At 61.9% G+C, this 57,671-nt stretch carries 40 protein-coding genes and 1 tRNA gene (1 of these 41 running past the window's edge); 23 read left to right on the top strand and 18 right to left on the bottom strand.

Annotation, left to right across the window (positions count from 1 at the left end):
- Nucleotides 1-609: the 5' portion of a hypothetical protein gene (locus ACMO9O_RS05165; protein WP_418982622.1), read on the bottom strand. The gene continues 207 nt to the left of window position 1, outside the view; the window shows 609 of its 816 coding nt (coding positions 1-609); its start codon is at nucleotides 607-609; the stop codon falls past the left edge of the window.
- A 58-nt stretch (nucleotides 610-667) separates the two neighbouring features.
- Between ACMO9O_RS05165 and ACMO9O_RS05160 the strand changes: the two genes are divergently transcribed.
- The 3 genes from ACMO9O_RS05160 (at nucleotide 668) to ACMO9O_RS05150 (ending at nucleotide 7,736) form a co-directional block, all read left to right on the top strand.
- Nucleotides 668-2,041, top strand: a complete 1,374-nt coding sequence (locus ACMO9O_RS05160) for an exo-beta-N-acetylmuramidase NamZ domain-containing protein (protein ID WP_418982620.1) — start codon at nucleotides 668-670, stop codon at nucleotides 2,039-2,041.
- Nucleotides 2,042-2,337: 296 nt separating this feature from the next.
- A complete protein-coding gene (locus ACMO9O_RS05155; protein WP_418982619.1) occupies nucleotides 2,338-4,749 on the top strand; it encodes a hypothetical protein in 2,412 nt (803 codons plus the stop codon).
- 563 nt (nucleotides 4,750-5,312) lie between these two features.
- The gene (locus ACMO9O_RS05150) at nucleotides 5,313-7,736 is read left to right on the top strand and encodes a hypothetical protein (protein ID WP_418982617.1); all 2,424 of its coding nucleotides are present in this window, start codon (nucleotides 5,313-5,315) and stop codon (nucleotides 7,734-7,736) included.
- A 102-nt stretch (nucleotides 7,737-7,838) separates the two neighbouring features.
- Here ACMO9O_RS05150 and ACMO9O_RS05145 read toward each other — a convergent pair whose 3' ends face one another.
- Together ACMO9O_RS05145 and serS are read right to left on the bottom strand one after the other, a co-directional pair.
- On the bottom strand, nucleotides 7,839-8,006 hold the full coding sequence (locus ACMO9O_RS05145; RefSeq protein WP_418982615.1) for a DUF362 domain-containing protein: 168 nt from the start codon (nucleotides 8,004-8,006) through the stop codon (nucleotides 7,839-7,841).
- Nucleotides 8,007-8,116: 110 nt separating this feature from the next.
- Nucleotides 8,117-9,388: a serine--tRNA ligase gene (serS, locus tag ACMO9O_RS05140; protein ID WP_418982614.1), complete on the bottom strand. Its 1,272-nt coding sequence runs from the start codon at nucleotides 9,386-9,388 to the stop codon at nucleotides 8,117-8,119.
- 369 nt (nucleotides 9,389-9,757) lie between these two features.
- On the opposite strand from serS, the gene ACMO9O_RS05135 reads away from it, so the two are divergent.
- The 4 genes from ACMO9O_RS05135 to ACMO9O_RS05120 all read left to right on the top strand — a co-directional run bounded on the left by ACMO9O_RS05135 (nucleotide 9,758) and on the right by ACMO9O_RS05120 (nucleotide 13,964).
- Nucleotides 9,758-10,219 carry a hypothetical protein gene (locus ACMO9O_RS05135; RefSeq protein WP_418982613.1) on the top strand — a complete coding sequence of 154 codons (462 nt, stop codon included), beginning with the start codon at nucleotides 9,758-9,760 and terminating at the stop codon, nucleotides 10,217-10,219.
- A 113-nt stretch (nucleotides 10,220-10,332) separates the two neighbouring features.
- Nucleotides 10,333-12,162, top strand: coding sequence for a peptidase U32 family protein (locus tag ACMO9O_RS05130; protein ID WP_418982612.1), 1,830 nt, complete (start codon nucleotides 10,333-10,335; stop codon nucleotides 12,160-12,162).
- Nucleotides 12,163-12,166: 4 nt separating this feature from the next.
- Nucleotides 12,167-13,051 carry a class I SAM-dependent methyltransferase gene (locus ACMO9O_RS05125; RefSeq protein WP_418982611.1) on the top strand — a complete coding sequence of 295 codons (885 nt, stop codon included), beginning with the start codon at nucleotides 12,167-12,169 and terminating at the stop codon, nucleotides 13,049-13,051.
- Between the two features lie 625 nt (nucleotides 13,052-13,676).
- The gene (locus ACMO9O_RS05120; RefSeq protein ID WP_418982610.1) at nucleotides 13,677-13,964 is read left to right on the top strand and encodes a hypothetical protein; all 288 of its coding nucleotides are present in this window, start codon (nucleotides 13,677-13,679) and stop codon (nucleotides 13,962-13,964) included.
- On the opposite strand, the gene ACMO9O_RS05115 is transcribed toward ACMO9O_RS05120, so the two are convergent.
- Genes ACMO9O_RS05115 through ACMO9O_RS05100 form a run of 4 tightly spaced genes read right to left on the bottom strand, consistent with a single transcriptional unit; the run spans nucleotide 13,965 to nucleotide 16,547 of the window.
- Nucleotides 13,965-14,654 (bottom strand): hypothetical protein, encoded by a 690-nt coding sequence (locus tag ACMO9O_RS05115; protein WP_418982608.1) that lies wholly within the window; start codon nucleotides 14,652-14,654, stop codon nucleotides 13,965-13,967.
- A 10-nt stretch (nucleotides 14,655-14,664) separates the two neighbouring features.
- A complete protein-coding gene (locus ACMO9O_RS05110) occupies nucleotides 14,665-15,240 on the bottom strand; it encodes a chromate transporter (RefSeq protein ID WP_418982607.1) in 576 nt (191 codons plus the stop codon).
- A gap of 2 nt (nucleotides 15,241-15,242) precedes the next feature.
- A complete protein-coding gene (locus tag ACMO9O_RS05105; protein ID WP_418982606.1) occupies nucleotides 15,243-15,818 on the bottom strand; it encodes a chromate transporter in 576 nt (191 codons plus the stop codon).
- A gap of 12 nt (nucleotides 15,819-15,830) precedes the next feature.
- On the bottom strand, nucleotides 15,831-16,547 hold the full coding sequence (locus ACMO9O_RS05100; RefSeq protein WP_418982604.1) for a 16S rRNA (uracil(1498)-N(3))-methyltransferase: 717 nt from the start codon (nucleotides 16,545-16,547) through the stop codon (nucleotides 15,831-15,833).
- 94 nt (nucleotides 16,548-16,641) lie between these two features.
- Here ACMO9O_RS05100 and ACMO9O_RS05095 point away from each other — a divergent pair, with 94 nt between their 5' ends.
- Together ACMO9O_RS05095 and ACMO9O_RS05090 are read left to right on the top strand one after the other, a co-directional pair.
- Nucleotides 16,642-18,879: a M3 family metallopeptidase gene (locus ACMO9O_RS05095; RefSeq protein WP_418982603.1), complete on the top strand. Its 2,238-nt coding sequence runs from the start codon at nucleotides 16,642-16,644 to the stop codon at nucleotides 18,877-18,879.
- A 53-nt stretch (nucleotides 18,880-18,932) separates the two neighbouring features.
- Nucleotides 18,933-21,050, top strand: coding sequence for a M3 family metallopeptidase (locus tag ACMO9O_RS05090; RefSeq protein WP_418982601.1), 2,118 nt, complete (start codon nucleotides 18,933-18,935; stop codon nucleotides 21,048-21,050).
- Nucleotides 21,051-21,162: 112 nt separating this feature from the next.
- Here the strand turns inward: ACMO9O_RS05090 and ACMO9O_RS05085 are convergent.
- Nucleotides 21,163-21,233, bottom strand: a tRNA-Gln gene (locus ACMO9O_RS05085).
- 137 nt (nucleotides 21,234-21,370) lie between these two features.
- Here ACMO9O_RS05085 and ACMO9O_RS05080 point away from each other — a divergent pair.
- On the top strand, nucleotides 21,371-22,615 hold the full coding sequence (locus tag ACMO9O_RS05080) for a nucleoside permease (protein ID WP_418982599.1): 1,245 nt from the start codon (nucleotides 21,371-21,373) through the stop codon (nucleotides 22,613-22,615).
- 89 nt (nucleotides 22,616-22,704) lie between these two features.
- Nucleotides 22,705-23,574: a nitroreductase family protein gene (locus ACMO9O_RS05075; RefSeq protein ID WP_418982598.1), complete on the top strand. Its 870-nt coding sequence runs from the start codon at nucleotides 22,705-22,707 to the stop codon at nucleotides 23,572-23,574.
- Between the two features lie 76 nt (nucleotides 23,575-23,650).
- Here ACMO9O_RS05075 and ACMO9O_RS05070 read toward each other — a convergent pair whose 3' ends face one another.
- From ACMO9O_RS05070 to ACMO9O_RS05060, 3 genes are all read right to left on the bottom strand, one after another.
- Nucleotides 23,651-25,750 (bottom strand): BACON domain-containing protein, encoded by a 2,100-nt coding sequence (locus ACMO9O_RS05070; RefSeq protein ID WP_418982597.1) that lies wholly within the window; start codon nucleotides 25,748-25,750, stop codon nucleotides 23,651-23,653.
- A 12-nt stretch (nucleotides 25,751-25,762) separates the two neighbouring features.
- Nucleotides 25,763-25,936 (bottom strand): hypothetical protein, encoded by a 174-nt coding sequence (locus ACMO9O_RS05065; RefSeq protein WP_418982596.1) that lies wholly within the window; start codon nucleotides 25,934-25,936, stop codon nucleotides 25,763-25,765.
- A 289-nt stretch (nucleotides 25,937-26,225) separates the two neighbouring features.
- Nucleotides 26,226-29,081 carry a putative LPS assembly protein LptD gene (locus ACMO9O_RS05060; protein WP_418982595.1) on the bottom strand — a complete coding sequence of 952 codons (2,856 nt, stop codon included), beginning with the start codon at nucleotides 29,079-29,081 and terminating at the stop codon, nucleotides 26,226-26,228.
- A gap of 143 nt (nucleotides 29,082-29,224) precedes the next feature.
- On the opposite strand from ACMO9O_RS05060, the gene ACMO9O_RS05055 reads away from it, so the two are divergent.
- From ACMO9O_RS05055 to ACMO9O_RS05000, 12 genes are all read left to right on the top strand, one after another.
- Nucleotides 29,225-30,397, top strand: a complete 1,173-nt coding sequence (locus ACMO9O_RS05055; RefSeq protein WP_418982594.1) for an N-acetylmuramoyl-L-alanine amidase family protein — start codon at nucleotides 29,225-29,227, stop codon at nucleotides 30,395-30,397.
- Between the two features lie 10 nt (nucleotides 30,398-30,407).
- Complete coding sequence (locus ACMO9O_RS05050; protein WP_418982593.1) at nucleotides 30,408-31,421, top strand: MlaD family protein; 1,014 nt, start codon at nucleotides 30,408-30,410, stop codon at nucleotides 31,419-31,421.
- A gap of 349 nt (nucleotides 31,422-31,770) precedes the next feature.
- A complete protein-coding gene (locus ACMO9O_RS05045) occupies nucleotides 31,771-34,257 on the top strand; it encodes an endonuclease MutS2 (RefSeq protein ID WP_418982592.1) in 2,487 nt (828 codons plus the stop codon).
- Nucleotides 34,258-34,806: 549 nt separating this feature from the next.
- Nucleotides 34,807-37,176 carry an alanine racemase gene (gene alr / locus ACMO9O_RS05040; RefSeq protein ID WP_418982590.1) on the top strand — a complete coding sequence of 790 codons (2,370 nt, stop codon included), beginning with the start codon at nucleotides 34,807-34,809 and terminating at the stop codon, nucleotides 37,174-37,176.
- Nucleotides 37,177-37,577: 401 nt separating this feature from the next.
- The gene (locus tag ACMO9O_RS05035; RefSeq protein ID WP_418982589.1) at nucleotides 37,578-38,303 is read left to right on the top strand and encodes an SAM-dependent methyltransferase; all 726 of its coding nucleotides are present in this window, start codon (nucleotides 37,578-37,580) and stop codon (nucleotides 38,301-38,303) included.
- 77 nt (nucleotides 38,304-38,380) lie between these two features.
- Nucleotides 38,381-39,046 (top strand): nucleotide exchange factor GrpE, encoded by a 666-nt coding sequence (locus tag ACMO9O_RS05030; RefSeq protein WP_418982587.1) that lies wholly within the window; start codon nucleotides 38,381-38,383, stop codon nucleotides 39,044-39,046.
- A gap of 4 nt (nucleotides 39,047-39,050) precedes the next feature.
- Nucleotides 39,051-40,217: a molecular chaperone DnaJ gene (gene dnaJ / locus ACMO9O_RS05025; protein ID WP_418982586.1), complete on the top strand. Its 1,167-nt coding sequence runs from the start codon at nucleotides 39,051-39,053 to the stop codon at nucleotides 40,215-40,217.
- Nucleotides 40,218-40,394: 177 nt separating this feature from the next.
- Nucleotides 40,395-40,790, top strand: coding sequence for a hypothetical protein (locus ACMO9O_RS05020; protein ID WP_418982585.1), 396 nt, complete (start codon nucleotides 40,395-40,397; stop codon nucleotides 40,788-40,790).
- 5 nt (nucleotides 40,791-40,795) lie between these two features.
- Nucleotides 40,796-42,772 (top strand): DNA mismatch repair endonuclease MutL, encoded by a 1,977-nt coding sequence (gene mutL / locus ACMO9O_RS05015; protein ID WP_418982583.1) that lies wholly within the window; start codon nucleotides 40,796-40,798, stop codon nucleotides 42,770-42,772.
- Between the two features lie 83 nt (nucleotides 42,773-42,855).
- Nucleotides 42,856-43,473 (top strand): rhomboid family intramembrane serine protease, encoded by a 618-nt coding sequence (locus ACMO9O_RS05010; RefSeq protein WP_418982582.1) that lies wholly within the window; start codon nucleotides 42,856-42,858, stop codon nucleotides 43,471-43,473.
- Between the two features lie 4 nt (nucleotides 43,474-43,477).
- A complete protein-coding gene (locus ACMO9O_RS05005) occupies nucleotides 43,478-44,620 on the top strand; it encodes an endonuclease/exonuclease/phosphatase family protein (RefSeq protein ID WP_418982581.1) in 1,143 nt (380 codons plus the stop codon).
- A gap of 16 nt (nucleotides 44,621-44,636) precedes the next feature.
- Nucleotides 44,637-45,086, top strand: a complete 450-nt coding sequence (locus ACMO9O_RS05000) for a YhcH/YjgK/YiaL family protein (RefSeq protein WP_418982580.1) — start codon at nucleotides 44,637-44,639, stop codon at nucleotides 45,084-45,086.
- Between the two features lie 70 nt (nucleotides 45,087-45,156).
- On the opposite strand, the gene ACMO9O_RS04995 is transcribed toward ACMO9O_RS05000, so the two are convergent.
- The 7 genes from ACMO9O_RS04995 to ACMO9O_RS04965 all read right to left on the bottom strand — a co-directional run.
- The gene (locus tag ACMO9O_RS04995) at nucleotides 45,157-46,470 is read right to left on the bottom strand and encodes a UDP-glucose dehydrogenase family protein (protein WP_418982766.1); all 1,314 of its coding nucleotides are present in this window, start codon (nucleotides 46,468-46,470) and stop codon (nucleotides 45,157-45,159) included.
- 58 nt (nucleotides 46,471-46,528) lie between these two features.
- Nucleotides 46,529-47,716 (bottom strand): FprA family A-type flavoprotein, encoded by a 1,188-nt coding sequence (locus ACMO9O_RS04990; RefSeq protein WP_418982579.1) that lies wholly within the window; start codon nucleotides 47,714-47,716, stop codon nucleotides 46,529-46,531.
- A gap of 176 nt (nucleotides 47,717-47,892) precedes the next feature.
- Nucleotides 47,893-48,369: a hypothetical protein gene (locus ACMO9O_RS04985; protein WP_418982578.1), complete on the bottom strand. Its 477-nt coding sequence runs from the start codon at nucleotides 48,367-48,369 to the stop codon at nucleotides 47,893-47,895.
- 16 nt (nucleotides 48,370-48,385) lie between these two features.
- Nucleotides 48,386-50,380 carry a S8 family peptidase gene (locus tag ACMO9O_RS04980; protein WP_418982577.1) on the bottom strand — a complete coding sequence of 665 codons (1,995 nt, stop codon included), beginning with the start codon at nucleotides 50,378-50,380 and terminating at the stop codon, nucleotides 48,386-48,388.
- 123 nt (nucleotides 50,381-50,503) lie between these two features.
- Complete coding sequence (locus ACMO9O_RS04975) at nucleotides 50,504-52,822, bottom strand: hypothetical protein (RefSeq protein WP_418982576.1); 2,319 nt, start codon at nucleotides 52,820-52,822, stop codon at nucleotides 50,504-50,506.
- A gap of 15 nt (nucleotides 52,823-52,837) precedes the next feature.
- Nucleotides 52,838-54,490, bottom strand: a complete 1,653-nt coding sequence (locus ACMO9O_RS04970; protein ID WP_418982574.1) for a RagB/SusD family nutrient uptake outer membrane protein — start codon at nucleotides 54,488-54,490, stop codon at nucleotides 52,838-52,840.
- A 25-nt stretch (nucleotides 54,491-54,515) separates the two neighbouring features.
- The coding region (locus ACMO9O_RS04965; protein WP_418982572.1) for a SusC/RagA family TonB-linked outer membrane protein at nucleotides 54,516-57,671 on the bottom strand (3,156 nt) is incomplete at its 5' end.

The raw sequence follows: 57,671 nt of genomic DNA, 5'->3' as shown, positions 1-57,671 counted from the left end.
GGTCAGCGCGTTGATCCGGGCGATCACGTCCTCGGGCAGCCCCTGCTCGAGGGCCAGGCGCAGGCAGGCGGTCAGCTTCTCCTGCAGGACGGGCGTCAGGTAGACCACGCTGTCGGCGGGGGCTTTGAGCGCGGGCCGGAAGTGGGTAATGACGTATTTGCGCAGGTCGCGGGGCGGCCCTTGCAGCAGCATGTCGACCTCGCGGAACTCCTCGGGGCAGGGGGTCGACGAACCCGGCACGCTGTCCAGCGCCAGCAGGTAGGCCTCGACCCGCTCCAGCGTGCTGTCCGCGGGCAGCGGGTAGAAGCTAATCCGCTCCTGCGGCGTAGCGTAGCGGCCCGTGCGTCGGCTGCGGAGGATGCCGCGGGCGAGCAGGGCGTCTTCGTCGCTCAGTTCGCGGTAGATGTCATACACGCACCTGACCAGGCATTGCCGCTCGGGTGCGTTGCTGCGCAGCGTGCGTTGCGTGCGGGCGAACTCCTGCTCGAAGTCACGGAGCAGCAGGTGGATCGAATCGGGTGAATCGGCTTCGGGCGGGGCAGGCGAATCGGCCGAAGCGGCGATCGGCAGCAGGGCCGAAAGGAACAGGAGCGGGAACAACGGTTTCATCGGCGGAGATTTTAGGGTCTATGACAAAGATAAAATTTTTTGCGTTATATTTGTTGCGATGAGGAAGATATTTTTGCTGTCTCTGTTCGTTTCGGCCTGCCTGACGGGCCGCCCGGCCGCTGCGGGGTGTGCTTCCGCCTCGGGACCCGCACCGTCCGCTGCGGCCGCGGCCGTTCCCCGCGCCGTTGTGGCGGACCTGCCGAACCTGAATCTGAATCCGAACCCGGAGCCGGACCCAAACCCGAACCCGAACCCGAACATACCGGAGCCGGACTCGGAGCCGAATCCGAACCCCGACCCGAAGCCGGTGCTGGTCGGCATGACCGATACGGCGGCCTACTTCGGGCTGCTGCGCGGACGGCGGGTCGCGGTGCTGGCCAACCACACCTCGGTCGCCGAACTCCCGGGCCTGGACACCCTTGCCGACAGCGCGGGGCGGGTGCATCTGGTCGATCTGCTGCATGCGAAGGGCTTCGACGTGCGGGCGATCTTCGCCCCCGAGCACGGATTCCGCGGAGAGGCCGATGCGGGCGAACGGGTCTCGGGATCGGTGGATGCGCGCACGGGCATTCCGATCCGCTCGCTCTACGACGGCAACACGCAGCGCCCCTCGGCGGCCGCCATGCAATCGTTCGACCTGCTGGTGGTCGATATGCAGGACGTGGGGCTGCGTTTCTACACCTATTATATCGCCATGCTCCGCATGATGGAAGCCTGCGCCGACGCCGGCAAGACGGTTGTCGTGCTCGACCGTCCCAACCCCAACGGAAGTCATGTCGACGGTCCGGTGCTGGACCCGAAATACCGGTCGGGCGTGGGGGCGCTCCCCGTCCCCGTGCTGCATGGGCTGACGATGGGCGAGATCGCCCGCATGGCTGTGGGCGAGGGGTGGGTCGCCCCGTGCGATCTGCGCGTGATTCCCTGCCGCAACTACACCCACCGCACGGAATACCTGCTCCCGGTGGCCCCGTCGCCCAACCTTCCCACGCAGCGGGCCGTTTACCTTTACGCCGCGCTCTGCCCGTTCGAGGGGACGGTCGTGAGCGTCGGACGCGGCACGGACAAACCTTTTGAGGCGCTCGGCCATCCCGCGCTGCGCGACTGTCCGGTGGTTTTCACGCCCCGCCCGACGGCAGGGTCCAAGCATCCCCCGCTGGAGGGGCAGCGCTGCCGGGGCGTCGATCTGAGCGCGATGCCGCTGGACGAGGCCCGCGCGACGGGCTTCACGCTTCGCTACGTGATCGGCGCCTGCCGAAGTTCGGGGCTGGGCGAAGAGTTCTTCACGCCGATGTTCGAAAAGCTGGTCGGCGTCGGCTACGTCCGCGAAATGATTCTCGCGGGAGCTGCCGAGGCGCAGATTCGCGCCCGCTGGGCCGACGAGGTGGCCCGCTACCGCGAAAAAAGACGGAAATACCTGCTTTATAGCGATTGACGAAGAAAAGCAAAATTTATAGTAAAATTTTTTCGGGCCTGTTTTTGTTTACAATCCGCTATTAAATTTCATATTGCAACTCCGGATTGTAAGGGGCGGGATGCGTTCTTCGTCGAAACCGTAAGCAAACATTCCAACTGCTTTTTATACAGAGAGTGACACGTGCACGCAGGCCGGTATAACTTGGCTGGATTTTAGTTATATTTGTTACGCAGTGCCCGGTCCGGAGAGCGGAGATGGTTCTGAGCTGAGAGCCGGTCGGGATTAATCGTTTTATTCATTTAAAACTTATGCGTATGAAGTGGAAATTCTACCTGTGGACCTTTGCAACCGCACTGGCCGCCCTTGCCGTGACCTCAGGTTGCAGCAGCAGCGACGATCCGGACGACCCGATTCCCCCCCCCACGCCGACGGATCAATACTCCTTTAGCGTCTCGGTATCAGATGTTAAGGCCAACAGCGCCTTAGTGACCGTCACGCCCGACGCCAAGAGCACGCAGGCCACGTGGTACTGCTCGGTGGTCGACAAGGCTACGTTCGACAAGTTCGCCGACGACAAGGCCTACCTGGCCGACGACCTGGCTTATCTGAAGAAGCAGGCCGAAAACGAGAAGCTCACCCTCGAGAACTACCTCAAAGCCAAGATCGAAACCGGCACGAAAGCGGTCCCCTTTACCCTGCTGGACCCTTCGACCGACTATTACGCCTATGTCTACGGCATCACCACCGCCGGCGTGGTGACCTCGCCGCTGGCCAAATACGCCTTCAAGACCGAGGCCGGCTCCGTCGGTCCGGATCAGCTGACCTTCGAAATCGTGGTCTCGAACATCACCAAGTTCACGGCCGACATCCAGGTCACCCCCTCCAACGATAACGATACCTACTATTTCGATTACGCACCGGTTACGGCTTTCGCCGGCAAGACCGACGCGGAGTTCATTGCGCTGGTGAGCGAGGACCTTGAAGCCGAATACCTCAGCAAAGGAAAGGACGGACTCCCCACGGAGTTCTTCGATGAGAACAATCTCGAACCCGGCACGGAATACTATGTCTATGCGTTCGGATACGACATGCAGAAGGGCGCGACCACCGGACTGACGAAGGAGAAGTTCACCACCGAAGAGGCCACGGGCGAAGCGCCCGAGGTGACCATCACTTCGGCGCAGGGCGATCCCTCCGGTGCGAACCCGACCACGAAGCTCACCTTTACGGTCTATGCGCCCGGAAGCGTTTCGGCGCTTGCCGTGGCCGCTAAAAAGAGCGACGTGGACGCGCTGCTTGCCAAGGGAAACACGCTCGATGAGCTTGTTACGTATAACGGCGATCCGCTGTCGGCGGAAGATTTGGCCGCATTGGTCGTCCAGCCCGGAAAGTCCATCACCTACATCGAGCTCACCCCCGGAACGGAGTATTCGTTCCTCTTCAAGGCCAGGGGCGAGGGCGGCAAGTCCACGGTCAAGCGTGCCGACGCGACCACCGCGACCGGCGGCGGCCCGGTTGGCGATCTTACGTTCACGATCACTACCGACAACGCCACCACCAAGGGCTTCGATGTGAGCATCGTGCCTTCGGACCTGACGGCTCCCTACTTCTGGGGCGTTTTCAGCGGGACGCTGGTCGACAACTATGCCGGCCGGGATGCCGAACTGATCGCCGCGATCATTGCGGGCAACATGCCCCCGAGCGGTGATTTCTCCGAAATGTGCGATACGGGGCTTATCGAAGATTCGTTCAGCACGCTCAAGCCCAATACGGAATATGCCGTGATCTGCTTCGGCTACGCCAACGGAGCGGCCACGACCGGAACGACCTCTACCAAGATCTCCACGCTGGCCGAGAAACCCAAGGATCCGGTCAATTCGCCCCTGTTCGACGAACTGCCCGGCGAGTGGACGGCGACGATCACTACGGTGGATGACCAAGGACAGGATGAGCAGTCAACTTTCGACCTGACGATCGCCGGCGGCGTGGACGACAATACACAGCCAATCTATCGTGCGCAAAACTGGCTGGTGGGTTACGGTTCCATCTATTTCCAGAATTTCTACACGCCGGCCGCATTGGTAGAAGCCGGTTGGCCCGCGGCCGATGCCATCCTCGACTACGGTCCCAAGATTTTCTTCGAGATCGCCGAGGGCGACGTGGTAACCGTACTCGCCGACAAGTCCAACTACTTCCTCAACTGGAATACCGGCAGCCTCGGAGAGGTCTATTTACTCGGACTGGATCCCGTATCGACTTATTTCAACTATGCGGACGGCAATGTCTTCCCGGTAACGGTTTCCGCGGACAAGAACACGCTTACGATCAATCCGCTGACCATCGACGGCGCAGCCTATTATCCGTCCATTCTCGGCCAAAAGTCAACGGGATGGGTAGCCCATATGATCGGAAAGTCGGCCATGACGCTCACGCGCAAGACGGGCGGAACCACTTCGGTCAAGGCTTCCGGATCGAAGTTCGGCAACCTGCGTCCGGTACGCTCCTCGGCAGCGAGCGCCGTCTCGGCCGCCGCTCTCAACCGCAGCTTCGGGGTGCTCTCTTCGGTCATGAACGGTTCGGTACGGAACGCTCGTCCGGTCGATCATCTCATGCTCCGCGAGATCAGCACCGCGCTGGAGGCCGGCTCCGCTTCCGTATCGCTCAAAAAGGCGGTCGGCGAGCTGCACCGTCCGCAGCGGAGTGCGGTTCGCACCCCGCGCCGATAAGCGCTATTCCTCGTAACGAGCAGCGGCCCACGATGGGCCGCTGTTTTTTTGGTTCGGGGACGTTCCCGGACCGGGTGCGGGGCGAATGAGCGGCCGAACGGAGCGGACCGGCGCAAATTTTTGTAGAAAACGGGTCGTGCGTTTTGTTAACACTTCGGTCGGAGTGTGCCCTGCGGCGCTTGCGAATCGTAATCGAACGGCTGCGATGGCCGAAAAAATCGTTATCCGAAGCCGCCGCGCTTTCTCTCTCCGGGACCGCGGCCTGCAATTCATACGATACAATCTGGCTGGATTTTGGCTATATTTGTTGCGCTGCCCGTCCGCAAAGCGAAGATGGTTCTGTGCGAAGAGCCGGACGGGATCGGAATTCATTCATTTAAAATTTATGCCTATGAAGTGGAAATTTTACCTGCGAACGCTATCAGCCGCATTGGCGGCTGTCGCTGTTATTGTCGGTTGCAGCAGCAGCGACGATCCGGACGGCCCAATTCCCCCCCCCCACGCCGACGGATCAATACTCCTTTAGCGTCTCGGTATCGGACGTCAAGGCCAACAGCGCCTTAGTGACCGTCACGCCCGACGCCAAGAGCACGCAGGCCACGTGGTACTGCTCGGTGGTCGACAAGGCGACGTTCGACAAGTTCGCCGACGACAAGGCCTACCTAGCCGACGACCTGGCTTATCTGAAGAAGCAGGCCGAAAACGAGAAACTCACGCTCGAAAACTACCTCAAAGCCAAGATCGAAACCGGCACGAAAGCGGTCCCTTTCACCCTGCTGGACCCTTCGACCGACTATTACGCCTATGTCTACGGCATCACCGCCGCGGGCGTGGTGACCTCGCCGCTGGCCAAATACGCCTTCAAGACCGAAGCCGGTTCCGTCGATCCGGCTCAGCTGACCTTCGAATTCGAGGTCTCGAATATCACCAAGACGGCGGCCGATCTGGACGTCACCCCCTCCAACGACGACGACACTTACTTCTTCAACTTCGCACCCGTTACGGCTTTCGACGGGAAAACCGACGAAGAGTTCATCGCGCTGGTGACCAAAGACCTGACCGAAGACCTTCTCAGCAAGGGGCCCGACGGAATGCCCGCCGAGCTGATCCAGGAGTACGCTCCGATGACACCCGGCACGGAATACTACGTCTATGCGTTCGGATACGACATGCAGAAGGGCGCGACCACCGGAGTGTCGAAGGAGAAGTTCACCACCGAGGAGGCCACGGGTCCCGTTCCCGAGGTCACGGTGACCGTCGCGCAGGGCGATCAGGACGGAGCCAACAAGGCGACCAACCTGACGTTCACCGCCTGCTCGCCCGAAGCCGTTTCCGGTCTCTTCGTGACCGGTGCGAAGAGCAACGTGGACGCGCTGCTCGCCCAGGGTTACACGCTTGACCAGATCGTTTCGAGCAACGGAAAAGCCTTCACCGAGGCGCAGCTGGCCAAGCTCAACGCGGAAGCCGGACTTCCGATCACGTTCATCGATCTTAATCCAGAGACGACTTATACGTTCCTCATCAAGACGGTCGGTTCGGGCGGCCGAAGCGTGGTGAAAAGTCTGGAAGGGACTACGGCGGCGCTTTCCGTCCAGCCCTCGGACATGACCTTCACGCTGTCCGCCTCGGAGATCACCGCCACCAGCGCACTGGTTACGGTCACGCCGGACAAACTCGATGAGACCTACTTTTTCGACATTCAGAAAAAATCGATCGTCGACAGTTATGAAGGGAATCTCACCGAGCTGATCGAGGCGTTCGATGCAGCGTACGCCGACAACGGCGGCGTGGCGGGCATGCTCAGCAAGGGCGAGGAGAAATACCGCTCGCAGAGTATGAGCCCCAACACCTCCTATTACCTGCTGGCCTTCGGATACAGCGACGGCGTGGCCACAACGGCCCTGTCGACCTACGAGTTCAAGACCGAATCGGCTGCGACCTCCGATCTGACTTTCACCATTGCGGTCGACGAGACCCAGCCCGTTCCGGGCGGCGTTACGGCTACGATCACCCCCTCGAACAACGACGAGACCTACCTGGTGGCCTTCACGCTGGCCGACGAGATCGACGCGCTCGAATCCGACGCGGAGATCATCGCCTACTACGAGGAGATGTACAGCGGATTCATTCTCTACCTCACCTACTCGGGCGTCTATGAAACGATGCCGACCGACTTCGGAGGCGAACTGGCCATGATGCCCGGGGCCGACTACTACATCGTGGCCTTCGGCTACGGGGAGCAGGGCGCCACCACGGACGTATTCAAAACCCGGATCAAGGCGGGAGCCGGTCCCGATCCGGTGGGCACGGCCTTCTCGTTCGAAGTCGAGAATCTGACCGACATCGAAGCTTCGCTGACGGCGAACGCTTCGAAAGAGCCGGTGATCTATATGTGGGATGTGCTCTCTGAGGCCGACTATGCCGAGTTGGGCGGAACGCCTGCGGGCATTTCAGCCTACATTGCCGATGAGTTCGAATATTACTCCGCCGCCTTTACGCCGCGGCAGGTTATCGCCGGGCTGGGTGCATGGTACTCGGGGGCGACCTATGACTACAACTCGCTCAATCCCGCGACGGTCTACATCCCCTATGCCGTCTGCGTCGACGTCGAGGGCAACGTGGTCGATACGCCGGTGCTCGGCGAGTCGTTCACCACGGAAGCGGCGGCGGGCGGAGCCTCTGTGCCGAAGCTCTTCGGCCGCTACGACTTCGGCCACGACTTCGCGCCGAAGATTCTGCGTCCGTTGCGAGGCGTAAGCGCGCAGCTGAATGTCGATGCGCTTCTGCGTCGTCATGCCGCCCATGTTTCGGCGGCAGCCCCGCAGAAGACGGTTCGCGGCGTCGGCCTGAAGGCTGCCGTTCGCGTCGAGGCCGTCGAGGCCGAGGCCCGGCAGCAGCTCGAGGTATCGGGTTCCGCAGCGCTTTCGTCCGTGCGGTCAGCGGTGCAGCTGCCCCGCCGCAGTGCGGTCCGCACCCCGCGCCGATAGGGAAGTTACGGCGGCCCTTTCGCAGGGACGCCGTTTCTTCAGGTATAAAAAGCGCCCCGAACTTTACGTTCGGGGCGCTTTTTATCGCTTTCGCAACCGCAATTACTCGGCGACGATCGCTTCGCTCGGGCAAACGCCTGCGCAGGTTCCGCAGTCGATGCACTTGTCGGGGTCGATGACATAGATGTCGCCGGCCGAGATAGCCTCTACCGGGCATTCGCCGATGCAGGAACCGCAGGCAACGCAGGAATCAGTGATTTTGTAAGCCATTGTTGAATGAATTTAAAGTTTGTGTGTTCGTTCCCGGCCGGATGGCCGATCCAGCCGCAGGGGCAGGGGTGGTCCGTCGGGCGGGGTTTGTTCAGGCAAATATAGAAAACTTATTTGATAATATCAAACCCGGTGTAGGGAATCAACACCTCGGGAATGCGAATCCCCTCGGGGGTCTGGTTGTTCTCCAGCAGCGCCGCCACGATGCGCGGCAGGGCCAGCGACGAGCCGTTGAGCGTGTGGGCCAGCTGGATTTTCTTCTGTGCGTCGCGGTAGCGGAGCTTCAGACGGTTGGCCTGGAACGCTTCGAAGTTCGAGACCGAGGAGACCTCCAGCCACCGTTTCTGCGCCTCGGAGTAGACCTCGAAATCGTAGGTCAGCGCCGAGGTGAACGACATGTCGCCGCCGCAGAGCCGCAGGATGCGGTAGGGAAGCCCCAGCGAGCGGACGATCCCCTCGACGTGGGCCACCATGCCGTCGAGCGCCTCGTAGGAGCGCTCCGGCAGCGAGAGCTGGACGATCTCCACCTTGTCGAACTGGTGCAGGCGGTTCAGGCCGCGCACGTCCTTGCCGTAGGATCCCGCCTCGCGGCGGAAACAGGGGGTGTAGGCGGTCATGCGGACCGGGAAATCCTGCTCGTCGAGGATCACGTCGCGGAAGATGTTCGTCACGGGAACCTCCGCGGTGGGAACCAGGTAGAAGTTATCGGCCGTGGCGTGGTACATCTGCCCCTCCTTGTCGGGCAGCTGCCCCGTGCCGAAGCCCGACGCCTCGTTGACCAGCACCGGCGGCTCCACTTCGAGGTAGCCCGCGCGGGTGTTGCAGTCGAGGAAGTAGTTGATCAGCGCGCGCTGCAACCGGGCGCCTTTGCCTTTGTAGACGGGGAATCCGGCTCCGGTGAGCTTTACGCCCAGGTCGAAGTCGATGATGTCGTATTTGCGGGCCAGCTCCCAATGGGGCAGCGGATTTTCGGGCAGGGGGGTGTAGGTCTCGACGAGTTTGACCACCAGGTTGTCCTCGGCCGTGCGCCCCTCGGGCACGATGTCGGCGGGGAAGTTGGGCAGCGTGACCAGCGCGGCCTGCAGCTCCTCCTGCACGGCGCGCGACTCGGCTTCGAGGCGCGCGGAGCGCTCCTTGAGGTCGGCCACGAAGCGCTTGCGCTCCTCCGCCTGGTCGCGGCGGCCCTGCCCCATGAGCGCGCCGATCTCCTTGGCGGCGCGGTTCTGCGCCGAGAGGGTCGAGTCCAGCTCGGTCTGGAGGGCCTTGCGGCGGTCGTCCAGCGCGATGATCTTTTCGAGGACGGGAGCTGCGTCGACGCCCTTTTTGGCCAACTTGCGTGCGGCGGCCTGCCGGTCGTCGCGGATTTGCTTCAGTGTAAGCATGGTATCGTGTGATTTTCAGTGTTCGTATCCCGGACGGCAAAATTACAAAAAATGCGGGAAAGTGTGTGCCCCGTCCGCATAATTTCGCCCCGGGTTTTGACAATGCGCGCGAAAAACCCTATATTTGTCCGAAGAACCTGCGCCGCGGGCGCGGGGACAAGAGGAAAAAGCGTTAGCTTTCGTCCGGCCAATGGAACTTCGACACTTTCAACGGCTGCCGGAAAAGCGGAGACGCTCACGTTCGCGCGTGGGCTTGACTTCGTTGGCAGCCGGGTAGTCGAAGACCTCATTGGCCGACGGGAGTTCGGTCCCGCGCCTTTTTCTTAGAACTGAACACAGCTCAGGGGACCGGGCGCAAAACCTATTTTTATGATGAAAAAACTGAGCTATCTGGCAGCGGCCTTCGTATTGGGCCTGCTGCTCAGCGTGACGATCAACGCCTGCGGCGGTGACAAGGAGAGCGTGGCCCCCGAAGGGACCCAGACCCCCGGCGGGAGCGGCGGAACGACCGGCGGCGGCCGCGAAATCAGCAACTGGGAATTTCCTAAACTCTCCGCTTGGGAGGTGTACGATGAGGATGGGCATATTGATCTTCGTTTTGATTATAAGTATAATGACAAGGGCTGGGAGGTGTATCGAAAGCGAACGGATTATCTAAAATCAGCCTCCTCCGGAAATTACTATCTTTCTCTTGTTACAGAATACAGTTATACGTATTCTTCGGCAGGAGATTATCGGACGGGAGTAACCATAACTACGTCTTACAACGAAGACGGAAGTGTGAAGAGAACAAGTCGAACGACTTCCAAAGAATACGTCTACCAGCAATAACCGCCTCGCACCTGTTTTCTGGGCTCCGCTTTTCGGGCGGGGCCCGGTTGTTTTTGTCCTGCGGGCGGGAAAATCCCTTTTTTTCGTAACTTTGTGCCAAACTGCCTTTGCCGATGAAACCCGTCGAACTGCTTGCCCCTGCCAAAGACTACGCCGCTGCGGTCGCTGCCGTGGATTTCGGTGCGGATGCCGTCTACATCGGCGGCGCGCGGTTCGGGGCGCGGCAGGCTGCGGGCAATGCCGCGGAGGAGATCGCCCGGGTCGTCGAGTATGCCCACCGCTACGGCGTCCGGGTACACGCCACGCTCAACACCCTGTTGTGGGACGAGGAGCTGCGCGAGGCAGAACGGACGGCCCGCGAGCTGATCGCCGTCGGGGTCGATGCGCTGATCGTGCAGGACATGGCCCTGCGGCGCATGAATCTGCCCGTCGAGCTGCACGCCTCGACGCAGGTGTGCAACCGCACGCCCGCGGAGGCGCGTTTTCTGGCGGAGGCGGGTTTCGCGCGCATCATTTTGGAACGGGCGTTGTCGCTCGAAGAGATTCGGGCCGTCTGCGCCGCGACGACGGCCGAGGTCGAGTGCTTCGTCCACGGGGCGATCTGCGTGGGGTACAGCGGCCGCTGCTTCCTCTCGCGCTCGATGTCGCGGCGCAGCGGCAACCGGGGTGATTGCAGCCAGCCTTGCCGCCAGACGTGGGATTTGACGGATGACCGGGGCCGCGTGCTGATCGGAGGCAAACATCTGCTGTCGGTGCGCGACCTGAACCTCTCGGAGCGTCTGGGCGAGCTGATGGACGCGGGCGTCACCTCGTTCAAGATCGAGGGGCGGCTCAAAGATACGGGCTATATCCGCAACGTGGTGGCTTGCTACCGCCGGGCGGTGGACGAGGCGCTCGTGACGCGGCCCGGTCTGCGCCGCGCGTCGGTCGGGCAGAGCGTGCCCGACTTCGTGCCCGACCCGGCCAAGAGCTTCACGCGCGGCGAGACGACCTATTTCTTCGACGGCCGGCGGGCCGGCGTGGCGTCGTTCGACACCCCCAAGTCGGTGGGCGAGCGCGTGGGCCGCGTCGCGCGGATCGAGGGTCGCGGTTTCTCTCTGGAGCGGGGTGCGGCGGAGCTGGCTCCGGGCGACGGCATCTGCTTCGTGACGGAGAGCGGTCTGCTCGGCACGAACGTAAACAGCGTCTCGGGCGCGCAGGTCATCCCTAACCGGATGGAGGGTATTGCCCCCGGCCGGGAGATTTACCGCAACTACGACCACCGTTTCAACCTCGCGCTCGAGCGCAGCCGCACGCGGCGGGTGATTCCCGCGACGGCTGCGGTTGCGGTCGACGGGGAGCGCGTACGCATCGAATATACCGACTGCGAGGGCGTCAGCGCCGCCGCGGAACGCCTTGGCCGCTTCGAGACGGCCCGCAATCCGGAGGCCAATGCGGCGGCGATCCGCACGCAGGCGGCCCGCAGCGGCGACACGATCTTCGCCGTAGGCGGGGTGACGGTGCGCGGCGGGGAGCTTTTCGTGCCGGTTTCGCTCGTGGCCGAGCTGCGGCGCGAAGGGCTGGAGCGGTTGTTGCAGGCGCGTTTCGAGCGGCCTCTTCCGCATCGCATTCTGCCCGAGAACCCCGCAGCGGAGTATCCCGCGAAGCGGCTGGATGCCTGTCACAACGTCACCAACCGCCTTGCGGAGGCATTTTACCGCGACCACGGCGTCGTCGAAATCGAACGGGGGCTGGATCTGGCTCTCACGACGGCGGGCCGCTGCGTGATGCGCTCGGCCTACTGCCTGCGCCGCGAAATCGGGGAGTGCCTGCGCGAAGGGTCGAAACTGCGCGGGCCGCTCTACCTCGCCCGCGGCGGCCACCGCTATCGGCTGGATTTCGACTGCGCGCGCTGCGAGATGGCGCTGGTGGACAGTACTGAGAACGAACACGCAAACCCTTAATAACATGCAGGAACAGCTGACCCCCGATTTCCGGGATTACGAACTGATCGACACGGGCGATTTCGAGAAGCTCGAACGCTTCGGACCCTACGTTACGCGCCGGCCCGAGCCGCAGGCGCTCTGGCGGCGGTCGCTGTCGGAGGAGGAGTGGTGCAGGAAGGCTCATGCCTCGTTCCTGCGCGATGCGCGCAGCGACGAGCGGGGCGAGTGGCGGCTGCGGCCGGGAACGCCCGAGCGCTGGACGGTGGAGTATGTGAGGGGCGCGATGCGGCTGCGCATGCGGCTGGGACTTACCTCGTTCAAGCATGTGGGGCTTTTCCCCGAGCAGGCCGCCAACTGGGATTTCATCTTCGACCGCTGCCGGGCGCTGCGGGACGGGGGAACGGCGCCGCGGGTGCTGAACCTCTTCGCCTATACGGGCGGAGCGACGCTCGCCGCACGGGCTGCCGGGGCCGAGGTGACGCACGTCGATTCGGTGAAGCAGGTCGTCACGTGGGCGCGTGAGAATATGGAGGCGAGCGGGCTGGGCGGGGTGCGGTGGATCGTCGAGGATGCGCTCCGGTTCGTCCGGCGCGAGGTGCGGCGCGGCAATCGCTACCACGGGATCGTGCTCGATCCGCCTGCCTACGGGCGCGGGGCCGACGGTGAAAAGTGGATTCTGGAGGACAACCTCTGCGAGATGCTCGCCTGCTGTGCGCAGTTGTTGGAGCCGAACGACGCGTTCCTGGTGCTGAACCTCTATTCGATGGGGCTCTCCTCGACGCTGGCCCGCACGGCCGTGCGGCAGGCGTTCGGCGCGCCCCGCCAGGAACAATGGGGCGAATTGTGCTTCACCGACCGCGCCGGAAAGGAGCTGCCGTTGGGGACTTACTACCGGTTCAGCCGGTAAAAAGCGGGCCTCTACTGCTGGTTTGGTTTAAATCCTCTCGGGCGGCAGCCTGCGGAGGAACGCGATACGCGGGCCTCCGCTGCCGGAGGCTGCGGCCCGCCGGCTCTACGAGCCGCAAGTGGCTTGAATTCGTACCTGAGGTTCTTCGCCCCTCCCGAGGGAGGGGACGGGGGAGGGTCAGACTTGTAAACGCGGTTCCGCCGCGAGGTTCTGCGGTAGAAAGGGTGTTCATGTTGGTACGACGAATGACCATCCGGGGCGTTTATCCTGTTGGGCCTCCGCTACGGGAGGCTGCGGCCCGCCGACCTGAAGGTCGAAAACAGAGCGACGCGAATTCGGCCCGCCCCGGCTTGACAGCCGGAAACGGGACAGGTCGAGATTGCGGCCCGCCGACCCAAAAGGTCGAAAACAAAACGACGCGAATTTCGGCCCGCCGACCTGACAGTCGAACACAGAACGAGCCGGACCGGCCCGCGCGGCTCGGGAGCCGCATCTGTCCGGATGGTATGCCATCTCGCGCCTCGTGGTGGGACGGGCTTGTTAACCATAGGCGTCGGGTAACAGCGGCCGGTGTAAATAACCAGCGATTAATATTGAAACGGATTTAAATCGATTTAGAAAAATTATGACCTTTCTTACCCTTATTTTCGGTCTGCTAAGCGGTTCGCTGCTCTCTGTGCTGGTGGGCATCATCGGCAGTCACCGGCGCATCGGCTTCGGCTGGTCCTTTCTTATTAGTCTGATTCTGACGCCCGTTGTCGGGCTGATCGTGGTGCTGTTGTCCGAGCAGCTGCCGGGCGAAGACCGCCGCTGGGGCTGCGTCGGAACGCTGCTGGCCGTGCTGGGACTGATATTCCTGGCGATCTTCCTCGTCCTCCTGTTGGCGGGCGGTGCGGCGATCGCGGCGCTCTGATCAGCGGTAGCGTTTCTCCAGTTCGGCGATCATCGCTTCGATGCGCTCCGAGTTGTGACTGAAAAAGTCCGCATTGAATGCGTGCGGAATGGCGGAAATCCATCCCTGCATGGAATTGGTAGCGAGTAGTTCGACGAATGTGTCTTTCAATTCACCGTAGCCGAAAAGGTTCCCGGGACCCATCGTGAACGGCAACAGCGCCTCCGACCGTTGCTTGTAATAGAGGTCCATGGAATTGTCAAACGCCTTGATTACGTTATAGGTACGTAACAATTCGATGACGATGCGTTTATCCGTTATCTCGGCGGCGATGCCCGTGGTTTTGAACATTTCCAACGCATCGGTTAGAAAACGGAACGGCTTTCCCATACCGTTGGTAAGACGCCGCCAATATACCTCCATCGTGTCGGCCGGCAATCCCTTTAGCGAAAAATTTCTTTCCCGCATCAGTCGTGCAATCCTTTTTTCGTCTGTGTAGAGCCATTCATAGTCGTGGATTACCCCTACATTATTACGCAATTCGAGCGCCACTAACTGCATGGCCTGCCGCACCTCGCGCTGCTTGGACGAGGCGGTGATCAGCGACGAGAGCCACAGGGTCAGCAGCACGCCGCCCGTAACGATCGAGAACTGCCGAACGTATTCGCCGATATTCCACTTCTTCAACTGCTTTTTGAAGGATCTCTTCATGGTTCCCGGGTCAGAAGATGTCGTAAATCACAATCCCCGCCGCGGCCGAGAGGACGATCAGCAGGATGGGGTTCACCTTGCGCCACGAGCCGACGAGCACCCCGCCGAAGAGCACCCAGCTCCAGGCGTCGATGAAGTTCTGATCGCCCGGAGCGTCGCTGTGGGGGAAGATCAGCAGCAGCGCCGCGGCGGCGATCATGCCAATCACCACGGGGCGCATGCCCAGCATGGCCCCCTCGACCAGCCGGTTGTGCTGGAGACGCATAAAGAAGCGTGCCACGAGGATCATCAGCGTCAGCGAGGGGAGGCATACGGCGAAGGTGGCCACAATCGAGCCGACGATGCCGCACCAGGCGTGCCCCGCCTGCAGGCCGACCGTATAGCCCACGTAGGTGGCCGAGTTGATGGCGATGGGGCCGGGCGTGATCTGCGAGATGGCCACAATGTCGGCGAACTGGGCATTTGTCATCCACTGATGCTGCACGACCACCTCGTTCTGGATGAGCGAGAGCATGGCGTAGCCGCCGCCGAACCCGAAGAATCCGATCTTGAGGTAGCTGATGAAGAGTTGCCAGAGCAGGTACATGGTCAGTCGTTTTGAGGTTTTGCGCCGCTCCCCGGCTTTTTAGGCAGCAGGCGGACGATCCATAACTCCCAGACGATGCCCAGCCCGGCTGCGGCCACCAGCACGTAGATCGGCGACAGGCCCCAGCGCCAGATCGCCAGCGCCGAGAGCGCAATCACGGCGTACAGCGTCCAGTGCAGTCCGCGCGCCAGCGAGAGCACCGGGCCGATGATCAGCGCCACGACCGCCGGACGCATCCCCTTGAACGCCGCGTCGACCACCGGATTGTGACGGATGTCGGCGAAGAAGAGCGCGATGGCGAGGATGATGACGAACGAGGGCAGCACCGTACCCAGCAGGGCCGCCGCAGCGCCCTTCAGGCCGCGGATCTTGTAGCCCACGAAGACCGACGTGTTGACCGCGATGGGGCCGGGAACCGACTGCGCAAGGGTCAGCAGGTCCAGAAACTCCTTCTGTGCGATCCACTTGCGTTTGACGATCAGCTCCTGCTCGATGAGCGGCAGCATGGCGTAGCCGCCCCCGAAGGTGAAGAGGCCGATCTTGAAAAACGAGATGAAGATGGTGCGAAGCCGCTGCATGGTGCGTGTCGGTTAAGGTTGATTGAGGACGGAGACCATGACCGTTGCGGCGACCGCCGCAGTCTCGGTGCGCAGCCGCTGGGGGCCGAGGGTGATCTCCTCGAAGCCGTGGGCGAGGGCGAAGTCGATCTCCGCGGGTGAGAAATCACCCTCCGGGCCGATCAGCACGAGGGCCGCTTCGCCCGGCTGCAACGTTCGGGCCAGATGCTCCTTCCCCGTCGCGCTCCGCGCCGCGTCGCAGTGGGCGATCAGTTTGCGCCCTTCGAACGGCATCGCCGCCGCCTCGCGCAGCGGGGTGAGCGGATGCAGCACGGGGCGGTACGCCTTGAGCGACTGTTTGAGGGCCGCGGTGATGACCTTGTCGCCCCGCTCGGGCTTGAACGTGCGCCGCTCGCTGTGTTCGCTCTCGAGCGGGATGATCTCGCTGACGCCCACCTCGGTGGCCTTTTCCAGAAACCACTCGAAGCGGTCGGCGTTCTTGGTCGGGGCCACGGCCATCACCAGCCGGTAGGGGAGCTTCTCCCACGCGCGCTCGACGCGCTCGACGCGCACCGTGCAGCGGCGCGGATCGGCCGTTTCGATGCGGCAATAAAATAAATTGCCCCGTCCGTCGGTTATATGCAGGGAATCTCCCTCCCCGAGGCGCAGCACGCGGATGCAGTGCTTCGACTCCTCCTCCCCGAGCGTATGCCGGGGCGGGGTCAGATCGGGAGCGTAAAAGAGTTGCATACCGGTAATTATTTATTAACTTTGCACTTGACTTGCCGCGGCGTCGGCCCGCAGCCGTAACGCGGACAAAGTTACATAAAAAAATACGAACCCCATGAAACGAACCGTTGGTTTATTGTCTACACTTGTTTTGCTTATGACCCTCTCTTCGTGCGGCTCCGACCGCAAAAGCGGAGAAAATCCCTTCTTCTCGGAGTGGGACACGCCCTACGGTGTGCCGCCCTTCGACCGTATCCGGCCGGAACACTACCTGCCGGCTTTCGAGCGCGCCATGTCGCTGCACGAGGCCGAGATCGACGCCATCACCTCGAACAACGACGAACCGACTTTCGAGAACGTCATTCTCGCCTACGACAACTCGGGACAGATGCTCGCGCAGGTGTCGCTCGTCTTCGGCATGTTGTGCGACGCGGACACCAACGAGCAGATGCAGGCCCTGCAGGAGCAGGTGATGCCCCTGCTGGCGGCCCATGCGGACAAAATCCGGCTCAACGAAAAGCTCTTCGAAAAGGTGAAGCGGGTCTACGACAACCGCGCCGCGGAGGAGCTGGACGCCGAGCAGACGCGCCTGCTGCAGAAGACCTACGACAGTTTCGTGCGCGCCGGAGCGCTGCTCGACGGGGAGCAGAAAGCCCGCCTGAAAGCGATCAATGAGGAGTTGTCGCTGGCCGCCGTGAAGTTCGGCAACAACATCCTGGCCGAGAACAACGCCTATGTGCTCTTTCTGGGTGCGGACGAGCTGGACGGCTTGCCGTCGGGCGTCCGCGACCAGGCCCGCGAAAAGGCGCAGGAGCTGGGCAAGAAGGACAGTTTCGCTTTCACGCTCCATAAGCCGAGCCTGATTCCTTTCCTGACCTACTCCTCGAAGCGCGAGCTGCGCGAGAAACTCTACAAGGCCTACCTCAACCGCGGCAACAACGATAACGAGTACGACAACAAGCAGCTCATCAACGACTTCATCCGCCTGCGCACGGAGAAGGCCCACCTTTTGGGCTATCCCTCTTACGCCGCTTACGTCGTGGCCGACGAGATGGCCCGTACGCCCGAAGCCGTGTACGGCCTGCTGGACGAGATCTGGACCCCTGCGCTGGAGCGTGCCAAGGGCGAGCTGGCGGAGATGGAACCGCTCTTCCGCAAAGACGTGCCCGACGGGGAGTTCGAGTCGTGGGACTGGTGGTACTACGCCGAGAAGCTGCGCAAGCAGAACTATGCGCTCGACGAGGAGATGCTGCGTCCCTACTTCGCGCTGGAGAACGTGCAGGGCGGCATCTTCTTCCTGGCCAACCGCCTCTACGGCATCACGTTCCGCCCCGTCTCCGTGCCGCTCTACCACCCCGAGGCGACGGCCTACGAGGTGCTCGATGCCGACGAATCGCACCTGGGGGTCCTCTATTTCGACTTCTTCCCGCGCGCCGGAAAGGGGCAGGGGGCGTGGTGCGGCAACTACGTCGAACAGACCTACAAGGACGGTGAGCGCGTGGCTCCCGTGGTGTCGATCGTCGCCAACTTCACGCGTCCGACCACGGGTACGCCTGCGCTGCTGACGCTCGACGAGGCCGAAACGCTCTTCCACGAGTTCGGCCACGCGCTGCACTTCCTCTTCCACGACGTGAAGTACCGCGGTCTGACGGAGGTCGAGGGCGATTTCGTGGAGCTGCCGTCGCAGGTGATGGAGAACTGGGCGTTCGAACCCGAAATGCTCAAGCACTACGCCGTGCACTACCGCACGGGCGAGGTGATTCCCCAGCATCTGGTCGACAAGCTGCGCCGCAGCGCGCTCTTCAACCAGGGCTTCGCCACCACGGAGCTGATCGCCGCGTCGCTCTCCGACATGGACATCCACTCGATCACCGAGTACGAGCCGTTCGACCCGATGGCTTTCGAGCGCAACGCGCTGAGCGAACGCCGCGGGCTGATTCCGCAGATCGAACCGCGCTACCGCTACCCCTATTTCGCCCACATCTTCAACGGTGGCTACTCGGCGGGCTACTACTTCTATACGTGGGCCGAGGTGCTGGACAAGGACGCTTTCGAGGCGTTCCGCGAGAGCGGCGACCTGTTCAACCGCAAGGTCGCCGGCGACTTCCGCCGCAAACTGCTCGCCCGCGGCGGCTCGGAGGACGGCATGTCGCTCTACCGCGCTTTCCGCGGCAAGGAGCCCGACAAGCGGGCGATGCTCCGCAGCCGCGGCCTCTGGAACGGTCCCGACGAGGACGCGGCCGAAGAGGCGCAGTCCGGGGTGGAGACGCAGCCCGGCGCACCCGACGGCCCGGAGAACGCGCCCGCCGACGCGAAGGAGCTGACCCCCATTCAGGCCGTCCGGGAGCAATGACCCTCCCCGACGCCGACCCGAAATTCGATGAAGAAACCAAAAACCGCATAAGAATGAAAAAAGCACTGCTCATCATGACTTTCTCCGCCCTTGCGGCAGGGTGCGCCGACAACGCGATTCCCAAGGCGCAGCTGCCCGAACTGGATCTTTCCAATCCGCTGCTGGCGCAGTGGGATACGCCCTATCAGACCCCTCCGTTCTCGAAGATCGAGCTTTCGCACTACGAGCCGGCGTTCGATGCCGCGATCGCCTGCTCGCGCGCCGAGATCGAGGCCATCGTCTCGAACCCGGCCAAGCCCACCTTCGGCAACACGATCGTGGCGCTGGAGCGGCAGGGCGAACTGCTCGGCCGCATCGAAGGCATCTTCTATAACCTGCTGGAAGCCGATACGTCGGACGAGATGCAGGCCATCGCCCAGCGCGTGCAGCCCAAGCTGACCGAGCTGGCGAACGACATTTCGCTCAACCCCGCGCTCTTCGCCCGCGTGAAGGCCGTCTACGAACATCCGGGACGCCTCGACAAGGAGGACAAAAAGCTGCTGGAAGATACCTACAAGAGCTTTGCGCGGCAGGGTGCGGCGCTCTCGGACGCGGACAAGGAGCTTTACCGCAAGTACACCTCCGAGCTGTCGTCGCTGACGCTCCAGTTCGGACAAAACGCGCTGGCGGCCACCAACGCCTTCACGCTCAACATCACCGATCCGAAGGTGGTGGCCGAGCTGCCCGCCTTCGTGAAGGAGGGGCTGGCGGCCGACGCCAAAGCGCGCGGCGAGAAGGGGTGGACTGTCACGCTGCAGGCTCCGAGCTACGTGCCTTTCATGACCTATTCGTCGAACCGGGCGCTCAAGGAGAAGCTGTGGCGCGCCTCCAACTCGCGCTCGCTGGGCGGCGAGTTCGACAATACGGCCATCATTAAGCAGATCGCCAACACTCGGCTGAAGATCGCCAACCTGCTGGGATACAAGTGCTATGCCGATTACGTGCTGGAGGAGCGCATGGCCGAGAACACGGCCACGGTGAACGCATTCCTCAAGGAGCTGCTCGACGAGACCAAGCAGTACGCCGACCGCGACTACCGGACGGTGAACGGGTATGCCGCCTCGAAAGGGTTCAAGGGCGATCTGATGCCGTGGGACTGGGCCTATTACAGCCAGAAATACCGCGACGAGAAATATGCGTTGAACGACGAGGTGGTCAAGCCCTATCTGGAGCTGGAGAACGTCAAGAAAGGCGTCTTCCTGCTGGCCAACAAGCTCTACGGGCTCAATTTCACACCCAACGACAAGATCGAGGTCTACCACCCCGACGTGACGGCTTACGACGTGACCGATGCCGACGGGCGCTTCATGGCGGTGCTCTACCTCGATTTCTTCCCGCGCGAATCGAAACGTTCGGGGGCGTGGATGACCGAGTTCCGCGGTACGAAGATCGTCGACAAGAAGGAGACCCGTCCGCTGGTTTCGCTGGTGATGAACTTCACCAAGCCTACGGAGACGACTCCTTCGCTGCTTACGTTCGACGAGTTCAATACCTTCCTGCATGAGTTTGGACACTCGCTGCACGGTATGCTCGCCGAGGGCCGCTACGAATCGCTCAACGGCACGAACGTCTACCGCGATTTCGTGGAGCTGCCGTCGCAGGTGATGGAGAACTGGGCCACCGAGAAGGAGTACCTCGACCTGTGGGCCAAGCACTACCAAACGGGCGAGCCGATCCCGGCGGAGATCGTCGACCGTATCGTCGCGGCGCAGAACTACCTGGCGGCCTATCTGAACGTGCGCCAGCTCTCGTTCGGCATGACCGACATGGCGTGGCATACGCTCACCGAGCCTTTCGAGGGCGATGTCGAGCAGTTCGAGGTGGCTTCGATGGCTCCCACGCAGGTGATGCCCGTGGTTGCGGGTACGGCGATGGCCCCCTCGTTTGGACACATCTTCTCGGGCGGGTACGCCGCCGGCTACTACGGCTACAAGTGGGCCGAGGTGCTGGCCGCCGACGCGTTCTCGCTCTTCAAGGAGAAGGGGATCTTCGACCGGGAGGCCGCTGCGGCGTTCCGCGGGAACGTCCTCTCTAAGGGCGGCACGGAGCATCCGATGGAGCTTTACGTGCGGTTCCGCGGCCACAAGCCCGAGACCAAGGCGCTCATCGACAAGATGGGGTTGACCGAATAGGGAAACTCTTTCAGTATAGGAATCGGACGACCCATGCGGGCCGTCCGATTTTTTGCGGTGAGGTGGATAGCAATCAAAAAAAGAGGCCCTGTCATAAGGACCTCTTTTTCAGTTGAGCTACCAGGATTCGAACCTGGAATAACAGGACCAGAATCTGTTGTGTTACCATTACACCATAGCTCAATGCGTTTTGGTGATGCAAAAGTAGAACTTTATTTTTCAACTGCAAAGAAAATTAGCGAAAAAATTTCTATATTTGCTTTAATCATTCCGAAGCATAAGCCGGACCGAAATATAAACCGACCTAAAATCAGAACGTTATGGGAATCAAGTTTCGCCTGATCGTCATGAACTTCCTCCAGTACGCCGTCTGGGGCGCCTGGCTGATCTCGCTGGGAGCCTACCTGGGCGGCGGCCTCGACTTCACGGGGCTGCAAATCGGCAGTTTCTTCGCCACGATGGGCATCGCCTCGCTGTTCATGCCCGCCGTGATGGGCATCATCGCCGACCGCTGGATTCCGGCGCAGAAGCTGCTGGGATTGTGCCACCTCATCAGCGGTGCGTTTCTGGTCGCGGCCGCCTCGCAGACGACCTATGCACCGCTCTATACGTGCATGCTGCTGAGCGTGATGTTCTACATGCCGACCATCGCCCTCTCCAATTCGGTGGCCTACAACGCTCTCGATCTGGCGAAGCTGGACGCCGTGAAACACTTCCCGCCCATCCGCGTGTGGGGAACCGTGGGCTTCATCGCGGCCATGTGGTTCGTAGACCTGACCCATATCGGCGGCGTGCAGATCAAGCTCACCGCCGGACAGTTGTACGTCTCGGCGCTGCTCTCGTTCCTTTTGGCCGTCTACTCGTTCACGCTGCCCGGGTGCCCCGTCGACCGGAGCGTGAAGAAACAGTCGTGGATCGACACGCTCGGGCTGCGCGCCTTCACCCTCTTCAAGGAGCGCCGCATGGCCGTCTTCTTCGTCTTCTCGATGCTCCTGGGCGCAGCGCTTCAGATCACCAACGCCTTCGGCGACAGTTATATCCAGAGCTTCGGCTCGATTCCGCAGTACGCCGATTCGGCCATTGTCAAACACTCGGTGATCCTGCTTTCGCTCTCGCAGATGTCCGAGACGCTGTGCATCCTGCTGATTCCCTTCTTCCTCCGCCGTTTCGGCATCAAGCGGGTGATGATGATCTCGATGCTGGCGTGGGTGCTCCGCTTCGGCTTCTTCGGCATCGGCAACCCCGGTTCCGGCGCGGCGTTCCTCGTGCTTTCGATGATCGTCTACGGCGTGGCGTTCGACTTCTTCAACATTTCGGGCTCGCTCTTCGTCGAAAAGGAGACCAGCCGCGAGATCCGCTCCTCGGCGCAGGGCGTCTTCATGATCATGACCAACGGGTTCGGCGCGTTCTTCGGCTCGTACGCCGCCGGTGCGGTGGTCGACGCCTACGGTTGGCCCGATTCGTGGTTCATCTTCTCGGGTTACGCGCTGCTGGTAGCGGTGGTCTTCGCCTTCGCGTTCCGTTACAAGCACAATCCGGCCGAGATGGCCGACGTGAAGCACTGAGAGCCACGCAATTTATGACACTCCCCGCTTCGGCGGGGATTTTTGTCCGTTTGTACAATTAATCCGGCGGCCGATGCCGCCCTGCGTCTATGGAAAAAGAGTATGCGATCCGGATCGCCGACAACTGCATCCGCTGCGGCCGCTGCGTGAAGGTGTGTCCGTCGAAAATTTTCGTGCAGGAGGAGCCTCGCGGTCCCGTCTCGCTGCACCATCCCCAGAACTGCATCGTCTGCGGCCATTGCGTCGCCGCCTGTCCGGTCGATGCGGTCGTCCACGAAGCCTTCCCGCCCGAGCGGGTGCATGCCGCCGACTATGCGGCGCTGCCGACGCCCGAACAACTGGAGCTGCTGCTGGCCGTGCGGCGTTCGAACCGTGTGCTGACGCAGCGGCCCGTGCCGCAGGAGATGCTCGACCGGATCATCGCCGCCGCCGACCGCGCCCCGACGGCCACCAATGCCCGGCAGTTGGGCTATACGCTCGTTACGGAACCGGCCGCGCTGCGCCTCATCAGCGAATACACGCTCAGGGTCTTCGGGCGAATCGTGCGCCGGCTCGACAATCCGATCATCCGGCCGCTGCTGCGCCGCGTCGCGCCGGGCATCTACCGTTACGTGCCCGTCTTTAAGAGCATGCAGCGCGATTATGCGGCTGGTAAGGACCGCATTCTGCGCGGTGCGACGGCCGTTCTGCTGATTCATGCGCCGGAAGAGAGCCGCTTCGGGGCCGAGGACGCCAACCTGGCCTACCAGAATGCGTCGCTGATGGCCGAGGCGCTCGGCGTAAGCCAGATATATATGGGTTTCGTGCTGACCGCCGTGCGGCAGGACAAGGGCCGGAGGCTGAACGAGCTGTTGGGGCTTCGCGGCCGCCGCATCTGCGCGGTGATGGCGCTCGGCATGCCGGAGTTCCGCTACCCGAAATACATCGACCGCGATGCGCCGACCGTGATGCGGCGGTAAGGGTGAAAGAGACGGAGGATTCGATATCCTCCGTCTCTTTTTACGGGGCCAGGTTCCGGACCCCCTCCCCTCCGGACTACTTCTCGCAGGTGATCGTGTAGCTCTGGATATAGAGCGAATTGGTCGATGCCGTAATTACAGCCGTGACCGTCTCTGCGGCGCCTACCGTGTAGGGCGTAACCGTGGGCGTTATATCGACCCATGCCGTGCCGTACTTGCCGCCCGGCCAGTTGTTGAAGGTGGTCTTGGCTGCGACCGAAGCGATCGTCGTCGTGCCGGCCGTAATATCCAGGCCGCCGGCTCCCTTGCTTGCGTTGGAGTGCATGTTCAGCGTGATGCCGGTGATCGTGCAGCCCTCGTAACCGCTCAGGGTCAGGGTGGCGGAGTTGCCGCTGGTCAGCTGCTGTTTGGTCGTGTACGTCTGCTTGTAGGCGGCCGACGTGTTGGGCGGGGCAGTCCCGCTGACGGTAACGGCCGAGGTGCTCGATACCGTATAGGTCACCTCGTAGGTCGTGACGCCGCCGATCTCCGGCTGGGTGACCGTGACGGTTTGTGCAGGCGCATCGGCATAGGTGAAGGTAATCGTGCCGGTGCGTTTCGCGCCCGTGTCGTTGGCATCGACCACGTAGGAGACTTCGCCCGGGGTGTCGGTGTCGAACGTATTGATCCACGTGGCATCGCCGGCGTCGGCCGTGACGGAGGCTCCTGTCACGGGGTTCTCGATCTCGTAAGTGGTGGTGAGAAGATCCCCTTCGGGTGCTGCGGTAACGGATGTTCCGCTGGTGATGGTCAGCTTGGCGGGCAGCGGAATGTTGTGCCCGGCCACGACCTGGAAGAGGGTGAGGTAGCCGCGTGTACCGGTTATATCCACCCGGACTTTTGATTTGGCGGTCTGGGCCGGGAATTCGAAGGCGTAGTACTTGTAGTCGGTCGTCAGCGCGGCGGTTTGCGGCTCGGCTTCCCCGGCGGTGACTTTCACGGACGACTTGTCGGGTTTGGTTGCCGTACCGTAGTCCTTCGCTTTCACGATCACCGTAAAGGGCTGGGAGAGGTCCAGTTCGGTAGTGGTGAAGTAACCGCGGGCCGAACCCGTGCCGAATTTAAGGGCGGGTGTCTCCGGATAGGTGCTGGCCGTAGCCGAATAGAGGGCCGTGCCGTCCTTCGACGGGTAGTCCTCGAGCGAAAGGACCGTCGTGCTGGAGGTCGTAACCCACGAAAAGTCATCGTCGAAGGGCAGCGCAAGACCGGTGGCGACCGCGGTGATATTCGCGTCCGTCAGACCGACGTTGAGCGTGGTGACCTTGCCGGGCAGCAGATCGACGGGCTGGGCGAGGGTGATCGTGCGGCTGATGTTGTAGCCCTCCGTCGTAGCTTCGACGCTGAGCGTCGAACCTGCCGGAAGCACGCGCGGGAAGACCCCGAGGTAGCTTCCCGAGAGGCCGTCGACGGCGTACTGCGTGGCTGCGGTATGGGTCGCGGTGACCTTGTTCGACTGTCCGTAGTAGGGATCGAGCAGCATGCCGGTGACCAGATTGAGCGTCACGCGTCCGGCCAGATAGTTCTGCCCGTCGGTTGCGATCGAGAGCGTGGAGACGTGCTGACCGCTGAGCAGACCGCCCGTCGAATTGTCCTTGAGCACCACTTTGACGATAGCGCCCATGCGTTTGAACTGGAGGCTGCCCACCACCGTGCCGTCGGCAGCCATCGTCAGCGGCTTTCCGATCAGCAGGTCGGCCCGTCCGTCGAACGAGGTGGCCGTCGGGTTCTGGTTGGCGGGAATGTCCACGCGGGCCCCGGCGTTGTCGCCCGTGCCGCTGATGCCCAGCTCCGAATAGGGGTAATAGGTGTAGATGGTCGAGCCGACGCTTGTCGTGCCCGTGAAGGTGGTGATCTGCGCCCGCTCGGTGGCGTCGTTGGTGAAAGCGTAGTTGGTGGACGTGCCGTCGGTGCTTACGCCGATGCGGTCGCCGACGGACCAGTAGGGGGTCGTGCCCTCCATCTCGGTGCGGGTTCCTTGCGGCCGGACAGAAGGTCCGATTTCGGGATTGCCGGCACGCAGCGTCAGACGGACGCCGGGGGCTTCGGAGGTGTAATCTTCCGTATTGTCGTTCGAACAGGCGGTGAAGGCCGTTGCAGCTACTGCAAGCAGCACTCCCAGGCGAATGAGGGATTTCATAGGATCTTCGGCTTAAAGTTCGTAATCGTTACCCGGTTCGAGGTAGTCGCCGGCTCCTCCTTCGTTGCCGTATGTGCCTCCGCTGCCCTGGAAGCCCTGTTCGACGGTGATCAGCAACGTTTCAAGCGTCGGGGCGGAATAGTCGGTTTCCCCCCCCCTTGTCGGTTTGATGGGAATTACGTTCATATCTCGGTGTTTTAAGGTTGTTTCCGGTTTACCCAAAGTTAGCAAAAAAATTACCGGATTCGATCAAAAAACGAGGATATTTTTAATTCCGCCCCTAAAGTATACGAAAGCGCCCTTCCGGACGGCGGTGCGGCCGGGCGGGGAAAACGCCGTGCCGCAGCCCCGAAACGCAGCACGGCGGCGAAAAGATTCGGGCCGGGGCGGAAAGGAGATGTGCAAAACCGCTGTTCCGATAAGGGAGCGGCGGTCAAAAAGATTCGGGGAAAGGATGGAACCGGGGAGGGACCGATCAGTACATGTTGTCGTACATCGACTGGTTCTTGTCGTACTTCAGGTCGGAGAGCGAGGCGGCCTTGACGCCGATGTTGAAGCTCCACGAACGGTGGTAGCCGAACGGAATCCACGAGAAGGACATTTGCCAGCAGTGCAGGTCGCGCGAGATGGAGACCGATGAGGTGGTCAGCTTGTTCTTCATGATGTCGTAGCCGCCCTGGAACGTGATGCCGGTCTTGGGGGTGAGGTTGATCGAACCGTTGAATCCGACGGTCTGCGTGACGTTCTTGCGGTAGCCCGTCGTGCCGTTGTTGGTGTAGCTGATTGAGTAGTTGACCGTGTAGTTGAAGCCGAAGTTCCACGGCAGCGAAAAGTCGTAATAGGTCTGCGACATGTATTGCCGCCTGAGCACGGGGTCCATGTGCCCGTAGGGGTCGTAGAACGGATTCATGTACTCGGGCGGAATGCTCGTGATGTCGTTGACGGCCGATTCCGAGCGGTCCTCGCGCGATTTGAACGTGTAGCCGAAAGACCAGCCCGTCGAGACGATGCGGCCCGGGAAGAAGAGCTTGTTGTAGCGCACGCCCTGCGGGGTGACGCGGTAGGGGTCGAGCGTGGCCGAGAGGTTGATGCCGAAATTGCCGAAGATCGTGGTGCGGAACGAGATGGGGATGGTCGACAGCTTCATCGAGTCGGCCAGGAAGTTGTACGACCCGCTGATGCGCAGTTCGTCGATCAGCTTGATCTTCTTCACGCCCGAGGTGTCGCGTTTGGAGAGCACCTTCATTTCGAGGTTCTGCGACAGCGAGAAGTTCATCGACATCTGCCGCCCGGACGAGGGGACGCCGTAGGCGTTGACCGCATAGGGCGAATAGGTGGTAGTGCGGCCCGTGGAATCGGTCTGGCGGGTCTTGTAGTAACCGTATTTCTGGTCGCTGAAATCGGGGGCGTAGGAGAAGCCGATGGAGGGGGTGAGCGTGTGGCGGATCGCCTGGATCTTCCGGTCGCGGCGCTTCTTCGTAAAGTCGTACATGCCGTAGACGGTCGTCGAGGCCGAAACGCTCATGTTATAGTTGTAGAGGCGGTAGAAGCCGTACTGCGAGGGCAGCGTGTCGGTGCGGTTGGTCACGGGGTTCCACTCGAATTCGACCTTCTTGAAGTACCACTTCTCGTTGTAGTTGAACGACGGCGAGACGTTGATGTAGTTGAACAGGTTGAACGACGCCGAGACGGGCAGCGAGTGTTCGATGCCGTTCTTCATGTTTTCGAGCGTCTTCCGGGAGAAAATCTCCGATTCGGTGGTGGTCACCGAGTTGGTCATCTTGGCCGTGTACTGCATCGAAATCTTCTCGTACCAGCGGTCTTTGCCCGTCTTCTCCTTGCGTTTGAAGGGGTAGAAGCGCGAGACGTTGAAGACGATGGTGGGCAGCGTCAGCGAGATCGACTGGTTCTGCGAGTTCTGCGACACGGCCATGTTGGCCGAGAGCGAGAAGGGGGTTCCGGTCCAGTTCTTCGAGTAGGAGATCGTCGAGTTGGTCTGCGTGGCCAGAATGTCGTTGAGGTTGGTGGCCGAGTAGCGGCTGTAACCGCTCGTGGCGAAGTTCACCGAGGCCGAAAAGGTCGAACCGGGGTTGGCCTTGGGGTCCTGCGAGTGGGTCCACTGCAGGCGGAAGTTGCTCTGCTTGATGTAGTCGGGTTCGCCCTTCTCGCCCGTCTTGACGTTCGAGTACTCCATGTTGAAGCTGCCGCTGTACTTGTAGCGCTTGATGTAGCGCGAGGCGGCCGACGCTTCCCACGAACCGAGCGTGTAGAAGCCGCCGCGCAGCGCCAGGTCGGCGTATTCGCCCAGCGTGAAGTAGTAACCCATGTCGCGCAGGTAGAAGCCCTTGGTGTACTCCTCGCCGTAGGTGGGCATCAGCAGACCCGACTTGGGACCCATGTTGATCGGGAAGAACCCTTCGGGAATCCCCAGGAAGTAGATCGGCACGTCCTCCATGACCAGGTAGGCCGGACCCGTGACCACCTTTTTGCCGGGGATCACCTTGGCTTTGGTCATCGCCAGGTAGAAGTGCGGGTGATCGGTCTCGTCGCAGGTGGTGTATTTGCCGTTCTGGATGTTGATCGTGTTGTCGGGCATCTTCTTCACGCTGCCGCCCACCAGCCAGCCGTCGCCCTGCTGCGTGGCCACGCCCTTGATCTTGGCCTTCTTCGAATCGAGGTTGTAGGTGATCGTATCCATCTGGTAGGTGGCTTCACCCTCGGTAAATTCGGGTTTGGTGACGATCGCCTTGCCCTCCAGCGAATCGGGCTTGCCGTATGCGTAGATCATCTTGTCGTTCATGTTGATCCGCATGTAGTCGGCCTTGAGGTTGCTGTTCTGGTACGTCACGTCGCCCTCGTTGTAGATGTAGACCATCTTGTTGCGCACGTCGTAAACCAGCGAGTCGGTGTTCTTGCCCGAGATCGGGTCGTCGAGGAATGCGCCCGGCTCGCGGGGCTGCTTCACCGTGTCGCGCTGGAGGGTGTCGGTCCCGGCAAGCGAATCGGCCTTGCGTTCGAGCGAATCGGTCTTCAGCGCGACGAGCGAGTCGACCTGCGCGCTGAACAGCGAGTCGCGCTCCTCTTGAGAGAGGGCGTTGAAAGCCGCGTTGCGGCGGGCGCGTTCGCGCTGGTCGCGGGCCTGCTGGCGGCGTTCGCGGCGGGTGAGGGGGGCGGTGCGGGCGGAATCGGCCGTATTCGCTTCGGAGACGGCCGGGCTGTCCGGACGGGTGTCAAGGGTCGGCGGCTGCGGCGCACCGCTGCCCAGCACGAGCTGGGCGGCGAGCAGGATGACCGCCCCCGAAAGGAGATATTTTACCCTTGATCTGTCCAAAATCCCAAAAATTTTCCGTACCTTTGCCGACGCGTCGGCAAAAACGCCGAAAACGGCCCCCTGACAGCTTCCCGGGGCGTTTTTCAGGCCCGACAAAGATAGCTAAAAAATTGTAGAAACATACATCCGGCCGGATTAAAATCATGCGCACACGACTCTTGCTAGCACTCGCTTTCGCGGCTGCGTTCGTTTGGACGAACGCGGCGTCCGCAGGGAATATTGTGCACGGGGTGAGCGTGGTGGTGATCGACGCCGGACACGGGGGCAACGATCCCGGTGCGCACTATGCGGGCATCTATGAGAAGGACCTCACGCTCAAACTGGCGCTGCGGCTGGGCAGGCTGATCGAGCAGGAGATGCCCGGGGTGAAGGTGGTCTATACGCGCACGACCGACAAGGCGCTGGCGGCGACGAAGAAGGCCGACCTGAAAGCGCGGGCCGACGTGGCGAACAAGGCCGGCGGCGACCTCTTCATTTCGATCCACGTCAACGCCTCGACCTCGAAGGCGGCGCGGGGCGTCGAGACGCTGGTCATGGGCGAAACCCCGCTGGAACAGAACTACAACAGCAATGCGCTCTTCGAGAACAACCGCGACGATCTGATCGACATGTCCGACGAGCGGACGGCGGCCATCGTCAGGGCCTATATTCAGAACCTCCAGTTCACCTACGGCGAGTACAGCCTGACGCTGGCCCACTGCATCCAGAACAGCTATCAGAAGGACAAGCGCTTTTCGCGCGGGGTGAAGCAGCAGCCGCTGATGGTGCTCTACGCCACCGACATGCCGGGTGTGCTGACGGAGGTGGGTTTCCTCTCCAATCCCGCGGAGGCGGCCTACCTCAAGTCGGAGAAGGGGCAGAACGAGATCGTACGCGGCCTGCTGCGGGCCGTCAAGGAGTACTCGGTGCGCCTGTCGCAACTGCGCGGCGAGGTGGAGGCGGGCGGTGCTGTGGCGGAGGGTTTCTCGACGGAGGGGAGCACCTCGAACGCTGAAAAGCCGGATACGCAGGCGGACGGTGCAAAGGCGGAGGAGAAGGAGCCGGCCGCGAAAGGTGAGCCGGTTGCGGCGGACAAGCCGCTGCGTTATACGGTGCAGGTGCTGGCCTCGTCCGAGACCGTGCCGCTGCGCTCGTCGCGTTTCAAGAGTTACCGCGGCAAGGTGAAGCAGTACTCCGCCGCGGGGAAACTTCGTTACAAATACTGCGTGGGCGAGTTCGAAACCGCGGCCGCCGCCCAGCGGAAGGCGCGCGAGGTGCGCAAGGTCTTCCCCGATGCCTTCGTGGTGAAGTGCCGGGGTACGCAAATTGTAAAATAATCGACAGCATATGAAAAGGGAGGTAAAGATCGGCATATTCGCCGTGGCGATGATCGGCGCGGCCTGGGCCGGCATCCGCTTTCTGAAGGGGTTCGACATCTTCAGCCGCAACAGCGTCTACTATGCCGCCTACGACCAGATCAACGGCGTGCAGAACGCCTCGCCCATCATGATGAAGGGGGTGAAGATCGGTTCGGTGACGGGCCTCGAGTTCGATCCGGCGCGCAGCGACAAGGTGGTGCTGCGCTTCACGATCAAGCGCGACTACCCCATTCCGAGCGATTCGGAAGCCAAGATTTTCAGCAACGGACTGATGGGCGCCAAGGCCATCGAGATCACCTACGGGAAGGCGACCACCTTCCTCGAGCCGGGCGATACGCTCCGCTCGAGCCGCGACCGCGATCTGATGGACGTGGCCGGCTCGGAGCTGGACTTCTTCAAGCAGAAATTCTCGCAGGTCACCGCCGACCTGTCGCGCACGCTCGACAACCTGAACCGTCTGATGGAGACCAACGAGAGCAGCATCACCGGAACGCTGCGCCATTTGAACTCGCTGACGGGCGACATGGCCTCGGTGCTCGACGCCGAAAAGCAGAACCTGCGCGCGGCGATCGGAAGCCTCACGGAGTTCTCCGAGATGCTCGGGGCCAATTCCGGGAGAGTGGAGAGCATCATCGGCAACCTCGACGAGGTTTCGTCGCAGCTCTCCGAGGAGCAGGTGGCCCGCAAGATCGCCGAGGCGGTGGGCAACCTGAACGACCTTTTGGCGCGCATCGAGCAGGGCGACGGCACGCTGGGCAAGCTGCTCGGCGATCCGGCCCTCTACAACTCGCTCGACCGGGCGACCGCGAACCTTGCGGCGCTGCTCGCCGACGTGAAAGAGTATCCGGGCCGCTACGTGCACTTCTCGCTCTTCGGCCGCGATCCGGAGAAGATGAAGGAGAGGGCCGACCGACGGGCCGCCAAAGCGGCCGAAAAGGCCGAACGCGACTCGCTGCGGCAATTGCGCAACGCGGAAGAATAGTTGTTGCGCCTCTATATCGCAATCGCAGGGGCGGGACGCTGCCTGCGGAGTGCACGCGTATGCGGGCCTCCGCGCCCGGAGGCTGCGGCCGGCGCGGCTTAAGAGCCGTAGACAAAACGATTTAACGCTCGGCGACGATGCGGTCTGCGCGGTTCCGGGAGAGCTGCAAAACCGGATATGAAAGGGATAAGCTGCGTACCCGAGGTTCTCCGCCTCTCCCGGGGGACAATTGTAGACGCGGCTTCCCGACGCGAGGTCCTGCGGTCGGGAGCGTGGCTTCCGTCGATACAAACCTTGACTGTCCGGTGCAAAAGAGAGTATCCAATAATTTTAACACCTATTTCAACCCGTGATCTATCCGGCCTCTTTCGAGCAAAAGATCGGTTTCGACCGGCTCCGCGAGCAGGTCGCAGCCCGCTGTACGATGCGTGCATCCCGCGAACGGCTCGCCGGGGAGGGGTTCACCTCCTCCGCGCACGAGATCCAGCGGCGGTTGTCGCTCGCCGACGAGATGCGCCTGCTGCTCGACATGGAGCACGACTTTCCTGGCGGCGAATACCCCGACGTGGACCAAATCGTGGCTAAACTGCGCGTGGCCGGTTCGTTCCTCGACGTGGATGAGGTCGTGACCTTGCAGCGGGCGCTGGCGACCCTCGGCGGCATCGTCTCGTTCATCCTCAACCGGCGGGAGCGTTATCCGGCCCTCTACGACCGCACGCACGGCGTGGAGGCGTTCCCCGGCATCGTGCAGCGCATCGACGCGCTCGTTGACCGCTTCGGCAACGTGCGCGACAACGCATCGCCCGAGCTTATGCAGCTGCGCCGCGCCATCCGCGAACGCGAGGGGCAGGCCGCCAAGCGGCTGCAGCAGGTGCTCGCCGCGGCCAAGAGCGCCGGGATTGTCGACGCCGACGCCCAGCTCTCGGTGCGCGACGGCAAGCCGGTGATTCCCGTTTCGGCGGCCAACAAACGCAAAATCAACGGGTTCATCCACGACGAATCGGCCACGGGCCGCACGTTCTACGTTGAGCCGGTGGAGGTGGTGGAGCTGAACAACGAACTGCGCGAGCTGCAATATGCAGAGCGGCGCGAGATCGTCCGCATCCTCACCGCTTTTACCGAAGAGATCCGCCCCGATGCGGAGCTGATCGCCGCTTCGGGCGACTACCTCGCGGACATCGACCTGCTGCGTGCCAAGGGGCGGTGGGCCTCGGAGAACGGCTGCGTGAAGCCCATCCTCTCGACCGACGGGCGGCTGGTGCTCCGCAATGCCCGCCATCCGCTGCTGCAACAGACCCTGCGCTCCGCCGGGCGGGAGATCGTGCCGCTGGAGATGCAGCTCGACCCGCGCAGGCGCATCCTCGTAATCTCGGGCCCCAATGCGGGCGGCAAGTCGGTCTGTCTGAAGACCACCGGGCTGGTGCAGTACATGTTCCAGTGCGGCTTCCCGGTTCCGGCGTCGGAAATCTCGGAGCTGCCCGTCTTCGAAAGCCTCTTCATCGACATCGGCGACGAACAGTCGATCGACGACGATCTGTCGACCTACTCGTCGCACCTTCAGAACATGAAGAACATGCTCGCGGGGGCGTCGGAGCGGACGCTGGTGCTGATCGACGAGTTCGGGTCGGGAACCGAGCCGATTATCGGCGGGGCCATCGCCGAGGCGATTCTCGAACGGCTGCTCGAACGGGGGTGCTACGGGGTGATAACGACCCACTATGCCAATATCAAGTATTTCGCATCGAACAACGACGGGGTCGCCAACGGGGCGATGCTCTTCGACGTGCAGCAGATCCGCCCCCTGTTCCGGTTGGAGCAGGGCAAGCCGGGCAGCTCGTTCGCCGTCGAGATCGCACGCAAGATCGGTCTGCCGGAGGAGATCATCCGCCGCGCGGGCGAGAAGGCCGGCAGCGACCATATCAACATCGAGAAACAGCTGCGCGAGATCGCCCGCGACAAACGCTACTGGGAGCAGAAGCGCGACCGCATCCGCCTGACGGACCGCAAGGTCGAGGAGCTGGAGCAGAACTATGCCGAGCAGCTGGCCAAAATCCGCACCGAGCGGCAGGAGATTCTGAAAAAGGCGCGCCAGGAGGCGCAGCAGCTGATCGCCGACGCCAACCGTCAGATCGAGAACACGATCAAGACCATCCGCGAAGCGCAGGCCGAACGGGAGCTTACGCGCCTGGCGCGCCGCGAGCTGGACGACTTCCGCGAACGGCAGGTCGAGACGGCCGACACGGCCGACCGCGACGCCGATGTGGCGCGCGAGATCGAGCGGATCGAACGGCGCCGGCAGCGCCGGGCCGAACGCAAAGCGCAGCAGGGGGCGGCCGCTGCGGAGGAACCTGCGGAAGTTCCCGCACCGCGCGAGGTGGAGGCCGGGTCGAAGGTGCGCATGGCGGGGCAGGATGCCGTCGGAGTGGTGCAGTCGGTCAAGGGACGCAGGGCGCAGGTGGCGTTCGGCCAGATACTCACCACGGTCGACAAGGAGCGGCTAACGGTCGTGTCGAACAACGAATACCGCGAGGCGACGCGCCCGCAGACGGCCCGGACGGTCGTCGCGGCGGATATTTCGGCCCGCAAACTCCGCTTCCGCGACCATATCGACGTGCGCGGCATGCGCGCTGCCGAGGCGCTCGACGCTGTGCAGGACTTCATCGACGATGCGCTGATGGTGGGCGTGGGTTCGGTCACGATCCTCCACGGCAAGGGGACCGGGGCGTTGAAAGAGGAGTTACGCCGCTACCTGAGGACCGTGCCCGAGGTGGCGAGCGCCGTCGACGAGCATGCCGACCGGGGCGGGGCGGGGATTACGATCGTCACGTTCGCGTAGGGGTTCCGATGGTGGGCTGCCCGGGGAGGGCGCAGCCCGCGGAAGGACGCGATCAAGTGGGCCTCCACTGCCGGGAGAGTGCGGATCGCATGGCGCGATCTAAGGAAGAGCATCAAGAATGACGCGCTTCACTATACTCGGGCGCAGCCTGCGGAGGACGCGTTCAGCGGGCCTTCGCGGGGCGAGGCTGCGGCCCGCCGACCTAAAGGTCGAAAACAGGATGAAGTAAATTCGGCACACGTGGCAGGATTGAGCCGCAGAACCGAGAGCAGGTGGAAAATCGTACCTGAGGTTCTTCGCCCCTCCCTGAGGGAGGGGTCGGGGTGGGGTCGGATTTGTAGACGCGGCGGAACGCCGCGAGTAAGAGCGGTCGTCGCCACATTTGCAGGATGTGGTCGGTTGACCGACGGATTGAACCTATTTTCTCTTCTCCCTCCCTGAGGGAGGGTCGGGGTGGGGTCGGATTTGTAGACGCGGCGGAACTTCCCGAGCGAAACCGCCCCGAGCAGAATATGAAGATTAATTTATCGACGAGTTACAGATAACATCATGACCTATCTACTTTCCCGAATCGCCGAGCTGGTCGGCGGGGTGTTTACGGGCTGCGACCGGACGGTCCGCGCGGTGGTCACCGACAGCCGTTCGCTGACGTGCGAACTGGGCGCCGAGCCGCTGTTCGTGGCCATGTGCGGCGCGAACCACGATTCGCACGGGTTCGTACGGCAGATGTACGACCGCGGCGTGAGGGCCTTTTTGGTGGAGTGTCCCGTTGAAGAGCTGCCCGGATGCGGTTACGTGCGCGTCGCCAATGCCATCGAGGCGTTGCAGCGGCTGGCGGCGCACTACCGTGCACAGTTTGGCGGCACGGTGGTCGGTATCACGGGTTCGAACGGCAAGACGGTCATCAAGGAGTGGATCGCCGAGGAGCTGCCCGCCGGGGTGAAGTTCTACCGCTCGCCCAAAAGCTACAATTCGCAGTTAGGTGTGCCGCTCTCGGTGCTGATGCTCGAGGGAGACGAGCAGCTGGCCATCTTCGAGGCGGGTATTTCGCGCCCAGGTGAGATGGAGCGGCTGGAGCGGATCATCCGTCCCGACGTGGTGATCTTCACCTCGCTGGGCGATGCGCATCAGGAGAATTTCCTGAGCCTGGAGCAGAAGTGCGACGAGAAGATGAGGCTGGCGCAAGGCGCACGCAAGATCATCTACCACAGTTTTTACGAACCGTTGGGACGCATGGTGGCCGAGCGGTTCGCTGCCCGTAAACCCGTCGATGCCGCCCTCTTTCCGGAGGCTCCTGCGGCAGTGGTCGGCAATGCCGCGTCTCGCCGCAACGCACAGATCGTCGAGGCGTTCTGCGCCGTGATGGGTTATCCCGCTCCGGCGTTCGCCCAGGCTCCGGCGGTAGCCATGCGGCTGGAGGTCAAGGACGGCATCTACGATTCGGTGATTGTCAACGACGCCTACAACCTCGATCTGAATTCGCTGGCGCTGGCGCTCGACTACCTGCACAACGTGGCGCTGGCGCGCAAGCGGACGCTGGTGCTCTCCGACATGGCGCAGAGCGGCCTTTCGGACGACGAACTTTACGCCCGCGTGGCGGGCATGGTCGCCCGGGCGGGCGTGGACACGCTGGTCGGCGTGGGACCCCGACTGCGCCGGTACTCCACGCTGTTCGGCTGCGAAAAGGAGTTTTACGCCTCGACCGACGAGTGCATCGCACGCATCGGCCGCGGCGCGGTGGCGGGGCGCGCCGTACTGCTGAAAGGGGCGCGCGATTTCCGCTTCGAAAAGCTGGCGCACGCCCTTTCGCGCAAGAGCCATACGACGGTGCTGGAGGTGGACCTCGATGCGATGATCCACAACCTCAATTACTTCCGGTCGAAACTGCATGCCGGAACGAAGCTCGTGGCGATGGTCAAGGCCGCATCGTACGGGGCGGGCGATTTCGAGGTGGCGCAGATGCTCCAGCATCAGGGCGTGGATTACCTGGCCGTGGCGTTCGCCGACGAGGGAGTATTGCTGCGCGAGCGGGGCATCACGATGCCGGTCGTGGTGCTCAACGCCGATGCGGACAGCTTCGAGGTGATGATCGCCAACCGGCTGGAACCCGAAATTTACAGCCTCCGGTCGCTCGGGGACTTTGCCGCGGCGGTCGATCATGCCGGGGAGACGCGCTACCCGATCCATGTGAAACTCGATACGGGCATGCACCGGCTGGGCTTTATGGAGCACGAGATCGGAAGCCTGTGCGATGCGCTCGCCCGCACGCCGCAGGTGAAGGTCGCCTCGGTCTTCTCGCACCTCAACTGCTCGGACATGCCCGGGGAGGACGGCTATACACGTGCGCAGATCGCACGGTTCGACCGGATGAGCAGCGCGGTTGCGGCCTCGCTGCCGTACGGTGTGCTGCGCCATACGGCCAATTCGGCGGCCATCGACCGTTTTCCCGAAGCGCAGTTCGACATGTGCCGGTTGGGGCTTGGGCTTTACGGCTTCGGCTTCGAGCACAACGACGGCCTGCGTCCGGTCTCGGCGCTCCGGACGCGGATCGTGCAGATCAAGCACCTCCAGGCGGGCGAGACGGTGGGTTACGGCCGTGCGGGGAAGATCGCGCGGCCGACCGTGACGGCGACCATCCCCATCGGGTATGCCGACGGACTGGACCGCCATCTGGGCTGCGGTCGCTGGTCGGTGCTGGTAGCCGGACGGCCCGCACCGATCGTGGGGCGCATCTGCATGGACAGCTGCATGATCGACATTACGGGGATCGAGGACGTCGGGGAGGGCGACGAGGTGTCGGTCTTCTCCGCCGTGCCGGGCAACGACCTGGAGACGATGGCCCGCGTGCTCGACACGATCCCTTACGAGATCATGACCTCCGTTTCGGCACGTGTCAAACGGATCTACCTGAAGGAGTAAGACGGGGCTGTCGGAAGACGATCGGGGCGTGCCGCCGATGTTAAGGATGCGGACGCCTTCGGAGGACTGCTTTTGCGGGCCTCCGTGCCGGGAGGTTGCGGCCCTCGCGGCTCGGAAAACTGCAAAAAACCGGTTAAAGTATTGTAGCGGTTCATCGCAAATACTTTTGCGTAATGAGTGAGGTGCAATATGGTTAGGCAGGGCAGCAGCCTGCGGAGGACACGCGGAAAGCGGGCCTCCGCAGGCTGCTGCCCGCCGACCTAAAGGTCGAAGTCAGAATTGCAGACGCGGCGGTACGCCGCGAGGTTCGGCGACAGGAAACGTGTTGAAGTCGATCCGACCGACGACCATCCGGTGCGGCTATCAACCGTCCCGTACGAAACAGAAACAACTTGATAAACATGCATACCGAACAGAATAAAGGAACGCTTTACCTGATTCCCTGCCCGATTTCGGACGAAACGGCGGTGTGGGATGTGCTGCCTGCGGTCAACCGGGCCGTGCTGGACGCGTTGGACTACTTCATCGTGGAGAATACGCGTACGGCGCGGCGCTTCCTCTCGAAAGCGGGCATCGCCCGGCCGATCGGGGAGCTGGAGTTCCGCGAGCTGAACGAGCACACCCGCTCGGGGGTGGGCATCGAGGAACTGATCGCGCCGCTGCTCGCGGGGCGGTCGGCCGGGGTGATCTCCGAGGCGGGCGTTCCGGGCGTGGCCGATCCGGGGGCGCTGGCCGTGGAGGCGTGCCACCGGCACGGTATCCGCGTCGTGCCGCTCGTGGGTCCCTCGTCGATCATTCTGGCGGTGATGGCCGCGGGGCTGAACGGACAGTCGTTCGCCTTCAACGGCTACCTGCCCGTCAAGCCGCCCGAGCGTGTCAAGGCGATCCGCTTCTTCGAGCGGCGGGCCCGCACCGAGGGGCAGTCGCAGCTCTTCATCGAGGCTCCTTACCGCAACGACAAGTTGCTGGAGCAGCTCGTGCAGACACTCGCCCCCGAAACGCGGCTGGCCGTGGCGATGGACCTGACCGCCCCCGGTGAGTTCATCCGCATGCGGACCGTCGCCGAGTGGCGCCGGGAACCGCTGCCCGCGATGAACAAGCGCCCGGCGATCTTCGTGATCGGCTGACACGGCGCGGGGCCGCACCGGGGGCTTGGTATGCAATTTGAACAAACAGAGGTGGAAAACAGGAAAAACCATACGATATGAAAAAGAAAAATGCTTATAACGAGGCAGTTGCCGGTGACGAGGGTTTCATTTCGGGAGAGGGTTATCCCTCTTGCGAAGGGGAACCTTGTGCCAATATGGCAGACAAGACGTCCGCCGACGCTGACACGATGGCAGGCGAGGACGGTCCGCTGGATAAACCGGCGGATGTGGTCGATGCCGAGGCACGCGGGGAGCACGCCCGATCCGAGGGCGAATCGGGCGGGGATGCGCTCGCCGCAGCGGTAGCCGAGTGGCAGGACAAGTACCTGCGCCTGCAGGCCGAGTTCGACAACTACCGCAAGCGGACGCTGCGCGAGAAGATGGACCTGGTGCAGTCCGGCGGCCGCGACGTGCTGCTGGCCATGCTGCCCGTGCGCGACGACGTGCAGCGCGCGGTGGCAGCCATGGAGAAGAGCAACGATTTGGAGGCTCTGCGCGACGGGGTGCTGCTGATCGCCAAGAAATTCACGGAAACGCTCCGCCAGAAAGGCGTGACCGAGATCGAGGTCAACGGCAAGGAGTTCGATCCCGACGTGTCGGAGGCCGTTGCGCGCTTCGCCGCCGGCGACGAGCTGAAGGGCCGGGTCGTGGACACCGTGCAGAGCGGTTATATGCTGGGCGACAAGGTGCTGCGGTTTGCAAAAGTTGTTGTAGGAGAGTAAAGCCATGGCAGAGAAAAGGGACTACTACGAAGTGCTGGGCGTCCAGAAGAACGCTAACGCCGACGAAATAAAGAAGGCCTACCGCAAAGCGGCCATCAAGTACCACCCGGACAAGAATCCGGGCGACAAGGAGGCCGAGGAGAAGTTCAAGGAGGCCGCGGAGGCCTACGACGTGCTTTCGAATCCCGACAAGCGCGCGCGTTACGACCAGTTCGGCCACGCCGGCATGAGCGGCGCGGCGGGCGGCGGAGCCGGCGGATTCGGTGGGTTCAGCGCGGGCGGCTTCTCGATGGAGGACATCTTCTCGCAGTTCGGCGACATCTTCGGCGGCCATTTCGGCGGCGGATTCCGCTCGTCGGGCGGCGGAGGGCGTCACGTGAACCGCGGTTCGGACATCCGCATCAAGGTGAAGCTGACCCTGGCGGAGATCGCCCACGGGGTGACCAAGAAGCTCAAGATCAACAAGACCGTCGCCTGCGACCAGTGCGGCGGCACGGGCGCCAAGGACAGCAACGCCTACACGACCTGCTCGACCTGCAACGGTGCGGGTTATGTGACGCGGGTCGAAAACACCTTCTTCGGCCGCATGCAGACGCAGGGCGTCTGCCCCACGTGCGGCGGTACGGGCAAGGTCATCACCTCGCCGTGCGACAAGTGCAAGGGCGAGGGTACGCTGCGCGGTCAGGAGGTCGTGGAGATCCAGATTCCGGCCGGCGTGGGCGAGGGCATGGTCCTCACGGTCACGGGCAAGGGCAATGCGGCGCGCCACGGCGGGGTCAACGGCGACTTGCAGGTGATGATCGAGGAGGAGCGCCACCCCGAGCTGGTGCGCGACGGCAACGATCTGATCCACAACCTCAACATCACCGTCACGACGGCCCTGCTGGGCGGCACGGTCGAGGTTCCGACCGTCGACGGACGCGCCAAGATCAAGATCACGCCCGGCACGCATGCCGGCAAGGTGCTGCGGCTGGGCGGCAAGGGGCTGCCCGACGTGAACGGCTACGGCCGCGGCGACGAACTGGTGGTGGTCGACATCACCATTCCCGCGAAGCTGACGGCCGAGGAGAAGCGGCTGGTGGAACAGCTCGCCGCGCAGCCCGATTTCCAGAAGGCCGAGTCGGTCAAGAACCAGAACATCTTCGAACGGATGAAAAGTTTCTTCCGTTAGACGAATACTAAAACGGCGGAAAATTCGTACCTTTATCGAGGCGGCGAATTTTTCGTTTCACTACGTTCGGGTCGCCCTCCAAGCGACCCGTCGTTCCCGCCGGGGCGGAGTGCAGGATACGGTCACGGACCGTGTGACCGATCCGCCTGTCAGATGATAACTTTAAGATTTACTGCTATGTTAGGCTTTACCCCGTTCAAGCGGCACGCGAACAAGTTCAACTATATTCCGCGCTATTACGACCCTGCCAAGGAGGCCCGCGAGCAGCGCCGTGCCGAGCTGCGCGGCGAGCGTACGGAAGACGGTGCGCGCGAATACCGGCCCGGGCAGTATATCCGCACCCAGCGCGAAGCGCGCAACGCGCGGCGCGAGAGCGAGCAGGACCGGGGCCGCATGCGCATCTGGAAGATGGCTGCGGCGGCCGTGCTGGTGCTGTTGTTCGTCTACCTGCTCTATCCGCGCCTGGCGGCCTTCTTCCTGCGTCCCCGCACCGCACCGGCCCAAATAGAGCAGACCGTGGAGTTCGATCCGTCGGCTCCCATCACGGTGGTTCCGAACGATTACGAGGAGTAGCGCCGATGGCCGACAGAATCAGATTGCTGCCCGAGGTCGTCGCCAACCAGATCGCGGCGGGCGAGGTGGTCAACCGCCCCGCCTCGGTGGTCAAGGAGATGATGGAGAACGCCATCGACGCCGGGGCGCGCAGCGTCAAGGTCAACTTCCGCGACGGCGGCAAGGACCTCATCCAAATCGTCGACGACGGCTGCGGCATGTCGCCTATCGACGCGCGCATGGCCTTCGACCGCCACGCCACCAGTAAAATCTCCTCGGTGGACGACATCTATGCGCTGCAGACCTTCGGGTTCCGCGGCGAGGCGCTCGCGTCGATCGCCGCCGTGGCGCAGGTCGAGCTGCGCACGCGCCAGCAGGGCGACGAGCTGGGAACCGTGACGGAGATCAACGGCGGGCAGTTCGTGGCGCAGAATCCCGTCATGTGCCCCGTGGGGTCGCAGTTCTTCGTGCGCAACCTCTTCTATAACGTCCCCGCGCGCCGTCGTTTCCTGGACAAGAGCACCACTTCGGCCGCGCAGATAAAGACCGAGTTCCAGCGCGTGGCGCTGTGCAACCCGCAGATCGCCTTCGAACTCTTCGCCAACGACGTCCCCCTCTACACGCTTGCGGCGACCACGCTGGCGGGCCGCATCGTCGACGTGGTGGGCCGTCATATCAAGCAAAACCTGTTGGAGGTCGACGCCCAGACCTCGATCGCCTCGCTGGCGGGCTATGTCGGGCGTCCCGCGGCAGCCAAGCGGCGCAATACGGAGCAGTACCTCTTCGTCAACGGCCGCTATTTCAAAAGTCCCTACCTCTCGAGCGCCATTCTGAAAGCGTACGAGAAGCTCATTCCGGAGAGTGCGCAGCCCTCCTATTTCCTCTACCTGACCATCGACCCGGCCCGCATCGACGTGAACGTCCATCCGCAGAAGACCGAGGTGAAGTTCGCCGACGAGGAGGCCGTATGGCAGATCGTCCACGCCGCCGTGCGCGAGACGCTCGCCAAGACCGGCGCCGTGCCGCTGATGGATTTCGACCGCGAGGGGAGCGTGGAGATTCCCCCGCTGACGAAGGGGGCCGTCTACGGCGAACCGCGGGCCATGTCCAACAGCGATTACAACCCTTTCCGCGAGGAGTATATCGACCCGTCGGCCCCCGATCCGAACGTCGATTTCGCGGGCTTCGACGTCCCCTATGCGGGCGATTCGGCCCTGTCGGATGCCGCCGGACCCGCTTGGGGCGGCGGGACGGCTTCGGGCCGGTCCGGTCATGCGTCCGCGTTCGGGAACGGGGCGGACGAGTTCGAGGAGATTCCCTCGGGGTCGGACCCGGGGGCGGGCATTGCGAACTGGGGCGCGCACTGCGGGGAGAGCACGCTGGAGTTCATCCCCTCGCAGGCCGCGGCCGAACAGCAGCGGCTCGGGGTGGAACAGCGTCCCGAATTTTCGGACCCGCTCCCGCTGGCGGGCGGCTACGTGGCGGCGCTTCTGGGCGGACGGCTGGTGGTCGTGGACGTGCGGCGGGCGCGCGAACGCATCCTCTACGAGGATTATCTGCGCATGCTGGGGCACGGCTCCTCGGTGAGCCAGCAGCTGCTCTTTCCCGAGCGGCTGGTGCTTTCGGCCGATGAATACGCCCTGCTGGAGGAGCACGCCGTGGAGTTCGCGGCGCTGGGTTTCGACATCGAGTTCGCGGGCGAAGGCGCGATCGGGGTGCGGGGAACCCCGGCCGACATACCGGCCGACACGATCGACCAGCTGCTCTATGAACTGTTGCAGGCTTTCGCAACGCCGGTGAATCTGGGGGACGTGCGGCGCGAAAAGATCGCCGCCGTGCTGGCGCGGCAGGGGGCCAAATGCTCGCCGGGAATGCTCGCGCGCGAGCAGGCCGAAGCGCTGCTGGGGCAGCTTGCGGCGACCGCCGATTTCAGTTTCTCGCCCTCGGGCAAGGCCATTGTAGCGGAGATTACGCCCGAAGATATTCGCGCCAAGTTGGGATAATCCGCCGAAAAAACGTAAATTTACCGCAAAATTAACTTCGGCCGCGACCCCTCGCGGTGCGGCCGACAGAACCGAACGACAAGATGGTAAACGCTTATTTCCGGACCCCTCCGGTGGTCAAGAATCTGATAATCATTAATCTGCTGGTCTATATGGCCACGGCGCTGCTGCCCGTGGCACGCGAGACGATCATGCACTACTGCGCCCTGCAGGTCGGTCCGGCCATGTTCGGCTTCGAGTTCCGGGCCTATCAGTTCATCACCTACATGTTCCTGCACGCCAACTTCGAGCATATCTTCTTCAATATGTTCGCCCTGTGGATGTTCGGGCGCACGCTCGAATATGAACTCGGCTCGCAGCGCTTTCTGACCTACTACATGATCTGCGGCATCGGCGCGGCGCTCATCCAGGCCGCCATCGCGTGGGGCATGGGCGAGCCGATGGTGCTTGTGGGCGCTTCGGGGGCGGTCATGGGGCTGCTGCTGGCGTTCGGGGTGATCCATCCCAATGCGGTCATCATGCTGCTGATTCCGCCGATCCCGATCAAGGCGAAGTGGTTCGTCATCATCTACGGCGTGATCGAACTCTTCCTCGGCTGGCGCGGGGTGGGCAACGTGGCCCACTTCGCCCACGTGGGCGGCATGTTGTGGGGCCTCGGGCTGCTCTTCTGGTGGCGGCGAAGGGGGATAATCCGTTTTTAGCCCGATGTCCGACTACTACTCCGAATACTCTCGGCGCGAGAAACCGCGGCGCAGCGTGCTGTGGTGGACGGTCGATCTGGTGATGACCGTGCTGACGGCGGCGGTCGCCGCGGCGATGGTCATGACCCTCTTCGTCCCCTATGTCAACCCGGCCCGGATCTGGTTCTTTCCCGTGCTGGGGCTTGCCGCTCCGGCGATCTACGTCGCTACGGTGATTCTGGCTCTCTACTGGATCATCCGTTGGCGCTGGGTGCGGGCGGGGGTGATGCTCCTGCTGGTCGCGGCGGGTTTTTTCAGCGTGTCGCTCTTCTACCGGCCCGAACTGAGGCGGGTTTACGGGGAGGACGCCTACGACCGCTCGGCGTTCAAGGTGATGACCTACAACGTCCGCAGTTTCTACGACAATGCCGGGCAGGCCAGCGTCGATGACGTGCTGCGGCTGATCGGAGAGGTCGATCCCGATATTATCTGCATGCAGGAGTTCAACGCCCGGCTGGCCGAGCGCTGCGACGATTTCGCCCTGCTGGGCGAGAAGTACGAGTCGGCCGTGTTCGGCCGCACCGAAGCGCCCGATTCGGCCTATGCGGCGCCGATGCTCATCCTGAGCAAATACCGCATCCTGCGCTCGGGGACGGTGCTTACGCCCCGCAGCTCGGTGTGGGCCGACGTGCTGGTGGGCGAGGATACGCTCCGCATCTTCAACAACCACCTCCGTTCGACGGCCATCAATGCCTCGGACAACGAATTTATCACCAACCGCCTCTTCCTGACGGATACCGCCCGCGAGGAGCGCGTGCGCAGCATCGTGCGCCGCTACCGGGATAACAGCGTGCTGCGCGCAGCGCAGGTCGACAGCATTGCCCGCGTGATCGAGGCGACCGCGACGCGGCGCATCGTCTGCGGCGATTTCAACGATACGCCCATGTCGTATGTCTACCGCACGATGGCCCGCGGGCTGGAGGATGCTTTCAGCGAGCGCGGCTCGGGCTATTCGCACACGTTCCGTGGCTTCTTCAACACGCTGCGCATCGACTACGTGCTCCGCTCGGAGGGGTTGGAGACCCTTTCGTACGAGGTTCCCGACGTGGACTATTCGGACCACCACCCCGTGGTGGTGCGGCTGCGCAAAACACCGGTCAGTCACTAACCAACATACATTCATTATGATTTTAGATTCCCTGAAGAATGCGGCCCTTTACTACGGCGTAGGTCCGCGCATGAAAAGAGCGTTCGAACTGATCGCTTCGACCGACTGGACGAAGGTGGAGCCGGGTATCCATGAGCTGGAGGGCAAAGACATCTACGTCAACGTCCAGGAACGCGAGCTTAAAACCAAGGAGGCCGCCAAGCTGGAGGTGCACGACGAGTATATCGACATTCAGGTGCTCGTCTCGGGCAAATGCGAGTCGTTCGGCTGGAGCGAGCGCTGCGCGCTTCGTCAGCCGCAGGGCGAGTTCAACAAGGAGAAGGACATCCGCTTCTACGACGACGTGCCGCAGACCTACTATACGCTGCTTCCCGGCCAGTTCACGGTGCTCTTCCCCGAGGACGGCCATGCGCCGATGGTGGGCGAGGGGATGGTGCGCAAGATCATCGTCAAGGTGCGTAAATAACCCTGCGCGCAGGATGTGAAAACGCCCCGGAGCTTCGGCTTCGGGGCGTTTTGTCGTGCGTCGTTGCGGACTATTTGCCGATGGCGCGGTAGAGGAACCCGGCCGCTGCGGCCTCCTCCTTGTCGAATATATTGCGGCCGTCGATGAGCACGTTGCCGCGCATGGCGGCTTGCAGCCGCGTCCAGTCGGGGATGCGGAACTGCTTCCATTCGGTGATCAGCGCGAGCGCGTCGGCCCCAGTCGCCGCGTCGTAGGGCGATTGGGCGTAGTAGATCGCCTTGCCGGCGCAGCGGCGCTGACATTCTGGGATGGCGACCGGGTCGTAGGCGCGGACCTCGGCGCCCGCTTCCAGCAGACGGTCGATAATCACCAGCGCCGGAGCCTCGCGCATGTCGTCGGTCTCGGGCTTGAATGAGAGGCCCCAAAGGGCGACGACCTTGCCCCGCAGGTCGCCCAGCGACTGCTGCAACTTTTCGACCACGACGCTCTTCTGCAGCTCGTTGACCCGTTCGACTGCTTCGACGACCTGCATCGTGTAACCGTGCTCGCGGGCCGTGTGGGCCAGCGCCTTGACGTCCTTCGGAAAGCACGACCCGCCATAACCGCAGCCCGAGTAGAGGAACTTGTTGCCGATGCGGGCGTCCGATCCGATCCCCTTGCGGACCATGTCCACATTCGCCCCCACGCGGTCGCAGAGGTTGGCGATCTCGTTCATGAAAGAGATGCGCGTGGCGAGCATGGCGTTGGCGGCGTATTTGGTCATCTCAGCCGAGGGAATGTCCATGAACAGGACGCGGAAGTTGTTGAGCATAAAAGGACGGTATATCTTAGTCATCAGCTCCTTGGCCCGTTCGCTCTCCACGCCCACCACTACGCGGTCGGGGGACATGAAGTCCTTGATGGCTGCGCCCTCCTTCAGAAATTCGGGGTTCGATGCCACGTCGAACTCTACGTCGCAGCCACGCTTGTCCAGCTCCTCGCGGATCGCGGCCTTGACTTTCTGCGCCGTGCCGACGGGGACGGTGCTCTTTGTGACCAGCACCGTATATTTTTTAATGTGGCGGCCGAATGTTCGGGCCACGTCCAGGACGTATTTCAGATCGGCGGAGCCGTCCTCGTCGGGCGGTGTGCCGACGGCCGAAAAGACCACCTCCACGTCGTCCAGGCAGCTTGTCAGGTCGGTCGTAAAGTGCAGGCGTCCCTCCTCGACGTTGCGTTTGACCAGCTCCTCCAGTCCCGGTTCGTAGATGGGAATGATGCCGTTTTTCAGCGAGTCGATCTTCCGATTATCGGTGTCCACGCAGGTGATCTCCATTCCCATCTCGGCGAAGCAGGTTCCCGATACCAGGCCGACGTAGCCCGTTCCTACGATTGCAATTTTCAGCATGTTCTTCGGTTTCTTGATAGTTTTTTCAAACGGGTCAGGCTCTTTTTGCATCTCCTTACCGCCCGATGCGTTCGGCGATGCGGCGGGCCAGTTCGCGGCAGGGGTCGCACTGCTCTTCGGAGAAGCCCTGCTTCATCTCCACGGGATCGCACACCGCCTCCCACTTAAGCCGCCGGGCGTACTCCTCCAGGCATCGCACGGCCGCTCCGGCCCAGCTGAAGGAGCCGAATGCGGCGAAGTTCCGCTGCGGCACGCAGCGCGAGGCGATCATTTCCAGCAGTTGCGCCACGGGCGGGAAAAGCCCTCCGTTGTAGGTCGGGCCGCCTACGATCATCGTATTGTAGCGGAACACGTCGCGCAGCACCACCGAGGGGTCGGCTGCGGAGAGGTTGTGGACGACGATCTGCCGCACGCCCGCTTCGGCCAGCTCGCGGGCGATGCGCTCGGCCAGCTGCTCCGTATTTCCGTACATCGAGCCGTAGGCGATCACTGCGCCCGGCTCGCCCTCGTAGCGGCTCATCCGGTCGTAGAGGTCGAGTACGCGCGGGATCTCGCGCTGCCAGACGGGCCCGTGCGTCGTGCAGAGCGTCTCGGGAGCCAGCGCGCGGACCTTGGCGAGCGCCTTCTGCACCGGACCGCCATATTTGCCGACGATCGCCGCATAGTAGCGGCGCATCTCGTCCCAGTAACGGTCGGGGTCGGTCTGCGAGTCGGTGATGCCTCCGTCGAGCGCCCCGAACGTACCGAACGCGTCGCCCGTGAAGAGCGTTTTATCCTGGGCGCACCAGGTGACCATCGTCTCGGGCCAGTGGACCATCGGGATCAGGTGGAACGAGAGTATCTTGCCGCCCAAATCGAGCGTGTCGCCCTCCTTGACCTCGATCGTGCCGGCGTCGATGCCGTAGAAGCCCCGCACCATTTCGAGCGTGCGGGCGTTGCCGACGATCCGGATGTCTGGGTAGAGCCTGCGGAGCGCCGTGATCGACGAGGAGTGGTCCGGCTCCATGTGGTTGACGATCAGGTAGTCGATCTTCCGGTCGCCGATCTGGCAGCGGATGTTGTGCTCTAGCCGGCTGCCGAACCCCTCCTCGACGGTGTCGATCAGGGCGATGCGTTCGCCGATGACCAGATAGGCGTTGTAGGAGACGCCGTTGGGCAGCGACCAGAGCGCTTCGAATCGGGTGGTGGTGCGGTCGTTGACGCCGACATAACGAATGCCGGGCCGTATTTCGGTAACGGACATAGGTGCATATGGTTTTGGTACGGGTGCAAATATACGAAAATTTCCGGCGATGCGTCCGGTGCGCGTCCTATTCCATCAACTCGTATGCCGCAGCTTGTAAAAAGTGGGCATGCGCCGCCAAAAACGATGCGCCGCAACCCCTTCGGATTGCGGCGCATGTCGCGTTGAGAGACGGCTTAGAGGAAACGCACCCGCTCTTCCGAGCGGCTCAGTGCGGAGGCCTCGAGTACGCCCGAGGTGATTTCGTCCGGGATCGTCGATTGGACGAATACGGCTACGTCGCCCGCACTCGCCGTGCTGGTCAGCGTCATCTGCGTTCCGTCCGTGTTGAACGAAACCGAATAGGAGTGACCCCACGCGGTGTTGTCGCTGTAATTACCGCTGAGCGTCCCGTTCTGGTAGGAGAAGTTCCCTTTCAGATGGACGTAGGCAGGGGTGTACAGGCGCTGATAAAGCTCGAACGAACCCGCATCGGTGAACGACAGGTAGACGTCGGCGGCCGTGAGCGTGCTCCACGAAACCATGTGCCACTGGCCCACGACGGTTCCGTCGCCCGTTTGGGGCGTGGGCTTGGGTTCGTCATCGGACGAGCTGCAACTGCCCAGTGCGAAAGCTGCGACAAGGCCGATCAATAACAATTTGATATTTTTCATATGCTAAGTCCTTGTTTTATAACCAACCTCCGTTCTGAGCATGATTCGTGCGCACGATGAGTGCGAACTCCTTGGTAATGGGCATGCCGTTCATGCCGTTGCTGTTTCCGTTTCCCGCGAGCAGTTTGATGCGGGCAATTGCGGAACCCGGCTGGGTGCACTTGAGGATGATCTTGTTGGAGAATATGGTCGGATTGGCCGACATGCCGAGCCGGGCCATGTCCTCGGGGGCGATTTCGATTCCGGTAATCTTCATGCCCAAATTGCCGCTGCCCAGATAGGGCTGCAAATCCAGCGTGTACTGCTGGCCTGCGGGAATCGGGAGGCAGGTGATACCGCGCACGTTCATCAGCACCTGATAGGCGTCGATATAACCCGTGCCCATTTGGTTCTTGTGCTTGGACAGGTCGAGGGTGCCCGGGACCCCGGCGGCGATCATGTACTGCTTGGTGCCGGTGCAGTAAGGGTTGATATCGTTGACCGACGTCAGCAGCAGGGCGATGAACTGATCGCGGGTGAAAGTCTTGCCCGTCTGCAGCGCATACGAGAGGCCGAGGGCCGCTACGCCCGAAACGTGCGGGCAGGCCATCGACGTACCCTGCATCCAGCCGTATCTCCCGTTGAGGATGGTAGAGAGCACTTGCGAGGTGTCCTTGCCGCTTTCGAGGTAAGACTGGTAGGCGTCGCCCCCGGGGGCTGCGATGTTGCAGCCGGGACCGTAGTTGGTATAGTATGCCGGCGTGTAGTCGCACGACATGGAGGTGACGGAGATATAGTCGCGGTAAGCGCCGGGGTAGCCCGAAACGTTGGCCAGGTCGTTGCCGGCTGCGAAAATGGGAATTCCGCCGCTCACGGCCGGACAGTTCTGCTTGGACATGAAGTAGTCGACGGCCTGCTTTTCAGCGCTGGCCCCTGCTGCATACTGCGAGTCGGAGGCGACAGCGCCTGCCGGGTAGCCGAAACTGCACTGGATGATCGCAGCTCCGTTGTCGGCAGCGTACTTGATCGCCTTGGCCGTGATGGCGGACGAACCGCCCTTGTCGTTGTGGAAAATCTGGCACGACATGATCTTCACGCCGTCGTTGTTGCCCGAGCCGCCTGCGATTCCGCAGACACCCACGCCGTTGTTGTTCACGGCAGCGACCGTTCCGGCCACATGCGTGCCGTGGGAGGGATCTTCACCGCTCGTACTGATCGTCAGCGGGGTGTTGTCGACGAAGTTATAGCCGTATTTGTCCCCGGTATATCCGGTTTGGCCTTCGCGCGGATTGACCCACATGTTGGCAGCCAGATCGGGGTGGTCCCACTGCACGCAGTCGTCCACCACGGCGACAATGACGCGCGGATCGCCCGTGCAGAGCTGCCAAGCCTCGGCGCAGTTGACGTCGGCGCCCGCCTTCACCTTGGAATAGACAGCCTTGTCGCCCGTATTGATGTAGTGCCACTGTTTGCTCAGGTTCGGATCGTTGAACACGGCGGCACGGGTTTGTGCGGGAACTGCGGTCTCGACGAGAGGGATGGCCTTGCCGACGTTGGCCTTCTTCATCTGCTGGTTGAACTGCACCCTGTTCACTTCGGCGATTCGGGCCATGTTGCGGGCGGCCTCCGTCAGATCGACGTCGTCGTTGAACTCGACGACATACCAGCGGTGCAGCCCGGCGGCGCGCGTACGCTCCTCATTGTCCGGGTCGATCGGGAAGAGGCGCTGCAACGCCTTCACCCCGATCTTTTCGAGTACGGCGTCGAAATCGCCGATGCCCGAACGGGTGGCGATGCCGCCCGAGCGGGTGGCCTGCATGACCGACGATTCGACGTTGGCGGAAGCTCCTTCGCCGAAATAGACCAGCAGTTCGCCCTTGACGGCGTTCTCGGCCGAGAAGATCAGCTTGGAGGCGATCGCGTCGTCCGTCCCCGGTCCGGCAGCCTCTTCGGTCGCGTCCTTCACGCACGAAACCAGCGCGAGCGCAGCTGCCAGAAGCAACAGGCTCCATAAAGTTTTTGTCCTTTTCATCATATTAAAATCCTGCTTTTACCGATCGAGACCGGTGGTTGGTTTCATTGGACCACAGAACCCGACACAGTTGTCGAACTGTGCCGGGTCGTGTGGAGTTTCATCCAAAAGTTATTCCAAGGCTCAGAAAATTATGCTTTTCTTGAGAGAACGTGTGCCGGTTTTGGGCAGCGGTTCGCATTTGGCCGTCCGTACGTTCAGCGTGCGGAAACCGTTGGGGAGCGAAACGCTGACCCCGGCAGCCGTACGGAAACGGGTGTCGCGCAGAGCGGCGGGTATGCGTACGCTGCTGAACGGAATGTTCACGCGCTGTATTTTCGCCGTTACCGCACTCTTCTCCGCCGTGTAGGGCGTGATGGGCGTATCGGTCGGATAGAAGCCGCCATATCCCAGCGTTTGCTTGGTATCGGCATCGACGACCGGAATCTGTAACTGGCAGTTGAGCTTCGAGAGCTGCTTCGTGCTGCCATCCACGCTCATTACGAGCGGATCGTCACCCTTGCTGTCGTCGGTTGCAAACGAGTAGAATCCGTATACCTGGGTCTTAGCCGAATCCCAGTATCCGAATATACCGCCGAAGAGATTGCCATCCTGTTCCTCGCCTACCAGCGTGCCGTCCAGCGTCAGCGTCAGGGCCTGCGGATCGTAGACCGCATTCCACGAGGAACCGTCGTCGATTCCGATGTTCTTCACATAGAAGGCCGTTTCGCTGTCAGCCGTGGGAATCACGTCGAAGACGTTGGTGAATGTGGTTTGCGCATTGGCTACATACGTCATCGTGTATTTGCCGATGACCAGTTCGCCCGAATAAGGCACTTGGGCGGTGGATGCCGAATTGGATACGACCAGTGCGGATTTGCCGTACATGTTTTTAGCCTCGAGCACGCACGTGTAGGGCGTGGCCGGATCGAGATTCAGGAATATGGTTCCGTAGTATCCGTTCTTTTTGTAGCTCTCCATCTGGGACGCGGAAAGGTCTCTTCCGTACTGATCCATCACATCCTGGAGGGTAAGCCCGTCAACCTCTCCGGCTTGGACCGCGTCGATCAGTTCGGTGGTGTTGAAGTAGTACCTCATGGAAACCAGGTCCGTTCCCTGCATCGAGCAGGCCAGCGACTTGTGTTCGGGATACTCTTCTACCAACGAGGGGTTGAACTCGCTGACAGGCATCACTTCGACCGTAGCGTCGCAATCGGGAGCTTCGGAACCGCCCATGCCCGGGAAGTAGAACGATACGGCTGCAACCTCGGAGGCCACCCGTTCGCCCGCCTTGTCTTTCGGCAGCGCGACCACGGTATAGACTCCGGTAACATCGAGTGCGGCTTCGACGGAGATCGCCTTCGATCCGGCCGTGAAACCCTCGACTTCGAGGATGTTTTCAGCCGTGCCCTTTGCGATCTGCTCGGCTATTTCATCGGCTTTAGCGGTTACGTCGCCCGATGCGAGGACGAAGCTGATCCCCGAAACGTCGTCGCCGTAGCTGAAATCGATCACGGCGCTCGTTTCACTCTCGGGGCTTACTTTCATACCGCCGTATGCGGCAGCGAGCGAGTAGTCGACCTCTTCGGCGCCGGGGAACATGATACGGAACGTACCGTCGGCGTTGACATCGAAGTTCCGGTCCAGACCGACCAGTTGGGCGGTGAGACCCTTCTTCGGGAAGGTGATGATTCCGTTAACCAGCGTGCCGGGAGCCTGTGAGGCGAACATGAATTCACCGTATCCATTGCTATTTTCGGTGATACCTGTCCACTGTTTGGCCACGGTCACGTTCTGCGGATTGGTGCAGTCGAAGACAATGTTGCTCGGCGTGTAGCTGAACTGACCCGAAAGGTCGGCCTGCGAGGCTTCGAAGAATTCGGTCATGTAGGGCCAGCCGAACATCTCTTCGACCATGTAGACACCGTCCTTCGACTTGTGCTTGTGGATGGTCACCTCGATCTCGACCTTGGCGCCGGTGAAAATGTCGCCCAGATAGCCGTCGCGGAATTTGCCGGTTCCCATCTCCTCCCACGGCCACGGGGTGACCGTAATGGCGAGGGTGCGGTTGCCGTAGGGCGTCGTGTTGTTTTCGTCGTTGAGCAGGAACGCCAGCGGATAGCTGGTCCCGTCTTCCAGGCTTTTCCGGTCGAACGTGATCCGAAGCTCGGCTTCGGCCTGTCCGGCGGCGAAAGATACCGACGAGGGGATGGTGAACAGGCCCGACTCGTCTTCTGCGAGGACGGTCATGCTGAACGCAGCCTCCGTGGCGATGCGCCGTACCGGAATCGAGATAGAGGTAACGTCGTCGCTGATGCTGTAATCGGTGGTTATGCTCTCGGGGAAGTAGACCTGTTCGCCGCTAACGCTTTCCGGTTCGGGGTCCGAATCGCTGCATGCCGTGAAAAACCCTGCGGCGATGGCGACAGTCATCAAAATGAATATCTTCAAAAAACTTTTCATAGGTAGCTGCGGTTTTTATTTGACAGACTTGTACGTGAAGGTCGGGTTGGGGTTGTTCTTGCCCAACAGCGCCTTGTTCTGCTGTACGGCGGTGAGCGGAATGACGCAGTTCCACCACGGGGCGCGGCCGTCCGTAGTGAGCTGAGCCATCGTCGGAGCGTTCGTGCCGTTGTCGCCGTTGCGCATGCTCATATTCAGACGTTTCAGGTCGTAGAGAACGATGCCTTCGCCCCAGAATTCGATCCGCTTCTGGAAGATGATCTCGTCGATCAAATCGTTGGCAGCGGGAACCGTGTAGTTGGGGGCGCGGTTGGCCATGAAGGTTTGCAGCATCGCTTTGCCGGAGGCCTGGTCGTAGTGCGCCGTTGCTTCGGCTTCGATAAGATACATCTCCTCGACGCGCATCAGCGGAATGCTCGTCACGTTGGCCGTGGAATAGTTGTTCTTCTCGCCTCCGTTCGTATGGAACTTGAACGAAGCGAAGGCGGCGATCGGCGTGAATTCCTCTTCGGTCAGGCTCGTATAGGGCTGAATGGCCGCGTAGGAACGGTCCGGCCCGATGAAGTTCTTCTTGCGGAAATCGCCCGTCGAGATGCGGTTGTAGCTGAATACCGAGATGCCCGGCTGCGCGCCGTATCCGTAGCCGTAGATCGCTTCGGGCGACATGTGTGCAGTGAACGACAGCAGGTTGTTCAGCACGGTGTCCGATGTCTGGATCATTGCCCACATCCACGATGCGTTGACGGTGTTGAAGCCGGTCTTGGGATCGAGCCACTGGGCTTCGGTCATGATCGAGCAGCCCGAAGCGTCGATGGCCTTGCGGGCATACTCCGCAGCCAGTTTGTAAGCCGCATTGCCCGTGGGAACGTTGGCATACGATTCGTCGAAACCGCCCAGCCAGAGGTAGGTGCGTGCCTTCAGACCGTAGACCACGGCCAGCGAGGGCAGGCTCTTGGTCGGGGGCGTGTAGTTGGCCATCAAGGTTTCGGCAGCGTTGAGATCTTCCAGAATGAAGGTGAACATCTCCTCGCGCGGAACGCGCGGATTGTTCTCGAGTTCATCCATCGTTTCGCCGCCCCGTACGATCGGAACGGTCAGCCCCTTGACGGCTTCCAGCTCGGTCGCGTACTCGGGTTTTAGCGGGGCCTTGGCGGGCAGCGGATCGTACAGGCGGGCCAGATCGAGGTAGCAGAGCGCACGGAACGCCTTGGCCACACCGACGATCTGCTCCTTGCCGCCGGTCTCCGCCAGGTCGATGACTTCGTTGGCGGTGTAGATGAACTGGTAATAGTTCAGGTAGAAGAACTCGGCTCCGATACCGGTGGCTGCCAGTCCGGTCGAGTTGCCGGGATAGAGATAGGGCTGCCAGCGGTCGTAGTACTGGTTGCCGCCGGGCAGATTGCCGCTGACGGGGAATATCTCGCCTGCAAGGCGGTCGGTCGCCCCGAAGATGCCCGGATAGCCGAAGTCGAAGTGCTCGCCGATGCCCACATAATTGGTAATGAGGATCGTCGGCATCGAAGAGACCAGACCGTCCATGGCGAACGGCGAATCGGCTGCCTGCTCGGTGGTGACATATCCACCCTCGGGGAAGGTCTCCTTGATGCAGCCCGACAGAAGTACGGAGGAGCCGAGGAGGACCGTTGCGAGTTTGATTATCTTATTCATTTCCATAGTATTCATTGGTTATCAATTAGAACGTAACAGTGATGCCGCCCGAGAAGGTGCGAATCGGTGCATAGTAGTACGGGTTGGTGATACCGTTGATGCCCTGACGCGGGTCGAGACCCTTGCGCTTGGACCAGTACCACACGTTGTCGCAGGCGAGGTAGATACGCAGGCTCTCGACGAGGAACTTGCGCGTAATGTGCTTGGGCAGCGTATAGCCGAGCGTGATGTTCTGAATGTTCAGGAACGATGCGTCGGTGAGGAAGCGGTCCGAAAGTCCATTCTGATAGGAGTCGTTGTAGGCGAAACGCGGAATGTTCGAATCCGAGTTTTCGGGAGTCCATGAGTTCAGCAGGTCGCGGTGGAAGTTCGTACCGGTCGACGTTCCCGAGGGCGACGCCATGTAGTACATATAACCGTAGTCGATGACCTGTCCGCCGATCTGGTAGGTGAAATTCACGCTCAGGTCGACGCCGTAGAAGCGCAGCGACGTGCCGAAACCGCCGTAAACGCTGGGCAGAGCGTCGCCGTGCATCTCACGTCCGTTCTGCGAGGCGGTCGAATAGTCGTCGGTGGTGATGCGCTCTTTCTCGCCGGTTTCCTCGTTGATCGTCTTGTAAGTGTACCAGAGCGATTTTCCGGTCTTGGGATCTACGCCGGCATAGGTCGGGAGGTAGAACGAGAAGACCGATTCGCCCTCGGTGAGGAACTTGCTGCCCGACTGGCGGCCGTCGTACTGTCCGTCTGCCGTGGTGTTGTTCTTATACTGCTCGGGCAGTTTGACCAGCTTGTTCTTGTAGTGGGTCATATTGAGGTTGAAGCTCCATTCGAGGTTCTTCTTGCGGATCAGATCGGCGTTCAGCTCGATCTCGACACCGCGGTTGACCATGTCGCCGACGTTGGTGAAGATCGAAGTGTAACCCGACTCGAGCGGCGTGGCCAGCTCGAAGAGCATGTCGGTGGTCTTTCGGTTGAAGAAATCCACGTTACCCGTCAGGCGGTTGTTCCAGAAGCCGAATTCGACGCCCACGTTGAGGTTCGAGTTGGTCTCCCACGTAATGTCGGGATTTCCCTTCACGGCCAGTACGCTCGTTACGCCGGTTCCGGTGCTTTCGATCGAACGGTAGTCGGTGTAGCGATAGTAGGAATCGGTGGTGGAACCGAGGTTGTCGTTACCCTGCGAACCGTAGGAGAGCTTGACTTTGAGCATGTCGACCCACGAAGCATTGAACCAGTTCTCGCGGTTGATGATCCAGGCTGCGCCCACCGACCAGAAGTTACCCCAGCGATGGTCGGGGTGGAAGCGCGACGAAGCGTCGCGGCGGTAGGAACCCGAGAAGAAGTACTTGCCGTCGTAGTCGTACATTCCGCGGAAGAAATAACCCTCGTTGTTGTATTCGAGAATCGAAGAACCCGATTTTGCAGAGTCGTTGACCGCACCGGAAAGCTCGTTGTTGTCCGGCGAGAACATCATGGTCTTGTTCGCATAGAGGCTGTAAGTCTTACGGTTGTAATTCTCGTGGCCGACGAGCAGATCGATGTTGTGATGCTCGGCAAAGGTGTTGTTGTAGGTGAGCAGCTGCTGCAGGTTGTAAGCGATTTCACGCTGGTGACTCTTTTGGATGGCTCCGCCCGACTCGGCGAACTGTCCGTAGAAGGGATTCATCACCTCCGTGGCGCGGGTTTCGTCGAGCGTCACGCTGCCGTTAACGGTCAGTTTGAGACCCTTATAAAGCTCGATGTCGGCGAATCCGTTGGCCGAGAAAGCGTTGCCCTCGTTGATATACTTGTTCAACTGAAGATCCTGCAAATCGTTGCTCTTTCCTCCGTTCGAACGCAGAGCACCGCCGTTGCGGCCGTCGCCCGTATCGTACATCTTCATGCCGTACTTGTCGACCATGATGTTGCCGTTGCCGTCGCGGATATAAACCGGATAGATCGGCGCCATCTGCATCGCCGTGGCGAATGCGTTTCCGCCGTCGGCGTTACCCTCGCCCTGCGAGTTGCCGTCGTCGTTGGTTTTGTTGCCGTTGTTCCAGACAAAATGGGTGTAGGACATGTTACCGCCCACCTTCAGCCACTTCTTGGCCTGGTAGTCGGCACGCAGACGGGCCGTGTAGCGCTCGTTGCTCGAACCGTCAACGATACCCGTGTTGTCCAGATAACCGAGCGATGCGTAGAAGTTGGCCCGGTCGGTCGCACCTGCGACGCTCACGTTATACTCCTGACGGAACGAGGTGCTCTTGTAGATCTCGTCGAGCCAGTTGTCGGGCTGCAGGTAGTACTCCTGACCGTTGTACGAAACCTTGCGACCCTCCTTTGCCAGCGGGTTGAGCCGGCCGTTCTCACCGATCAGGTTCTGTCCTTCGGGAACGGTGAAGACGTTGTAGCCCAGACCGCCCGCGTCGTTCGAGGTGAGCAGCTGGTTGGCGGCCATGTTCGCCGAAAGCGCATCGTAGCCCTGCTCCATCGTGTAGTAGTTGTACAGCGACTTGTAGTGCGTCTCGTAATACTCGCCCGCATTGTCCACGATGTCGTAGTTCTGCAGCGCGCGGGTGTTGATACCCCACTTGCCGTCGAACGTCACGGTAGCCTCGCCGGCCTTCGCCCGCTTGGTCGTAACCATGATGACGCCGTTGGCGCCGCGAGCACCGTACAGGGCGTTCGAAGCGGCGTCCTTCAAGACGCTGATCGACTCGATGTCGGTCGAGTTGATGTTGTTGATGTCGCCTTCGTAGGGCACGCCGTCAACCACCCACAGCGGGTCGTTCTTGGCATTCATCGAACCATAGCCGCGCACATAGATCTTCTGACCCGAACCGGGACGGCCCGTTGCCGACGAGAACTGCACACCGGCGATCTTGCCGACCAGTGCATCCTCTACGTTCGAAGACTGCGTCTTGATCAGTTCGTCCGACTTGATAACCTTCGCGGCGCCCGTGAAAGCCTCCTTCTTGGCCGTACCGAACGCCACGACGATCACGTCGTCGATCGCCTGGGTATCTTCTTTGAGCGAGACGTCCACCCGGGTCTTGCCCGCCACGGCGACCGTCTGGGTCACATAGCCGATGAACGAAACGGTCAGCGAACCGTTGCGCGGCGCCGAGATGGTAAAGCTGCCGTCCGCATTCGTGGTCGTGCCGACGTGTGTACCATCGACCATCACCGTTGCTCCCGCAAC

The organism is Alistipes sp. (assembly GCF_048465635.1).
GTDB lineage: Bacteria > Bacteroidota > Bacteroidia > Bacteroidales > Rikenellaceae > Alistipes.
This window is presented reverse-complemented; position numbering and strand designations above follow the sequence as displayed.

Bases quoted from the DNA above. Each gene is read 5' to 3' on its own strand.
- mutL (WP_418982583.1), top strand. From the start codon at position 40,796: ATGGCCGACAGAATCAGATTGCTGCCCGAGGTCGTCGCCAACCAGATC.
- ACMO9O_RS04975 (WP_418982576.1), bottom strand. From the start codon at position 52,822: ATGAAAAGTTTTTTGAAGATATTCATTTTGATGACTGTCGCCATCGCC.
- ACMO9O_RS05115 (WP_418982608.1), bottom strand. From the start codon at position 14,654: ATGAAGAGATCCTTCAAAAAGCAGTTGAAGAAGTGGAATATCGGCGAA.
- ACMO9O_RS04990 (WP_418982579.1), bottom strand. From the start codon at position 47,716: ATGTCCGTTACCGAAATACGGCCCGGCATTCGTTATGTCGGCGTCAAC.
- ACMO9O_RS05080 (WP_418982599.1), top strand. From the start codon at position 21,371: ATGGGAATCAAGTTTCGCCTGATCGTCATGAACTTCCTCCAGTACGCC.
- ACMO9O_RS05010 (WP_418982582.1), top strand. From the start codon at position 42,856: ATGGTAAACGCTTATTTCCGGACCCCTCCGGTGGTCAAGAATCTGATA.
- ACMO9O_RS05035 (WP_418982589.1), top strand. From the start codon at position 37,578: ATGCATACCGAACAGAATAAAGGAACGCTTTACCTGATTCCCTGCCCG.
- ACMO9O_RS05105 (WP_418982606.1), bottom strand. From the start codon at position 15,818: ATGCAGCGGCTTCGCACCATCTTCATCTCGTTTTTCAAGATCGGCCTC.
- ACMO9O_RS05100 (WP_418982604.1), bottom strand. From the start codon at position 16,547: ATGCAACTCTTTTACGCTCCCGATCTGACCCCGCCCCGGCATACGCTC.
- ACMO9O_RS05070 (WP_418982597.1), bottom strand. From the start codon at position 25,750: ATGAAATCCCTCATTCGCCTGGGAGTGCTGCTTGCAGTAGCTGCAACG.
- dnaJ (WP_418982586.1), top strand. From the start codon at position 39,051: ATGGCAGAGAAAAGGGACTACTACGAAGTGCTGGGCGTCCAGAAGAAC.
- ACMO9O_RS04980 (WP_418982577.1), bottom strand. From the start codon at position 50,380: ATGAAAAGGACAAAAACTTTATGGAGCCTGTTGCTTCTGGCAGCTGCG.
- ACMO9O_RS05135 (WP_418982613.1), top strand. From the start codon at position 9,758: ATGATGAAAAAACTGAGCTATCTGGCAGCGGCCTTCGTATTGGGCCTG.
- ACMO9O_RS05145 (WP_418982615.1), bottom strand. From the start codon at position 8,006: ATGGCTTACAAAATCACTGATTCCTGCGTTGCCTGCGGTTCCTGCATC.
- ACMO9O_RS05030 (WP_418982587.1), top strand. From the start codon at position 38,381: ATGAAAAAGAAAAATGCTTATAACGAGGCAGTTGCCGGTGACGAGGGT.
- ACMO9O_RS05130 (WP_418982612.1), top strand. From the start codon at position 10,333: ATGAAACCCGTCGAACTGCTTGCCCCTGCCAAAGACTACGCCGCTGCG.
- ACMO9O_RS05125 (WP_418982611.1), top strand. From the start codon at position 12,167: ATGCAGGAACAGCTGACCCCCGATTTCCGGGATTACGAACTGATCGAC.
- ACMO9O_RS05000 (WP_418982580.1), top strand. From the start codon at position 44,637: ATGATTTTAGATTCCCTGAAGAATGCGGCCCTTTACTACGGCGTAGGT.
- ACMO9O_RS05160 (WP_418982620.1), top strand. From the start codon at position 668: ATGAGGAAGATATTTTTGCTGTCTCTGTTCGTTTCGGCCTGCCTGACG.
- ACMO9O_RS05050 (WP_418982593.1), top strand. From the start codon at position 30,408: ATGAAAAGGGAGGTAAAGATCGGCATATTCGCCGTGGCGATGATCGGC.
- ACMO9O_RS05055 (WP_418982594.1), top strand. From the start codon at position 29,225: ATGCGCACACGACTCTTGCTAGCACTCGCTTTCGCGGCTGCGTTCGTT.
- ACMO9O_RS04985 (WP_418982578.1), bottom strand. From the start codon at position 48,369: ATGAAAAATATCAAATTGTTATTGATCGGCCTTGTCGCAGCTTTCGCA.
- ACMO9O_RS05155 (WP_418982619.1), top strand. From the start codon at position 2,338: ATGAAGTGGAAATTCTACCTGTGGACCTTTGCAACCGCACTGGCCGCC.
- serS (WP_418982614.1), bottom strand. From the start codon at position 9,388: ATGCTTACACTGAAGCAAATCCGCGACGACCGGCAGGCCGCCGCACGC.
- ACMO9O_RS05075 (WP_418982598.1), top strand. From the start codon at position 22,705: ATGGAAAAAGAGTATGCGATCCGGATCGCCGACAACTGCATCCGCTGC.
- alr (WP_418982590.1), top strand. From the start codon at position 34,807: ATGACCTATCTACTTTCCCGAATCGCCGAGCTGGTCGGCGGGGTGTTT.
- ACMO9O_RS05020 (WP_418982585.1), top strand. From the start codon at position 40,395: ATGTTAGGCTTTACCCCGTTCAAGCGGCACGCGAACAAGTTCAACTAT.
- ACMO9O_RS05110 (WP_418982607.1), bottom strand. From the start codon at position 15,240: ATGTACCTGCTCTGGCAACTCTTCATCAGCTACCTCAAGATCGGATTC.
- ACMO9O_RS05065 (WP_418982596.1), bottom strand. From the start codon at position 25,936: ATGAACGTAATTCCCATCAAACCGACAAGGGGGGGGGAAACCGACTAT.
- ACMO9O_RS05090 (WP_418982601.1), top strand. From the start codon at position 18,933: ATGAAAAAAGCACTGCTCATCATGACTTTCTCCGCCCTTGCGGCAGGG.
- ACMO9O_RS05005 (WP_418982581.1), top strand. From the start codon at position 43,478: ATGTCCGACTACTACTCCGAATACTCTCGGCGCGAGAAACCGCGGCGC.
- ACMO9O_RS04970 (WP_418982574.1), bottom strand. From the start codon at position 54,490: ATGAATAAGATAATCAAACTCGCAACGGTCCTCCTCGGCTCCTCCGTA.
- ACMO9O_RS05120 (WP_418982610.1), top strand. From the start codon at position 13,677: ATGACCTTTCTTACCCTTATTTTCGGTCTGCTAAGCGGTTCGCTGCTC.
- ACMO9O_RS05095 (WP_418982603.1), top strand. From the start codon at position 16,642: ATGAAACGAACCGTTGGTTTATTGTCTACACTTGTTTTGCTTATGACC.